The sequence below is a fragment of the Pseudomonas sp. B13(2017) genome, from assembly GCF_002113245.1.
Taxonomy (GTDB): Bacteria; Pseudomonadota; Gammaproteobacteria; order Pseudomonadales; family Pseudomonadaceae; genus Aquipseudomonas; species Aquipseudomonas putida_Z.
This window is the reverse complement of the sequence record NZ_NEJX01000013.1, coordinates 1-56213: the sequence shown is the minus strand read 5'-3', so window position 1 is coordinate 56213 and position 56213 is coordinate 1. Positions and strand designations below refer to the sequence as shown.

The following is a 56213-nucleotide window of genomic DNA, read 5'->3' as shown; positions in this document are numbered from 1 at the left end:
CTACGGCCTGTTCACCGGCGGGCTCGGCGCGCATTACGGTGCCGAGCGCCTGGGCTGCACGGTGATCCCCATGTCCGGTGGCCAGACCGAGAAGCAGGTGCAGCTGATTCGCGACTTCCAGCCCGACATCATCATGGTCACCCCCTCCTACATGCTCAACCTGGCCGACGAGATCGAGCGCCAGGGCATCGACCCTCAAGACCTCAAGCTGCGCCTGGGCATATTCGGCGCCGAGCCGTGGACCGACGAGCTGCGCCGCTCGATCGAGCAAAGGCTGGGCATCGATGCCCTCGACATTTATGGCCTGTCGGAAATCATGGGGCCTGGGGTGGCGATGGAGTGCCTCGAAACCAAGGATGGCCCGACCATCTGGGAGGACCATTTCTACCCCGAGATCATCGACCCGATCACCGGTGCGGTGCTACCGGACGGCCAACTGGGCGAACTGGTGTTCACCTCGCTGAGCAAGGAAGCGTTGCCCATGGTGCGCTACCGCACCCGCGACCTCACTCGCCTGCTGCCCGGTACCGCCAGGCCAATGCGGCGGATCGGCAAGATCACCGGCCGCAGCGATGACATGCTGATCATTCGCGGGGTCAACGTGTTCCCGACTCAGATCGAGGAGCAGGTACTAAAAATAAAACAGCTTTCTGAGCTTTATGAGATTCATCTGTATCGCAATGGCAACCTGGACAGTGTCGAGGTGCATGTGGAACTGCGTGGGGAGTGCCAGCACCTCGATGAAGGCCAGCGCAAACTGTTGACTGGGGAGCTGACCAAGCAGATCAAGACCTACATCGGCATCAGCACCCAGGTGCGCCTGCAGCCCTGCGGCACGCTCAAGCGTTCCGAGGGCAAGGCCTGCCACGTGTTCGACAAACGGTTGGCCAGCTGATTCATTCGGCTGCCTTTTCGGCCCCGGCATCGTCCGGGGCTTTTTTTTGCCTGGGAGATTGCTGGGGGCGCTTTGCGCCCCTTTCGCCGGCAAGCCAGCTCCCACAGGAGAGCGGTTGCCCTGGAGATGGACGCTGTCCCTGTGGGAGCTGGCTTGCCGGCGAAAGGGCTGCACAGCAGCCCCCTTGACCAGCAAAGCGATACACAAAACTTATTCGATACACATAAAACTGTTTGACGTTATGTTTTGTATCGCTTACAAATGACTCATGCCTTAGCAGGAGTCGGAACACATGTACGCACAGCTAGTGGAAACCGGAGTCAAGCGCGTCAAGTCGCTGGAAGAGATGTCGCCCGAGGAGCGCAACTTCCAGGAAAAGATCGACGCCGAAATCAAGATCGAAGCCAAGAACTGGATGCCCGAGGCCTATCGCCAGACCCTGATCCGGCAGATCTCCCAGCACGCCCACTCGGAAATCGTCGGCATGCTGCCCGAAGGCAACTGGGTCACCCGTGCCCCCAGCCTCAAGCGCAAGCTGCAGCTGATGGCCAAGATCCAGGACGAAGCCGGCCACGGCCTGTACCTGTACAGCGCCATGGAAACCCTGGGCGCCGACCGTGACGAAGAAATCGCCAAGCTGCACAGTGGCAAGGCCAAGTACTCGAGCATCTTCAACTACCCCACCCTCAGCTGGGCCGACATGGGCGCAGTGGGCTGGCTGGTGGATGGCGCGGCCATCGTCAACCAGGTGGTGCTGCAGCGCACCTCCTACGGCCCGTATTCGCGCGCGATGATCCGTATCTGCAAGGAAGAGAGCTTCCACCAGCGCCAGGGCTACGAAATCCTCCTGACCATGATGCGCCACGGCACCCAGGCCCAGCGCGACATGGTCCAGGACGCGATCGACCGCCTGTGGTGGCCAGCACTGATGATGTTCGGCCCCAGCGACGAGCACTCCCCCAACAGCGCCCAGTCCATGGCCTGGAAGATCAAGCGCCAGACCAACGATGAACTGCGCCAGCGCTTCATCGACCAGACCGTGCCGCAGCTCGAGCTGCTCGGCTGCACCGCCCCCGACCCGGAGCTGAAGTGGAACGCCGAGCGCGGCCACTACGACTTCGGCGAAATCCAGTGGGACGAGTTCTACGAAGTGATCAAGGGCAATGGCCCATGCAACCAGGAACGTGTCGCCACACGGCGCAAGGCCATCGAGGACGGCGCCTGGGTACGCGAGGCCGCCGTGGCCTACGCGCGCAAGCAACAGAACAAGAACGCCGCCTGAGCGGCGATTGATGCGGAGATCGAAAATGTCTGTCTGGACCCTCTACGAAGTGTTCGTGCGCAGCAAGCACGGCCTTAACCACAAGCATGTCGGCAGCGTGCACGCCGCCGATGCCGCCATGGCCATCGAAAACGCCCGCGAGCTGTACACCCGCCGCAGCGAAGGCGTGAGCCTGTGGGTGGTGCCCTCGGCACTGATCACCGCTTCTTCCCCGGACGAGAAAGACCCGCTGTTCGCCCCGGCGGACGACAAGGTCTACCGCCATGCCAGCTTCTACGAACTGCCCGACGAAGTCGGACACATGTGAGGTTGGCCATGCACAACGAAACCCTTGTCCCCTACCTGCTGCTGCTCGGCGACAGTGCCCTGGTGCAGGGCCAGCGCCTCTGCGAATGGTGTGGCCGCGCCCCGGCCATCGAAGAAGAACTGGCCCTGATGAACGTCGGCCTCGACCTGGTAGGCCAGGCGCGCAACTGGCTGGAGTACGCCGCCGAGCTGCTCGATGATGGCCGTGACGCCGACGCCCTGGCCTTCCGCCGTGACGAGCGCGCCTATCGCAACCTGTTGCTGGTCGAGCAGCCCAACGGCGATTTCGCCGTGACCATGACCAAACAGTTCTTCTATGACGCCTGGCATTTCGCCGTGCTTCAGGGCCTGGTCGGCTCGAACGACGAGCGTATCGCCGGTATCGCCGCCAAGGCCCTGAAGGAAGTCACCTACCACCTGCGCCGCTCCAGCGAGTGGGTGCAACGCCTGGGCGGTGGCACCGAAGAAAGCCGCCAACGCATGCTCGCGGCCATCCCGGCACTGTGGCGCTTCACCGTCGAACTGACTGCCGGTAGCGACAAAGAAGGGCACCTGGCGCAGGCGGGTATCGCCGCCGACCCCGCTGCCGTCGGCGCGGCCTGGCTCAAGCAGGTTGGCGAGACCTTCGCTTCGGTCGAGCTGCCACTGCCCAAGGCCGCCAGCCACTTTTACCTGGACGGTCGCAAAGGCCTGCACACCGAGCACCTCGGCCTGCTGCTGGCCGAGATGCAGTTCCTGCCAAGGGCGTACCCCGATGCAACCTGGTGAGCTGATTGCCGGCGACCGTGGCGCCCGCGCGCCACGCGGCGACGACCTGGCCCGGGCCTGGGCGGTACTGGCCCAGGTCATGGACCCGGAAGTGCCCGTGGTCAGCGTGGTCGACCTGGGCATCGTGCGCGACCTCGACTGGCGCGCCGGGCACCTGCACCTGGTCGTCACGCCGACCTATTCCGGCTGCCCGGCCACCGAGGTGATCGAAGGGGATATCCGCCAGGCGCTGGAACAGGCCGGTTTCCCCGCCCCGGCTCTGGAGCGCCGGCTGACCCCGGCCTGGAGCACCGACTGGATCAGCGAACTGGGCCGCGAGCGCCTGCGCGCCTACGGCATCGCCCCGCCACAGGGCAGCGCCAGCAAACGCAGCCTGCTCGGCGAAGCGCCGCAGGTGTGCTGCCCGCAGTGCGGCAGCGCCCATACCGAATTGCTCAGCCAGTTCGGTTCCACGGCTTGCAAGGCGCTTTACCGCTGCCGCGAGTGCCTGGAGCCGTTCGACTATTTCAAATGCATTTGAGCCGTGGAGAACGCCATGAGCCAGTTTCACAGCCTGACCATCAAGCAAGTGCGCAACGAGACCCGCGATGCGGTGTCGATTGCCTTCGACGTGCCCGAGCACCTGCAGGCGCAGTTCCGTTTCACCCAGGGCCAGTACCTGGTCATGCGTACCCAGCTGGACAACGAAGAAGTCCGCCGTTCCTACTCCATCTGCAGTGCCGTGCAGGACGGCGAACTGCGTGTGGCGGTAAAGCGCGTGCCTGGCGGGCGCTTCTCGGCATTTGCCAATGACGAGCTCAAGGCCGGCCAGCAACTGGAAGTGATGCCGCCGTCGGGCAGCTTCTTCGTGCCACTGGAGCCGGCCCGCCAGGGCAACTACCTGGGCGTGGCTGCCGGCAGCGGCATCACCCCGATCCTGTCGATCATCGCCACTACCCTGGCCAGCGAGCCACACAGCCGCTTCACCCTGCTGTACGGCAACCGCTCCAGCTCTGGCGCCCTGTTCCGCGACAAGCTGGAAGACCTGAAGAACCGTTACCTCGACCGCCTGAACCTGATTTTCGTGTTCAGCCGCGAGCAGCAGGATGTCGACCTGTACAACGGCCGCATCGATGCCGACAAGTGCGGCCAGCTGTTCTCGCGCTGGATGGACGTTGCCAACCTGGATGCCGCATTCATCTGCGGCCCGCAGGCGATGACCGAGACGGTGCGCGACAGCCTGCGGGCCAATGGCCTGGCCAAGGAACGCATCCATTTCGAGCTGTTCGCCGCAGCCGGCAGCGAAGCCCGTCGTGAAGCCCGCGAGGCGGCGCGCCAGGTGGACTCGGCGCTCAGCCACATCACCGTGATCAGCGACGGCCGCGCGCTTACCTTCGACCTGCCACGCAATACCCAGAACGTGCTGGACGCCGGCAACGCCATCGGCGCCGAGCTGCCGTACTCGTGCAAGGCCGGCGTGTGCTCGACCTGCAAGTGCCGGGTAATCGAGGGCGAAGTGGAGATGGACAGCAACCATGCCCTGGAGGACTACGAAGTGGCGGCCGGGTACGTGCTGTCATGCCAGACCTACCCGGTGAGCGACAAGGTAGTGCTCGATTTCGACCAGCTCTGAAACCGCGTCGCCTGCTTCGCGGGCGCGCCCGCTCCCACAGGGATAGCGCAAGTCTCAAGCACACCGCCGCACCTGTGGGAGCGGGCATGCCCGCGAAGAGGCCCTAAGCGACACCGCAACACCCGCGTGACCTCAACAAAACAATTACAACACCCAGAGATCGCAACCCATGACCCCCGAACGCATCGAAAGCATCGCCAACCACCCCGACTTCCAGCACCTGGTGCAGCGCAAACGCCGCCTCAACGGCAGCCTGACCCTGGCCATGCTGGTGATCTACTACGGCTTCGTCCTGCTGGTGGCGTTTTCCCCCAGCACCCTCGGCCAGTCCCTCAGTGGTGGCGTGACCACCGTCGGCATGCTGGTGGGCGTGCTGATGGTGCTGCTGTCCTTCGCCTTGACCGGCATCTACGTGCACCGCGCCAACAACGTGCTCGACCCGCTCAACGACAAGGTCAAGCAGGAGTGCGCACAATGAACTGGACCGCCATCTCGATGTTCATGGTGTTCGTCTGCTTCACCCTGCTGGTCACCCGCTGGGCTGCCATGCGCACCCGCTCGGCCAGCGACTTCTACACCGCCGGCGGGGGCCTGACCGGCATGCAGAACGGCCTGGCGATCGCCGGCGACATGATCAGCGCCGCGTCGTTCCTGGGCATTTCGGCAATGATGTTCATGAACGGCTACGACGGCCTGCTGTATGCCCTGGGCGTACTGGCCGGCTGGCCGATCATCCTGTTCCTGATCGCCGAACGCCTGCGCAACCTGGGCAAGTACACCTTCGCCGACGTGGTCAGCTACCGCCTGGCGCAAACCCCGGTGCGCCTGACCTCGGCCTTCGGCACCCTGGTGGTGGCGCTGATGTACCTGGTGGCGCAGATGGTCGGTGCCGGCAAGCTGATCGAACTGCTGTTCGGCATCAGCTACCTGTACGCGGTGATGCTGGTCGGCGTGCTGATGGTCGCCTACGTCACCTTCGGCGGCATGCTCGCCACCACCTGGGTGCAGATCATCAAGGCGGTGATGCTGCTGTCGGGCACCAGCTTCATGGCCTTCATGGTGCTCAAGCATTTCGGCTTCAGCACCGAGGCGATGTTTGCCAGCGCCGTGGCCGTGCATGCCAAGGGCCAGGCGATCATGGCCCCGGGCGGCTTGCTGTCCAACCCGGTGGACGCCATTTCCCTGGGCCTGGGCATGATGTTCGGTACCGCCGGCCTGCCGCATATCCTGATGCGCTTCTTCACCGTCAGCGATGCCAAGGAAGCGCGCAAGAGCGTGTTCTATGCCACCGGGTTCATCGGCTACTTCTACCTGCTGCTGATCGTCATCGGCTTTGGTGCCATCGTCATGGTCGGCACCGAGCCGTCCTACCGTGACGCCACCGGCGCGATCATCGGCGGCGGCAACATGGTCGCCGTGCACCTTGCCCAGGCCGTGGGTGGCAATCTGTTCCTCGGTTTCATCTCCGCCGTGGCCTTCGCCACCATCCTGGCGGTGGTCGCCGGCCTGGCGCTGTCCGGTGCATCGGCCGTTTCCCACGACCTGTATGCCTGCGTGGTGCGCCAGGGCAAGGCCAGCGAGCAGGAGGAAATGCGCGTGTCGCGTATCGCCACCCTGCTGATCGGCCTGCTGGCGGTCATCCTCGGCCTGATGTTCGAATCGCAGAACATCGCCTTCCTCTCCGGCCTGGTGCTGGCGGTGGCCGCCTCGGTCAACTTCCCGGTGCTGCTGCTTTCGATGTTCTGGAAAGGCCTGACCACCCGCGGCGCGGTGTGCGGCAGCATGGCCGGCCTGGTTTCGGCTGTGCTGCTGGTGGTGCTGGGCCCGGCGGTGTGGGTCAACGTGCTGCATCACGAAAAGGCGCTGTTCCCCTACAGCAACCCGGCGCTGTTCTCCATGAGCCTGGCCTTCCTCGGCGCCTGGGTGTTCTCGGTCACTGACAGTTCCGAACGCGCCAGCCAGGAACGTGGCCGCTACCTGGCCCAGTTCATCCGTTCCATGACCGGAATCGGCGCTGCCGGCGCCAGCAAGCACTGACTCTCAGGGAAGAACAACCATGTCGGGTAAAACAACAACAATGAACCGCACGCACTTCATTTCGGCCGCCTGGCTGGCGACCCTCGCCCTGCCGATGCCGGCGATGGCAGACTTCATCGGCGACAGCCACGCCCGGCTGGAGCTGCGCAACCACTACCTGAACCGCGACTTCCGCCAGAGCAACGCACCGCAGGCCAAGGCCGAGGAATGGGGCCAGGGCTTTACCGCCAAGCTGGAGTCGGGCTTCACCGAAGGCCCGGTCGGCTTTGGTGTCGACGCCATGGGCCAACTGGGCATCAAGCTCGACTCCAGCCGTGACCGCCGCAATACCGGCCTGCTGCCTTTCGGCCCGAACAGCCATGAACCGGTCGATGACTACAGCGAACTGGGCCTCACCGGCAAGGTGCGGGTGGCCAAGAGCACCCTGCGCCTGGGGACCTTGCAACCGATCCTGCCGGTAGTGGTGTACAACGACACTCGCCTGCTGGCTTCCACCTTCCAGGGCGGCCTGCTCACCAGCCAGGACCTGGCCGGCCTGACCTTCAACGCCGGCCGCCTGACCAAGGCCAACCTGCGTGATTCCTCGGGCCGCGACGACATCGGCTACGGCGCCGCCAGCAGCGACCACCTGGACTTCGGCGGCGGCAGCTACGCCATCACCCCGCAAACCAGCGTCAGCTACTACTACGCCAAGCTCGAGGACATCTACCGCCAGCAGTTCGTCGGCCTGATCGATACCCGCCCGCTGGGCGAAGGCCTGAGCCTGCGCACCGACCTGCGCTACTTCGACAGCCGCAACGACGGCGCCGAGCGTGCCGGCAACATCGACAACCGCAACTTCAACGCCATGTTCACCCTCGGCGTACGGGCCCACAAGTTCACCGCCGCCTGGCAGCAGATGTCCGGCGACAGTGCCTTCCCGTTCGTGAACGGCGGCGACCCGTTCACCGTCAACCTGGTCACCTACAACACCTTCACCCGCGCCGGGCTGGACTCGTGGCAGGTGCGCTACGACTACGACTTCGTCGCCATGGGTATCCCCGGCCTGAGCTTCATGACCCGCTACACCGATGGCCGCCACGCCGAAACCGCCACTGTCAGCAATGGCCGTGAGCGTGAGCGCGACACCGACATCACCTATGTCATCCAGAGCGGCCCGTTCAAGGACGTCAGCCTGCGCTGGCGCAACGTCACCTTCCGTTCCGGCAATGGCCTGACCAACGCCGTGGACGAAAACCGCCTGATCATCGGCTACACCGTGGCGCTGTGGTAACAGCGCCCCCCTCTACATTGGAGAACAGCATGTCTGCCGCCCCTACCTTGCAAAGCTTCATCGCCGGCCGCTGGCTTGGCCAGCACGGCGCCCAGGCCCTGCGTAGCGCCCTGGATGGCCACGTCTTGGCCTACAGCCACGAAGAACGCCCGGACTTCGCCGAAGCCGTGGACTTTGCCCGCGCCCGCGGCCTGGCCGCGCTGATGGCCATGGACTTCCAGCAACGCGCTGCCCGCCTTAAGGCATTGGCCCTGTACCTGGCCGAGCGCAAGGAGCAGCTCTATGCCCTGTCCCACCACAGCGGCGCCACCCGTGCCGACAGCTGGATCGACATCGAAGGCGGCAACGCCACGCTGTTCTCCTATGCGGGCATCGGCAGCCGTGAACTGCCGTCAGGCAACCTGGTGCACGAAGGCCCGGCCATCCCGCTGGGCAAGCAAGGCCATTTCGCCGGCAGCCACATCCTGGTGCCGCGCGCCGGCGTGGCAGTGCACATCAACGCCTTCAACTTCCCCATCTGGGGCATGCTGGAGAAGTTCGCCCCGACCTTCCTGGCCGGCATGCCGTGCATCGTCAAGCCGGCGACCTCGACCAGCTACCTGACCGAGGCCGTGGTGCGCCTGATGAATGCATCCGGGCTGTTGCCCGAAGGCAGCCTGCAACTGGTGATCGGCAGCACCGGCGACCTGCTCGACCGCCTGCAAGGCCAGGACGTGGTGACCTTCACAGGTTCCGCCGACACCGCCGCCAAATTGCGCGTCACGCCGAACCTGGTACGCAACTCGGTGCCGTTCACCGCCGAAGCCGATTCGCTGAACTGCGCCATCCTCGGCCCGGACGTGACCCCGGACAGCGAAGAGTTCGACCTGTACATCAAGGAGGTGGTCCGCGAAATGACCACCAAGGCCGGGCAGAAATGCACCGCCATCCGCCGCGCCATCGTACCGGCCAGGCACATCGACGCCGTTGCCACGCGCCTGCGCGAGCGGCTGGCCAAGGTGGTGGTCGGTGACCCGTCGCTGGAAGGCGTGCGCATGGGCGCCCTGGCCTCCCACGACCAGCAGCACGATGTGGCCGAGCGAGTGCGCAGCCTGCTGCAGAGCTGCGACCAGCTGTTCGGCGCCAGCGATGGCTTTGCACCGCGTGGCGAGGGTGTGGCCGAGGGCGCGTTCTTCGCCCCTACCTTGCTTCAGGCCCGTGACCCGCATGCCGAAGGCGGTGCCCACGATATCGAAGCGTTCGGCCCGGTCAGCACGCTGATGGCCTATGACGACCTCGATGAAGCCCTGGCGCTGGCCGCGCGGGGCAAAGGCAGCCTGGTGGCGACCCTGGTCACCGCCGACCGCAGCGTGGCAGCCAAGGCCATCCCGGTGGCCGCCGCCTGGCATGGCCGCCTGCTGGTACTCGACAGCGAGGCAGCCAAGGAATCCACAGGCCATGGCTCGCCATTGCCGCAGCTCAAGCATGGCGGCCCGGGCCGCGCTGGTGGTGGTGAAGAGCTGGGTGGCCTGCGTGCCGTCAAGCACTACCTGCAACGTGCCGCTGTACAGGGTTCGCCGAGCATGCTAACGGCGGTAACCGGCGAATACGTGCGCGGTGGCGAAGTGATCGAAACCGAAGTGCACCCGTTCCGCCGCTATTTCGAGCAGTTGCGCATCGGCGAGTCGCTGCTCACCCACCGGCGCACCGTGACCGAAGCCGACCTGGTCAACTTCGGCTGCCTGTCGGGTGACCATTTCTACATGCACTTCGACGAGATCGCCGCCAAGCAATCGCAGTTCGGCAAGCGCATCGCCCACGGCTATTTCGTGTTGTCGGCAGCGGCCGGGCTGTTCGTCTCCCCGGGTGCAGGCCCGGTACTTGCCAACTACGGCCTGGATACCCTGCGCTTCATCAACCCGGTGGGCATCGGCGACACCATCCAGGCGCGCCTGACCTGCAAGCGCAAGATCGACCAGGGCAAGACCAGCCCGCTGGGCCAGCCCCAGGGCGTGGTGGCGTGGGATGTGGAGGTGACCAACCAGCTGGGCGAGCTGGTCGCCAGCTACGACATTCTCACCCTGGTGCTGAAACAGCCCTGACAGTGCCGTTGGTCAGGGGCGGTGGAGATCCAACCGACCTCCCCTGGCTGTTGCCGCTCTCATTCAATGAGGGGTGGTCAATGGCTTCGCCTCTCACTCCTGTATTGGGCCCGCCTGATCGCGGGCCTTTTTTTCATCGAGAGCGAGGGTTGCGAGATGAAGGACATGCTTGGCATGGGTGGCGGCAGCGCACAGGATGACTGGCCAGAGCTCGAGCCGGACCGGCGCAATGACCGGGCAGATGACCCGGATGCCGACCCCAATGTGACAGATGACGAAGAAAACCGCCCGGGCGTACCGGCCAGCGACCCCGAGTCCGGTGCCTAGACGGCCTGCGCGTACCTAACGCTGTGCATGGCACCGGCTGTGCCGGTGTTCGCGGGCGCGCCCGCTCCCACAGGTATGGCGCACTCCTTGAGCTGGTGGTGTCCCTGTGGGAGCGGGCATGCCCGCGAAGCAGGCGACGCGGTGCTTTGAGCAAGACAGTTGTTCATACAAGGATTGCGCAAGGTCTTGCAATCGGGAATCACATTGTCGCCGCAGACTGGTTCGGCTTGCCGCCGGATACCCGCCAGCTCACCGCGGTAATGCCATAGCGCTCGGCCATCGGCCTGCTGACTTTCCTGATCTTCTCCCGGCCGAACTTGGGAATGATGCCGATGCCCGCATCGCAACTCGCCCAATGCCAGGCCTCGGCATTGTCCAGCGTCTCCAGACGAATGATGAAACTGCGCGGCTGGCCATGCAGTTGGTAATCGATGATGTACAGCTGTGGGCTAGGCATCGCAGGGGCCTCCTCTTCTCCATGGATGACACCCTGATTGATCGGGGCACGGCCAGAAGATTCAAAAAATTGTCGAACAACAGGTACCAGAGGCTATTGCAGCCTCGTTACGCAGGGTCTGGCCGGCACCCGGTACCTGCGGATACCGGGTGTCCAGCAACCCTTCAACTTACTGCTGGCGGCCCCCGCCGTGGCTGTTCTGGCCGCCCTTTCGACCGGCCTCCGATGCCCGTTGGCGGTCATTGGCGAAGTTGCCGCCAGAAGCCTGCCCGCCTTTGTGCCCCGCACGGGAGGCCCGTTCCCGGTCGTTGGCGAAATTGCCTGGGTTGGTTTCCTTGGTACCGCCGCGCTGGCTGGTGCGCTCTTGATCCTGCGCCATGTGGTTTCTCCTTGCGATGGATGGGTCGCATGGATGCTTGCCATGCCTTGGTTCCGAGCCGCCGATCACATAGTCTGCTCAATGGTTTTGCCGGCAACTGACCAGTGGCACCAAACATGGGTCGGCAAAAGGTTGGCGTGACGGAAGCAGGCGGGTCGCACTTTCCTGTGCCTGCGGAGGTCTCAACAACATGGCGACGGCCTATAATCCCGCCACACACACGCCCGATGATGCTGCTACGGGCGGAACGTTCCGGTCTGCACAAGGCTCCGTCCATGAAGTCGTCCCCCAAGCAACCTGCCTCGCCCCAGAACCCGGCGCTCAGCCCCAGCCACCTGGATTTCCCGGTGGTGGGCATCGGTGCATCGGCAGGCGGCCTGGAAGCGATCTGTACGCTGTTCCGGCAAATGCCCAGCGATTGCGGCATGGCCTTCGTCGTGGTCCTGCACCTGTCCCCCGACCACCAGAGCGTCGCCGACCGCATCATCCAGGAGACCACGCAAATGCCGGTGCGCCAGGTGACCGAGCCGGTGCCGATCGAGCGCAACCACATCTACGTGATTTCACCGGCCAATCGCCTGTCCACCAACGACGGCTACCTGCGCGTGACCCAGGCCAACCGGCGCCGTGGCGACCACGTGGCCATCGACCTGTTCTTCCGTGACCTGGCTGACGTGCACAAGGACCACGCCTTCTGCGTGGTGTTGTCCGGTACCGGTGCTGATGGCGCCGTGGGCCTTTCGCGGATCAAGGAGCAAGGCGGCGTGACCTTGGCGCAAAACCCGGACGACGCCCAGTACGACAGCATGCCCCGCGCCGCCATCGAGACCGGCATGGTCGACCTGGTGCTGCCGGCGGCAGAAATGCCGCAGAAGCTGCTGGAACTGTGGCGCAATGCCCGCCAGGTCCGGCTCCCGGAAATCGAGGACGACACCCTGCCACCGGCCTTGGGCACCCGTGTCGGCGATGCCCAGGCCAGCGAGCCGATGCTCGAGGAGATCCTGCTGCAATTGCGCAGCAATACCGGCCACGACTTCCAGCACTACAAGCGCGCCACGGTGCTGCGGCGCATCGAGCGCCGCCTGCATGTGACCGGCCAGGCAGACCTGGCGGCCTACCTGCATTACCTGGAACAGCACCCCGCGGAATCCCGGGCGTTGCTGGCCGACATGCTGATTGGCGTGACCAATTTCTTCCGCGACCGCGAAGCGTTCGAAGCACTGGAGCGCCATGTGTTGCCACAGCTGGTCTGCGAACGCGACCCGGCCGAGGGCGCCGACGAGATACGCGTGTGGTCGGCCGGCTGCTCCACCGGCGAAGAGGCGTACAGCCTGGCCATGCTGGTTTGCGAGCAGCTGGCACTGGAGCAGCGCTCGCACAAGGTACAGGTGTTCGCCACCGACCTGGACGAACGCGCCATCGGTATCGCCCGCAGTGGTTCCTACCCCGAAGCGATCGTCACCGACGTGCCGCCCAGCCGGCTGCGCCAGTTCTTCCTCAAGGAAGACCAGCATTACCGGGTGCGCAAAGAAGTTCGCGAGAAGGTGCTGTTCGCTCGGCATAACCTGCTGTCGGACCCACCGTTCTCGCAGATCGACCTGATTGTCTGCCGCAACCTGCTTATCTACCTGGACCGCGAAGTGCAGCGTGACATCCTGCAGATGTTCCACTTCGCCCTGCGCCCGGGTGGCTACCTGTTCCTCGGTTCGTCCGAGTCGGCCGACATGGCCAGTGAACTGTTCGCCCCGGTGGACAAGCGCAATCGCATTTTCCGCGCACTCGATGCCAGCAATACCGGCCGCCGTTCCGGCCGTCAGCTGGCCGGCACATCTGCCGCCAGCATGCCCCTGGAAACGCTGGCCAAGGCCAAGCCGGGGCGCAAGCCATCGTTCGCCGACCTGCACTACCGCGCCCTGGCGCGCCGCATGCCGCCCAGCCTGATCGTCGATATCGACGGCAATATCCTGCACATGAGTGAAGGCGTGGGGCGTTTCCTGCAAGTGGCCGGTGGCGAACCGAGCCGCAGCCTGCTCAACCTGGTGCTGCCGCCCCTGCGCCTGGCCCTGCGCAGCACCTTGTTCCAGGCGCGTCAGGGGACCGAGGCGGTGACTTCGCGCCCTGTCGACCTGGCGGAAACCATGGGCAAACTGCAGGTGGAGATCACCGTGCAGCCGTACAAGGACGACCTCAGCGCCAGCGATTGCCTGCTGGTGGTATTCGAGGAACGCGCGCCCGACCCGTCCCTGCCGTTGCCCGGCGTCATCCGCCAGACCGACAGCATGGTGCTGCAAAACCTCGAACGCGAACTGCAGCGCACTCGCCTGCAACTGCAGGAAACCATCGAGCAGTCAGAGGTCTCCAGCGAGGAGCTGACGGCTTCCAACGAAGAGATGCAGGCCATCAACGAGGAGTTGCGTTCGGCCAGCGAAGAACTGGAAACCAGCAAGGAAGAGCTGCAGTCGATCAACGAGGAACTGCTCACGGTCAACTACGAGCTGAAGAACAAAGTCGAGGAAACCGACAAGGTCAACGACTACCTCAGCAACCTGATCGCCTGCACCGAGATCGCCACGGTGTTCGTCGACCGCAACCTGCATATCCGCTGGTTCACCCCGCGCGCCACCGACCTGTTCAACATGCTGCCGGTCGATACCGGCCGTTCCCTTCTCGACATCACCCACCGCCTGGATTACCCCGCGCTGGCCGACGATGCCCGCGCCGTGGCCCAAGGCGAGGCCATCATCGAGCGTGAAATCGGCGGCCAGGGCGATCACTGGTACCTGGCGCGCCTGCTGCCCTACCGCTCCAGCGAGCAGAAAATCGACGGCACGGTGCTGACCTTCATCGACATCAGCAGCAGCCATGCCGCCGAAGAGCGCGTGCGCCTGGGCGAAGAGCGCCTGAGCAAGCAATTGGCCGAGTCGCAGAGCACCAGCCACATGAAGGACGAGTTCTTCGCCGTCATGTCCCATGAACTCAAGCACCCGCTCAACCTGATCCAGCTCAATGCCGAAATCCTTCGCCGCCTGCCGTCGCTACGGAACATAAGTGCAGCGAGCAAGGCCGTTGGTACCATTTGCGATGCGGTAACCAGCCAGGCGCGGATCATCGACGACCTGCTGGATGTGGCGCGCATTCGGACCGGCAAGCTTAAGCTCAAGACCGAACCTGTGGATCTGCTCGCCCTCCTGCAGGGCATCCACGATGTGGTGGTGAGCGAGCAACACCCCTGCCCGGTTCGCCTGGAGCTGCCCGCCGACACCCTGCCGGTGATGATCGAAGGTGACGTTACCCGCCTGGAGCAGATCATCTGGAACCTGCTCAACAACGCGCTGAAGTTCAGCCCGGCGGGCAATGAGATACGCCTGGTGCTGAGCCACGACGAGGACCATGCCCGCCTGCAGGTAATCGACCATGGCGTGGGCCTGAGCCACGACAGCCTCGAGCACATCTTCGACCTGTTCAGCCAGGCTACGTCGCAACAGGCCAGCCACAGCCGCGAAGGCCTGGGCATCGGCCTGTCGCTGGTAAGGCAACTGGTCGAGGCACATGGCGGTACCGTCCGCGCCACATCAGCGGGGCTTGGCCTGGGCTGCACCTTCACGGTCACCCTGCCCCTTTGCGAAACGCAGCCCCAGCAGCGTACGCAGGGCTCGGAGCCGCCGAGCGAGGGCCGTCTGAACGGAATTCGCGTATTGCTGGTGGATGACTCCGTAGAGGTGCTGGCGGTAATGCAGGAGCTGCTGGAAATGGAGAGCGCCACTGTCAATGCCTTCAGCAAGCCGCGTGAGGCCCTGGACGCCGCTGCGGGTGAGGAATACGACATCATCCTGTCCGATATCGGCATGCCGGTGATGGACGGCCATGCGTTGATCAAGGCCCTGCGTGGCTACGTGCACCTGCGCCATACCCCGGCCATCGCCCTGACCGGTTATGGCGCCAGCGCCGACCAGTACAAGTCGCGCCAGTCGGGCTTCGACCGGCACCTGAGCAAGCCGGTGGGCTATGACGAGCTGGTGGAGGCCATCGAGGCGCTGAGCGGCTCGGTGCCTTACTGACCGTTGGTCGCTTTAAACGCAACGTTCATTGCTGCCGGGGGCCGAATCTACATGGAATGAGGGATTCGCCCAGGAGCCTGAATGAAGCCAGTCAAGCATCGCGCCACCATCATCTGCCGGCATGGCAAACAAACCCATAAATGGTTGTGGGTGAGAAAGCCCAACGCCGCCTGGACCCTGCCCGGCGGCAAGATAGAGCCCGGCGAGACGCCGGTGCAGGCAGCGGAGCGTGAATTGCTTGAGGAAACCGGGTTGCAGGCAGAATCGCTGACCCTCTTGATGCGTCATGAAACGGCAGAGCGCATGCATTATGTGTTCGAGGCGGAGTTCGCCGACGCCCCGCATCCCAAGGCGCAGCATGAAATTGTCGATTGCCGGTTCGCTCACCCGGACCAGGTGCCCATGCTCAAGGACGAGATCAAGCTGCTGATCCGCTCTTTGCTGGCCTGTGACCGGGCTACGGCGGCGTCAGTGAGGTAGACCTTCTACACCTGTGCCGGCCCTTTCGCGGGCTTGCCCGCTCCCACAGGTTCGGTGGAATGCCTGTGGGAGCGGGCAAGCCCCCACAGGTGCTCCACCGTGTCTGAAGCATGTGCTGAACCTGTGGGAGCGGGTTCACCCGCGAAGAGGCCGGCACAGGAATCCGCTAGGCATGCACACTCCACTGACACGCCTCTGCCTCGATCGGCATTTCATCAATGGCATGGATCATCCCGTTCGCCAATGCCTCCCGGGGCCCGAGTATCCGCGGGTAGGCCATCAGATACCGCGGTACATCCAGCACCTCGTCCGCCCCTTCAGTCCGCTCGGCGACGATCTGTGCATACAGCCGCAGGTCATAGTCCAGGCTCATCGCATATTCGGCCATGCGGGAGTGGTCGACCGAGCCATGCAAGGTCCAGTGGAACGGATGGAACAGGAACTTGCTGTAACTGCATGCCGTGCGCCGATCCCCGGCCAGGAACAGGATGTTGCCCATGGATTCCACCGTGCCGAGGTTGTGGGTATGCACCTCGACCGGTAACGCCCGCAGAAAGTTGTACAAGGTAAACCCGTAGCTGCACTCGCCGCCCATGGTGGCGATGTTCAGTTGCAGGACTTCGGCCCCCTGCTGCAACGCCCGCGAACAGGTGTTGATCAGGTTGCCGCAGGTGGATGAATTGATAGGCCCGGTGAAGTGGACGATATGTCTGGCCATGCTTGCCTCCAGGGTTGGCAGGTCATTCCTTGGGTTTCTGCGCATCATCACCCTGCCCGGCCATCTGCCGGTACTGCTTGCGCAGGGCATGCAGCTCGGCCGGGTCCATGTCTTCAAGGTCCAGCAGCGCCTTGTGCGCCTGTTGGGTGGTGCGCAACAGCTCATCGATCTTGATGTGCAGTTCGTCGTTGTCGCGGTTCTGGGTGTTCTGGATCAGGAACACCATGAGGAAGGTGATGATGGTGGTCGAGGTGTTGATCACCAGTTGCCAGGTGTCGTTGAAGCCGAACAACGGCCCGGTCACTGCCCAGATCAGGATCAGCAGGCAGGCGATGCCAAAAGTCAGCGGGCGGCCGGCCCAATTGGCCAGCCATTGGGCGAAACGGTCGAATTTCATCCTGGCGCCCTTCCTCGTAGCAGGTATGCGGTGGAAACGTCGCGGGCCGCAAAGTTCCACGCGGCATCAGCCTTTTCCGTTGGTCAACCGTGCTGAACCCTGGCCGCTGTTGACCGGTCGCACTTTCAGAGTGACCGAACAAGGACCCGGCAATGAGGAAGGCAGCGTGAGCGATATCCGCATCGGCATCTCCGGCTGGCGCTACGGCCCGTGGCGCAAGGATTTCTACCCGAAGGGCCTGCCCCAGGACAACGAACTGGCGTTCGCTTCGCGAGCGGTCAACAGCATTGAAATCAACGGCTCGTTCTACAGCCTGCAAACACCCGAACGCTACCAGGGCTGGCATGACGAAACGCCGCCTGGGTTCGTGTTCGCGGTAAAAGCCCCGCGTTACATCACCCATGTACGGCGGCTCAAGCACATCGAAGAGGCCGTGGCCAATTTCTTCGCCTCCGGGCCGCTGCTGCTCGGCAAGAAGCTGGGCCCGTTCCTGTGGCAGTTTCCGCCGAACATGAAGTTCGACGAGGCCCGCTTCGCCCGTTTTCTCGAACTGCTGCCGCACAGCCGCAAGGATGCCCGCGAATGCGCACAGGGGTGTGCACCGCGCCTGAAGGACAACGGCAGCACCGATATCAAGGGCAACGCACGGCTGCGCCACGCGGTGGAAATCCGCAACGAAAGCTTTTTGTGCGAAGCCTTCATCAAGCTGCTGCGCAAGTACCGTGTTGCGCTGGTAGTGGCCGACAGTGCCGGAAAATGGCCCTATGTCGAGGACCTTACCGCCGACTTCGTGTACATGCGCCTGCATGGCGATGTCGAACTGTACAGCAGTGGTTACACCGCCCAGGCGCTGCGGCGCTGGAAGCAGCGCATCCAGCACTGGAGCCAGGGCCGCCAGGCCGACGATGCCCAGCTGGTGGTGCCAGGGCCGCCACCGCGGCGCGCCACCCGTGACGTCTACTGCTATTTCGACAACGACCAGAAAGTCCATGCGCCTTATGACGCCCGGCGCCTGTTGCAGAAGCTGTCGCTGGACCATGAGCTGATGACCGAGCCTGGCGTGGTGCCGGAGGTGACCCTGTGAACAGGACCCTGCCTGCCCCGCACTGCATCATCGACAAGATCACCGCCGTGCGTCGGCTGAATGTACTGACGTTGAACGTGCACAAGGGCTTCACCTTCTTCAACCGGCGCTTCATCCTGCCCGAGTTGCGCGAAGCCGTGCGCGCCACCGGCGCCGACCTGGTGTTCCTGCAGGAAGTGCACGGCAGCCACCAGCAGCATGCCCTGCGCCACCCGGCCTGGCCGGATACGCCACAGTACGAGTTCCTGGCCGACAGCATGTGGCCGCAGTTCGCCTACGGCCGCAATGCCGTATACCCCCATGGCGACCACGGCAACGCGCTGCTGTCGAAATTCCCCATCAGCCGCTTCGACAACCTGGACGTCTCGGTGCAGGGCAACGAGCAGCGCGGCCTGTTGCATTGCCAGCTGGAAGTGCCTGGCCATGACCAGGTGCATGCGGTGTGCGTGCACCTGGGCCTGCGCGAGGCCCACCGGCAACGCCAGGTGAAGCTGCTGCTGGACCTGCTAGGCAGCCTGCCGCCCAAGGCCCCGGTGATCGTTGCCGGCGATTTCAACGATTGGCGGCTGAAGGCCGATGCGGTGCTGTGCGAACACCTGGTGGAAGCGTTCGGCGAGCATTTCGGCACCCCGGCACGCAGTTTCCCGGCGCGCCTGCCGTTGTTGCGCCTGGACCGCATCTACCTGCGCAACGCCATGCCCGGCACGGCCCAGGTGCTGTCCAAGTACCCGTGGTCGCACCTTTCCGACCACGCCCCTCTGGCTTCGGAGATCAAACTGTGAACCGACCCTGGGTAGACGGCAACAGCGTGCAGTTGCTGATCAATGGCGAGCAATACTACCCCCGCGTGTTCGAGGCCATGAGCCAGGCACGGGAGGAAATCCTGCTGGAGACCTTCATCATCTTCGATGACAAGGTTGGCCAGCAATTGCAGCAGGTGCTGATCGATGCCGCCCGCCGCGGCGTGCGTGTCGAAGTGGCCGTGGATGGGTACGGCACGGCCGACCTGCCCGACTCTTTCATTGCGGCCATGACCGATGCCGGAGTCAGTTTCCACGCCTTCGACCCGCAGCCGCGGCTGGTGGGCATGCGCACCAACCTGTTCCGGCGCCTGCACCGCAAGATCGTGGTGGTCGATGGCGAGCGGGCCTTCATTGGTGGCATCAACTACAGCGCCGACCATTTGGGCGACTTTGGCCCCATGGCCAAGCAGGACTATGCCGTGGAGGTCGTCGGCCCGGTGGTGGCACAGGTTCATGCCGCCAGCAAGCGCCTGATGTCACCGGTGCTGCAGCCGCCCAGCGCGGTAAGGCCATTGACCGAGCCTGCCGGTACCTGCACCGCCGTGCTGGTCGAGCGCGACAACAAGGTGCGCAGCACCGATATCGAGGCCCACTACCTGCAGGCGTTTCGCAGTGCCCGGCGGCGCATCGTGGTGGCCAATGCGTATTTCTTCCCGGGCTACCGGCTGATGCGTGAATTGCGCAATGCGTCCCGGCGCGGCGTGGAGGTTCGGCTGATCCTGCAGGGCCAGCCAGACATGCGCTGGGTACGGGCGCTGTCGCGACTGCTGTACAACTACCTGCTGCGCGACGGCGTGGCCATTCACGAGTATTGCCAACGGCCGCTGCACGGCAAGGTGGCGCTGGTGGATGATGAGTGGGCCACGGTCGGCTCCAGCAACCTGGACCCGCTCAGCCTGTCGTTCAACCTTGAAGCCAACCTGTTCATCCGTGACCGCGCCTTCAACCAGCAGCTCAACCAGCACCTGCAGGCGCTGGCCCGCGAACAATGCAAGCCGGTCACCCTAGAACGCATGGTTCGCGGCTACTGGTGGCGGGCACCGCTGATTTTCGTGTGTTTCCACGTGATCCGCCATTTCCCGCGGATTGCCGGTTGGTTCCCGGCGCACCGTCAGCACCTGCGCTCGGTGCAGCCGGAGGCCGAGGCACAGGTTGACTATCACGAGGGCAAGACCTGATGGCGCGAAAACACTGGCAAATCTGGGGCAAGCGGCTGTTCACCCTGGCATTCCTGATCCTGATCCCTGCGCTGTTGTACCTGCTGGCGCGCAACCTGGACTGGAACGAAGTGCGCCAGTCGTTGCTGGCCTACAAGCCTGGCACCCTGGCCATCGGCCTGGTGCTGGCCGGGTGCAGCTACCTGACGTTCGCCAGCTACGACCTGCTGGCCCGGGCCTACACCGGCCACCACCTGCCGGCCCGCCAAGTGTTGCCGGTTGCCTTCGTGTGCTATGCCTTCAACCTCAATTTCACCACCTGGGTGGGTGGCGTTGCCTTGCGCTACCGGCTCTACAGCCGCCTGGGCCTGGACACGGCGACCATCACGCGCATCCTCACCCTGGGCCTGCTGACCAACTGGATGGGCTACATGCTGCTGGCTGGCACAGTGTTCGCCTTGCGCCTGGTCGAGCTGCCCGCCAACTGGGCGGTCGGCGCCAGCGGTCTGCAACTGATCGGCGTGGTATTGCTGGCGATTGCCGCAGGCTACCTGCTGGCCTGTGGTTTCGCCAAAAAGCGCACCTGGCGCTGGCGTGACCATGAGGTAACGCTGCCGTCGCTGCGCCTGGCGCTGTGCCAGGTGGTACTGGGTGCCAGCAACTGGGCGCTGATGGCACTGCTGATCTTCTGGTTGCTGCCTGGCGAAGCCTTCTACCCGTCGATACTAGGCATCCTGCTGATCAGTTGCGTGGCTGGTGTGGTCGCGCATATCCCGGCCGGGCTGGGTGTGCTGGAAACGGTGTTCCTGGCCCTGCTGCATGGGCAGCTTGCCCAAGGCACACTGGTGGCGGCCCTGCTGGGTTACCGCACGCTGTACTACCTGGTGCCGCTGTTGCTGGCGGTGCTGACCTACCTGATCCTGGAGAAACGCGCCAAGGCCATGCGCCGGCGCGACAAGCCTGCCTAGACCTATCGAGGGCCACTGGCCCGGGAGGTGGCAAATGCGTGGCGCTGTCTTGAAGCCGATGTTGATACTGATGGTGGCGAGCCTGGTCAGCGGCCAGGCCCTGGCCGAAGCCTGCAATGTGCTCACCCGCTCCTCCAGCGAGGCGGTAACGCCGGTGGAGCGGCACAGCTGCTACAGCTACAGCAACCTGCCCGCCGAAGCGATCAACTGGTCATGCAGCAACGAGAGCAAGGACATGCTCAACAGCGAAAAGCACAAGGTCGCGCGTTGTGCGGATGGCAGCGTCGGCAGTTGCATCGCGCCGTTGACCCAGGAGGCATTGGCCAACCCCAAGGCAGCTGGCGGTGACAAGCCGGCGTTGCCCAAGGATGCGCGGGTGATCACCTACTACTACGACACCCCCAGCCTGGGCCAGGCCCGCACCGATTGCGAGCGTAGCAACGGTATCTGGCAGACTCACTGAGCCAACTGTATTGCCTGCTCTGGCCCTATCGCCGGCAAGCCAGTTCTCATAGAACTGCACATAACTCATTGAATTAGCAGGGACCCTGTGGGAGCGGCTTTAGCCGCGAACACCGGCGCAGCCGGTGCCATGCACCGCGTTGGATTCTTCGCGGCTAAAGCCGCTCCCACAGGGTACGAGGATCGCTTGCGAATTCAGTTATCTGCGCGACAGCACAGCCCTTGAGGTCAATGCGGTCGATGTGGGAGCTGGCTTGCCGGCGATAGGGCCAGAACAGGCATCCACGACAGTTGCATCAAATAATGATGTCCTGGCCGCGGGGCCCCTCAGGCTTCAGGGCGAAATCGGGTCACTCGCCGGAAAAGTCTCGTCCAGCGCATTGTCCACCGCGCTTTCCCCAGTCTTTTCACCACAGTGGCAGTCCGGCATCCGGCACGGCTCGCCATTGCGATGCCCGCTGGCACAGGCCTCGCAGCAATACACCTTGCCTTCGAGCTGCAAGGCATTGGCATCCACGGTGCAGGAACAATGCGCACAGGCACAACGTACCTCGTTCATGGCTTGCTCTCCTCGTCATCGATCACATCATCGCTCCACGGTTCGCCATCAAGCGGCGCGGAGCGGGCCAGTTCGGCTTCGTCCAGGCCTATGCCGCCGCCAATCTCGTTGGCCTCTACCCGCCTCAGGGTCTTGTCTGCAGGGCCGCCGCTGCCACCGGGTTCGTGCGGGTCACGGGCGCCGGTTTCATCCAGCAAGGTGTCCGGGCTCAGGTCGTCGTAGGTGACGTTGTCCTCGTGCAGGCTGTCGCTCAACGCCTCGCCGCCGGTCATGCCGCTTTCGGCCACGCGCCGCGGCGGGAACTCGCGGGCCACGTCCGCGGCCGGTCGCTCGTCACCCACACGCCCCTCGCGTTCATCCAGGCGCTCGTCGAAGTCCAGTTCATGCACGCTGCCCATGCGGTCTTCGGTGTCGTCGATTTCAGTGGGGGTATACGGCTTCGGTTCATCTGCTCGGGCCATGTGCGTTCTCCGTCAGGTGGCTTCATTCGGTCGACTGCACGAGCTGCTGGAAGATTCAGAGTTTTTTTGAACTACCGCCCGGGCCGCTGCCTCCGAGATTAGAGACTGCGAACCGCCCGGAGCCCGCCATGGCCAAGCCCCTGCAGGAATATGCGCGCAAGCGCGACTTCAATGCCACGCCCGAGCCCAGCGGCAAGCGCAGCCGTGGCAAGCGGGCCCATGCGCTGCAGTTCTGCATCCAGAAGCACGATGCCAGCCACCTGCACTACGACTTCCGCCTGGAGCTCGATGGCACGCTGAAAAGTTGGGCCATCCCCAAAGGGCCGTCGCTGGACCCCAAGGTGCGGCGCCTGGCCGTGCACGTGGAGGACCACCCGCTGGACTACGCCGACTTCGAAGGCCATATCCCCGAAGGCCATTACGGCGCGGGCGACGTGATCGTGTGGGACCGGGGCATCTGGGAGCCCGAAGGCGATGCGCGTGAGGCCTATGCCAAGGGCAAGCTGCGTTTTCGCCTGCAAGGCGAAAAGCTCGGCGGTGTATGGAACCTGTTCCGCACCCACCTGGCCGGCAAGAAGGAGCAGTGGATGCTGGTCAAGTCGCACGACAGCCAGGCGCGCAGCGAAGCCGACTACAGCATCGTCGACGCCCAGCCCGACAGCGTGCTCAGCGACCGCACGCTGGTGCCGCGCAAGCCGGCAGCAAAAAAGGCCGCCGCGCCACGTCGCAAAAGCGCCAGCAAAGGCCGGAAGGTGCCGTTGCCGGCACAGCTGCAGCCACAACTGGCGACCTTGGTCGACTCCCCGCCCAGTGGCGACTGGCGCTACGAGGTCAAGTTCGACGGTTACCGCATCCTTGCCCGCATCGACGGTGATGACGTGCGCCTGTTCACCCGCAATGGCCATGACTGGAGCGGCAAGATGCCCAGGCAGGTTGCCGCCTTGCGTGCGCTGGGCCTCGATTCGGCCTGGCTCGATGGCGAGGTGGTGGTGGCCGGCGAATACGGCGCGGCGGACTTCCAGGCGCTGCAGAACGCTTTCGACACCGAGCATGACGAGCACATCACCTATTACCTGTTCGATTTGCCCTTCCTGGGCGGCCAGGACCTGCGTCAGTTACCGCTGCAGGACCGGCGCAACACTTTGCAGCAGTTGCTGGAACACAACGAATCGGACGTACTCAAGTACTCCGCCGACTTTGACCAGCCCGTCGAATCCCTGCTCGACAGCGCCTGCCGGCTGCAACTTGAAGGCCTGATAGGCAAGCGCGTCGACAGCCCCTACAGCGGCCGCCGCAGCCCCGACTGGATCAAGCTCAAGTGCAAGCTGCGCCAGGAGTTCGTGATCGTCGGCTACACCGACCCCAAAGGCAGCCGCAGCGGTTTCGGCGCCCTGCTGCTGGCCTTGCACGACAACGACTGCGGCGAGTTGCGCTATGCCGGCAAGGTCGGCACCGGCTTCAGTGCAACCACGCTGGCCAGCATTCATGCCCGGCTGAAACCGTTGGAAATCGCCAGGCCGGCCCTGCCCAACCCGCCCACCGGGGCCGAAGCCCGGGGCGTGCACTGGCTGAAACCGCAACTGCTGGCCGAAGTCGCCTACGCCCAGATGACCCGTGACGGCATCGTGCGCCACTCGGTGTTTCACGGCCTGCGCGATGACAAACCGGCTACCGCCATCGACCTGGAGCGCAGCATGCCCGCCAAGACCCTGCCCAAGCGCAAGCAGGGCAAGGCCCCCGAGGCCTTGGGCGAGCTGCGCCTGACCCACCCCGAGCGAGTGGTCGACGCCACCAGCGGCGTTACCAAGCGTGAGGTCGCCGAGTACTACGCCGCCGTCAGCCAGTGGATACTGCCCCAGCTCGAGCACCGCCCGGTGGCGCTGGTGCGCGCGCCGGACGGCCTGGCCGGGGAGCTGTTCTTCCAGAAGAACGCCGGCCAACTGCATCTGCCCAACGTGCTCAGCTACGACAAGGCCGAGGCCGGCCAGGCGGCAATGGTCGTCAACCGCGCCGACACCTTGCTGGGTGCCGTGCAGATGAACATGATCGAGCTGCACACCTGGAACGCCACCGACAAGGACTTCGACAAGCCCGACCGCTTCGTCCTCGACCTCGACCCGGACCCGGCGCTGCCGTGGAAGGCCATGCTCGAAGCCACTCAACTGGCCCTGACGCTGCTGGATGAACTGGGCTTGAAGGTGTTTCTAAAGACCAGTGGCGGCAAAGGCATGCACCTGGTCGTGCCCCTGACCCGGCGGGCCAACTGGGATGAAGTCAAGGCTTTCAGCCACGGCATCGTCGATTACCTGGCCAGGCTGTTCCCCGACAGGCTCAGCGCCGTGTCCGGGCCCAAGAATCGCATCGGGCGCATCTTCATCGACTACCTGCGCAACGGCAAGGGCGCGACCACCGCCTGCGCCTTTACCCTGCGCGCCCGCGAAGGCCTGCCGGTATCCGTGCCGATCTGGCGCGAGGAACTGCCGCAACTCAAGGGCGCCAACCAGTGGAACATCGGCAACGTGCTTGAACGCCTGGGCGAGGTGGACGACCCCTGGGCGGAGTATGGCAAGACAAGGCAATCGATCACCGTGGGCATGCGCAAGCAGCTGGGGCTGGCCTGATGACGGCTTGCCTGCAGCGCTACGCCCGCAGTGCCTCACCAAGGAGCCGAGCCCATGAGCATCGTCCAGGATTTTGACCTGACCAACCTCGATCGCCTGCTGCGAGCTTTCAGCGAGAGGCAGCAACCGCTCAACCTGGATACCCAGTTGCCGCAGCTGATCCAGGCACTGCAAGCCGACCACCTCGACCTGCTGCCCCTGCCCGGCCAGGGCAATACGCTACGGCGCTGGCAAACCCTGGCCCGGGTGGCAGGCTGTGACCTGGCCTTGGCCAAGCTGTACGAGGGCCACACCGACGCGTTGGCGATCCTTGCCGAATGCGCTGCGGCGCACCACGCTGCCGAGGGTATATGGGGCGTGTGGGCCGCCGAACCGCCAGGTGCCCGCGCCTGCATCGTCGCCCGTGATGGCGACCAGGTCCGCCTGGAGGGTCGCAAGGCCTGGTGTTCGGGCGCACTGCAGATCGACCGGGCGCTGGTCACGGCCTGGGACCAGCACGACCAGCCCCAGCTGGTGGCCATCGAACTGTCCCATCCCAGCCAGGGCCTTGCCATAGACCGTTGGCAGGCCATCGGCATGGCCACCACCGCCAGTGTCGAAGTCGAATTCAACCACACCCCTGGCATCGCCATCGGCCGCCCTGGGCAATACCTGTCACGCCCCGGGTTCTGGCACGGCGGCGCTGGCATTGCGGCCTGCTGGTACGGCGCCGCCGAAGCCCTGGCAGACTACCTGCGCGAACACTGCCGCAACCCCCGCCCCGACCCACATGCCGATGCTCACCTGGGCGCGGTCGATGCAGCCTTGTACGGCGCCAGGGCGGCACTGCGCGAATGCGCGGCGTGGATCGACCGCCAGCCAGGCGCGGACGCCAGCTTCGAAGTACGCCGCACCCGCGCCCAGGTGGAACAGGCCGTGGAGCAGGTGATCCACCACGTTGGCCGGGCGCTGGGCGCCACGCCTTTCTGCCGCGACAACCACTTTGCCCGGCTGAGCGCCGACTTGCCGGTGTTCCTGCGCCAGAGCCATGCCGAGCGCGACCTGGCGGCGCTCGGCGAGCAGTTGGCACAACGGCCGGCGGGAGTCTGGCAGCTATGAGGCAGAACCTGATCCAGGCGAACAGCGGTACGCCGTGGGCGGCCTGGCAGCAGGGCGCGCACCTGGCCAGGGCCACCTGGATCACCCCGCAGCAGCTGTGCCCGCCAGGCCGCCGCCTGGTACTGCTGGCTCCGCACCCCGATGATGAAATTCTCATGGCCGGCGGGCTGCTGGCGGGCTTTCATGGCCGGGAAGACGACCTTGTGCTGATCTCCGCCACCGATGGTGAAGCCAGCCACCCCGGCTCTACCCACTGGAGCGAACACCGCCTGCGCCGGCAAAGGCCGCTGGAAAGCCGCCATGCGCTGCAACAGCTTGACCTCGACCTCGGCCGCCTGGACTGGCGGCGGCTCCACCTCAAAGACGGCGCGTTGCCACGTGACGAGGCGTTTCTGCTCAACCACCTGAGCCAGTTGCTCAGGCCTGACGACCTGCTGATGGCCACCTGGAGCGGCGATGGCCACTGTGACCACGAGGCAGTGGGCCGGGCCGCGGCGCAGGCGGCCCGGATGCGCAAGGTGCAATGCCTGGAGGTACCCGTGTGGGCCTGGCACTGGGCGCAACCGGACGACCCGCGCCTGCCTTGGCCGCGGGCCCACCGCATTCAGCTGGACGAGGCCAGCCTGGCCCGCAAGCGCAAGGCCCTGGCCGCCCATGTCAGCCAGCTGGAGCCGGATGGCCAGCGCCCGCCCGTACTGCCGCCGAACTTGCTGGATTGTCTGCTGCAACCTTTCGAACTGGTGTTCCTGTAAATGGAGTTGTCATGAGCCTCGACCCACAGTATTTCGCCGACCTGTACGCCACCAGTGAAGACCCTTGGGCCTTTCGCACCCGCTGGTACGAAAAGCGCAAGCGCGAACTGGTCATGGCCAGCCTGCCGCGCCAGTGCTACCAGCGCGTGTTCGAGCCGGCTTGCGCCAATGGCGAGCTCAGCGCCTTGCTGGCCGAGCGTTGTGCCAACCTGTTGTGCCAGGACCTGGACCCTACTGCGGTAGCGCTGGCCGGTGAACGCTTGGCTGGACTGAGCAATGTCTCGGTGGAACTGGCGCGGCTGCCGTCGGACTGGCCGCATGGGCATTTCGACCTGATCGTGCTGAGCGAAGTGGGTTACTACCTCGACCCGACCGACTGGTTGCAGGTGATCGAACAGTCGGTGGCCAGCCTGACCTACGACGGTGGGCTGGTGGCCTGCCACTGGAAGCATCCCATCGCCGGTTGCCCGCAGGACGGGCGTGAAGTGCACCGCATGCTGGCCCGGCACCTTCCGCTGTATCTGCAGTTCCAGCATGACGAGGCGGACTTCGTGCTGGAGTACTGGGCCTCTCAGCCCAGCGTGGTCGACCTCGACGAGACCTGCCCATGATTGCCGTGGTGATCCCGGCCCACAACGAGGCCCGGCGCCTTGGGCGCTGCCTGCGGGCAGTACTGGCTGCCGCCCTGCAGGCGCAGCAGGCGGGGCACCAGGTGGAGGTGCTGGTGGTGCTGGACCGCTGCAGCGATGGCAGCGCTGCCGTGGCAAGGCGTTTCGGTGTACAGGTGCTGACGGTGGATGCCGGCAACGTCGGTATGGCCCGCCGGGTGGGCGCGGCATACATGGTCGAGCGCGGCGCGCAGTGGCTGGCCTGCACCGATGCCGACAGCCGGGTGCCAGCGCACTGGCTGCTGTCGCAACTGGCCTGCGGTGCCGAGGTGGTGTGCGGCACGGTGCATGTCGAGTACTGGCAACCCTGGCAGACAGCGGCCTTGCGCAAGCTGTACCACAGCCGTTACCAGGCACGTGAGGGGCATCGGCATGTGCATGGGGCCAATCTGGGTGTGTGTGCCGACGCCTATGATCGAGTGGGCGGCTTCCAGCCCCTGGCGGCACATGAGGATGTGCAACTGGTCAACGACCTGCAGGCCAGTGGTGCGCAGATCGTATGGACCGCCAGGCATAGCGTGGCCACCAGCAGCCGGCGCGACAGCCGGGCCCGCGAAGGGTTTGGCGATTATCTGGCAGGGTTGCAGACGCAGGTTTGAGGAGGCTTGTGTTCCCGGGCAAACCTGATGCCGGTCAGTACGCATTTTGGGGCCGCTTTGCGGCCCTTCGCGGGCTTGCCCGCTCCCACAGGAACCGCGCATTTTCTGAGCCTCGCACCAAACCTGTGGGAGCGGGCAAGCCCGCGAAGGGCTGCAAAGCAGCCCCAATCAAACTAGCAAATGCCAATGACCGGCTTTAGGGTAAACCCGCCCACCCGATACAGGCGCCATGGTTCACGACGCCTTGCGTGTCTTCTTCGCCGGCTTCTTGCCACCGAGGCTGCGCTTGAGCAGTTCGGTGAGGTCGAGGATGTCGGCGCTTTTCCCCGCTTCCGTCGCCTCGCCCTTCTCCACAGTCTCGATCTTGCCCTTGCTGGCCTTCTCTTCCACCAGGTCCATGATGGTCTGGCGGAATGCATCATGGTACTCCGCGGGCTTCCAGGGCCCGCTCATGTCTTCCACCAACCGCTTGGCCATGTCCAGTTCGCGCTTGTCCACCTTGGCCTCGGTGACGCTGCTGTCCAGTTCCAGCGTTTCCAGCCCGCGCACTTCTTCGGGCCAGCGCAGGGTGATCATCACCAGCGCATCATCCAGCGGGCGCAACAGCGCCAGGTGCTGTCGGGTGTGCAGCACCACCGTGGCCAGCGCCACCTTGCCGGTTTTTGCCAGGGTTTCGCGCAGCAAGGCGTACACCTTGCCGCCACGGCGGTCGGGGGTAAGGTAGTACGGCGTGTCGAAGTGCTGCAGCGGGATCTCGCCAGCCTCCACGAAGGAAAAGATATCGATCGTCTGGGTCGCCTCGGGCCGGGCCTTGCGGATTTCCTCCTCGCTGATCACCACGTAGCGGCCCTTCTCGAACTCGACGCCCTTGACGATGTTGTCCTTGTCGATTTCCTTGCCGGTGACCTTGTTCACCCGCTTGTAGCCGACCGGCTCCATGCTGCGCTTGTCGAGCCAGTCGAAATCGACCCGCTCGGTGCGCACCGCGGTATTCAAGGCCACGGGGATGTGCACGAGGCCGAAACTGATGGCGCCTTTCCAGATTGCCCTAGCCATGGAGGTGCTCCCAGGTTGCCTGCCATACCTGAATCGACTGCAACGGGCGGCGAAGGTTTAGCCGCCCCGCCCTACGGCAGCGGGTTGCCGCCGGTCACGCCGAACACCTCGCCGGTGATGTAGCTGGACTCCTGGCTGGCCAGCAACACATACACCGGCGCACATTCGGCGGGCTGCCCCGGTCGCTTCATCGGTGTATGCGCGCCGAAGTCGGGGATTTTCTCCGGTGGCTGGCCGCCGCTGGGCTGCAGCACGGTCCAGATGGGGCCAGGGGCAACGGCGTTGACCCGGATACCGCGCTCGATCACCTGCTTGGCCAAGGCCTTGGTGAAGGCAACGATCGCGGCCTTGGTGGTGGCATAGTCGAGCAAGGTGGCCGAAGGCTGGTAGGACTGGATCGAGGCGGTGTTGATGATGGTCGCCCCCGCCGGCATCAGCGGCACGGCCGCCTGGCACAGCCAGAACAGCGCGTAGACGTTGGTTTTCAGGGTGTGGTCGAACTGCTCGTGGCTGACCTGGCTGATGTCCTTGCGCGCCTCCTGCTTGCCGGCGACGTTGACCAGGATGTCCAGGCCGCCGAGCTGCTCGTGGGCCTGGTCGACCAGTTCCTTGCAGAACTGCTCGTCCTTCAGGTCACCGGCAAGGGCCACCACCTTGCGGCCTTCGGCTTCGATCAGCTTGATGACTTCGCGGGCATCGGGTTGTTCGATGGGCAGGTAATTGAGTGCAATGTCGGCACCTTCGCGGGCGAAGGCAATGGCCACTGCCCGGCCGATGCCCGAGTCTGCGCCGGTGATCAGCGCCTTGCGCCCCGCAAGGCGGCCAAAGCCCTTGTAGGTGGTTTCGCCGTGGTCTGGTTCGGGCTGCATGTTGGCGTCCAGCCCTGGTGCTGGCTGGCCTTGGGCCGGGAACGGAGGGTGCGGGTACTGGGTCAGCGGGTTCTGCATGCTGAACTGGTCGTGCGGTTTGCTGGGCATGGGGGCCACTCCTCTGGTGAAACCGGTGTTGGCCCATTCGCGGGCTTGCCCGCTCCCACAGGTATTGAAACTGGTGGTAGTCCTGTGGGAGCGGCAAGCCCGCGAAGGCCGTTCTACCGATTTCGAGGTAAACCGCCATCGATGGTTTTTTCCGACTGGCCCAAACACTGACCAGCGGTCGATACGTCACTCAAAGTGACTAGTTCCGTACCTCAGCTGCGTCGACATCCGGCGCATCCGGTGCATCTGGCGCGTCTGGAGCATCTGGCGCGTCGTCCACATCCGCCCTTGCAGCGTCTCTGGCTGCATTGGCAGCGACTTTGGCTTCGTCCCTGGCGGCATCTGCCGTAGCCCTGGCAGCATCTCTGGCGGCATCAGCTTCGTCTCTGGCTGCGTCCCGGGCAGCATCTGCCGCGGCCCTGGCAGCGTCTCTGGCTTCATCTGCGCCGGCTACGCCAGCAGCTTTTGCGGCGTCACGGGCTGCATCCGCCTCGGCTCTGGCAGCGTCTCTGGCGGCATCTGCAGTAGCTTTTGCCGCATCCCGGGCGGCATCTGCTTCAGCCCTTGCAGCGTCTCTGGCTGCATCAGCATCGTCTCGGGCTGCGTCCCTGGCGGCATCTGCCGCATCGTTGTCGTTGTCGTTGTCGTTGTCGTTGTCATGCGCATCGCCTGGGCCTCTGCCGGCCATGCCACCATGGTCACCATCGCCGGCCCCCGGGCCACCATGGCCGGCATGACCGCCACCGCCGTCACCGCCGTGACCACTGCCTCCGCCACCGCTGCCACCACCGTGACCGCCACCGCCTCCAGAGCCACCGCTGCCACCACCGTGACCACCGCCACCTCCAGAGCCACCGCCGCCACTACCGTGACCGCCGCCGCCTCCAGAACCACCGCTGCCACCACCGTGACCGCCGCCACCTCCAGAGCCACCGCCGCCACTACCGTGACCGCCGCCGCCTCCAGAACCACCGCCGCCGCTGCCACCGTCTTTGGCATACACGCTGGAGAAACTACCGATGTAATCGGGCACCAGCACGGTCGAGGCCGACAGGACGCCACCTATTGCCAATGCCAACAAACATTTCTTGAGCAACATGATGCACCTCCGCTTGGAGTTGCGTCGTCATCTCCGTATCGAACGCAATGACCAATGAGTTCGCAACCGCCCATGGAGCGGACAGCCAACCGGCGCGGCCATAGATCTGCAGTGTCAGCGAGCAGCTTCGGTTTCGCACGATCCTTCAGAGCCAGTCAGCATCTTTGCGTGGGAAATATTCCCACATATTAAGACTAGTCCGGTTTGCCTGAGTTCCAAACACCGAATATCAGGCCAAGGCACGTGTCGGCGCCTGCCAGCAGTCACGCCTGGCTGAACAGCACCTGCCTGAAAGCCTCAGCAGCCAGGTGAACCTGCACCGCCCAGTCCTGCGCCGCGTCACTGCCAGCATCATCGGAAATGTATTTCAGGCACACGAACGGGATGCCTTCGCCGCGTGCGATCAGCGCCAGCACGTAGGCTTCCATGTCGACCACGTCATAAGGTGCATCGCCATGGTTGATCTCGAAGCTGTCGCCGCTGCCGCAGGTTTCCAGGGCCAGGCCGGGGATTTGCGCCCCATGCTCCAGCACCACCGGGATGTCCGACAGAGGTGTCTGGTAGCGGGCGAAGCCCAGCGGGGTCACGTCCATGTCGCGCTGCACGAAGCGGGTGCAGCACACCACCTCGCCCTTGCCATGGCGCTGGCTGCCGGCCGAGCCGAGGTTGACGATCAGCCTGGGCCGGCGCGCGGCAATGGCCTTGGTCAGGGCGATGGCGGCATTGACCTTGCCGATGCCGGTGAACACGGTGTTGACGTCAGCGAATACATCGCCGGCCTCGGCTTCGAGGGCGAAGACAAACAACGTGTCGTCCAGGGAAATGTCGGGGAATTGCTTGATCAGCATCATGGCGCAGGTGGTTCCGAGTGGCTGCGAAAGGCGCGGCCATTTTCGGCAAACCCCGGCTAATTGCAAGCCCCGGCGGCCACCACGGCCCGTAACGCCTGCGCCCTGCCCAGGCCGGCAGCGCTGGCCTGAGCCAGACATTGCAGTTGCTGGTCGGCATGGGTGCCGTTGCGCAGCAGGCGTTGTGCATGGTGGCAGGCGCGCTCGGCGTCTGCGGTGTCGATCGGCAACTGCTCCTGCAATTGAGCCAACCAACCTTCGGCCGTGACCGGCTGTTGCTCATGCAGGCCAATGAACTCGCCCTGGCGCCCATGACGCATGGCGCGCCAGTAGTTTTCCTGGGTGATCCAGCGCTGTTCGCGGTTGCAGGCCGCCGGGTCATGCCGGTACACGATGCTGTGCTCCACCAGGTGACGAAACAGCGCAGCGATGCACAGCGCGTCCTCCAGCCGCGGGCAGCCATCGCAGATGCGCAGCTCGACCGTGGGGAAGCGCCGCGAAGGCCGGATCGCCCACCAGAAGTCGCCATCCGCGGCCAGCGACCCTGTGCGTTGCAGCAATGCACGGTAGCGCTCGTAGGCGGCCCAATCCGGCAAAGGCTCGGGCAAGCCCATGTGCGGCCACTCCCCGCAAATCACCCGCCGATAGCTCATGTAGCCGGTGCACTGGCCTGCCCACAGCGGGGATGACGCACTCAGCACCAGCAACAGGGGCAACCAGCCCAGTACGCGGTTGATCAATTGCATGCGGTCGCAACCTGGCGGTACGCCCACGTGTACATGCAGGCCGTTGAGCAGGCTGCGCCGCGCCACATGCCGGTAGTCAGCGAACAGTTGCTGGTAGTGCGCCGGGGTAGAAGGTTTCTGCCGCAGCCAGGCGGCATTGGGGTGGCTCGCCGCACCGTACAGGCCCATGCCCTCTTCGGCCAGCGCTGTATTCAGCCGCTGGCGGCTGTGCCGGAAGAACTCGCGTGCCTCGAACAGGTTGGCGAACACCGGCGAGGCCACCTCGATCTGGCTGCGGAACATTTCCTGGGCAAAATGCTGGCCCAAGGTCTCCTTGCACCGCTCCAGCACGGCCGGCGAAGGTGTAGCTGGCACCTGCCCTGTGTCCAGGTTCACCAGCAGGTATTCTTCCTCGATACCGAACGTGCAGGGTCGGGCCATGCTACCTCAGCTGTTGCGGGTAACTGTGAGCACCACCGCGGCGATGCGCTCGACCTGCTCGTAACCGGGTTCGTTCAGTTGCTCGCCGAACACATCCGGGTCGATTTCCCGATACACCCAGGACCATGCCGGGCCCGCCAGGCGCAGGCGAATGGCTTCGAGCAAGGCGTCCCGGCCCTCGACGATCGCCACGCCGGTATACAACAGTAGCGAGCCCCCCGAGCCGAGCCGCTCGCAGGCTTGTTCGACGATCCGCAGCGAAAGCTGCGCGCCGAGCGAACCACCGCCATGCCGATAGGTACGTTCGCTGGCATCGAGCATGTACGGCGGGTTGGCAACGATAAGGTCGAACAGCCCGGTAATGCCGCCGAGCAGGTCACTTGGCTCCACGGACACATTGCTCAGGCCCGCCAATGCCGCGTTGATCGCCGTGTAACGCAACGCGAGCGGGTTGATATCCACGGCGCTGACCTGGGCATGGGGAGCCGCCCGGGCAATCAGCAAGGCGCCGACACCCGTGCCGCAACCGATATCCACGGCATGCTCGACACGCTTCGGCGTGCGTTGCAGGTGATCATGAATGACCTGGGCGAAACGGTAACTGTCGGGGCCGAAAAACACCGCGTCGGATTGTTGGGTGGGGTACGCAGAGTGCACCAGCAACAGGTCGTCGAGCGTGGACCAGCGCACGCGGCTGATCAGCAAATCACCGTGCTCCTCGAGTACCTGGGCCTGCCGCATCTGCTCCAGCTCATCGGCAGAAACCAGTGACGATCGGAACGGACGGTTCCAGCCGAACACATCGCGCACGGTCCTGGCCTGCCCGGCTTCCGGGCGCGCATTCACGCGAGCATGGGTTGCCGGGGTGACGCAAGTGAAGCGGTAGCCGTCGGCGCGCAGGCGCCTGCCTAGTTGCAGCATTGCCTGGTCAGCCTGGATCTGTTGCGGATCGAGCAGCATCAGCGGGTCATCTCCTGAACAAGGCCGGTAGCACGCATATAGCGCCGAGTGGCCAGCAAGCCTTCCGGTGTTGCATGGCGGTTACCGGACATCGTGTCGATCAACGTCTCGATATCGGCGTCCGCGGCAGGAGTCGAAAGCGCATCATCCGATTGCACTTGCACCTCCCAGCTGCCAGGCAGCACGCGGCGCCCCCGGGCTTGCCAACCTGCCGCGATCCAGTCGTGCCATAGTTGTTTTTCATACGCTGTGAACACGCCATACATCGGTGCCGAGGGGCCGTCGATGAGCCCCCACCAGCGGCTGTTGGCGGGTGCTTCACCACGGCGGATCCAGCCCTGCGCCTGCAGGGCCTGCAGAAACGCGGGCATGGCGCCGGGTTCGGCCAGCCATTGGTTGACGGTACGCTTTTGCAGGCGGCAATGGTCGGAATGCATGAACTGGCCAAAATTGCGCTTGTACTCCAGTGCCGACAGCAATTCGGATTCAAGATCGAAGCTGCTGATCAGGCTGGGTGTATCAAGCCCCAGGTCGTTCAAGCGGTACCCACTGCGCACCCGCTGGTAGAACTGGCCAGCTTCGTCGGCCGGGCAGAGTTGGCGTAGCGCCTGGATGGACAGATGCGCATGCCCGCTGGCCGCGTTGTCGATGGTCACGTGAAGCTGGAAATAATGGCCATCGATGCCCAATTCCGCCAGTTCGTAGGTGGTGATCAGCAGATGCAACGGTGGTTGTTCATAGCCCAGGTTGTAGCCGATCAGCTCGGGAAGAAAATCATCGCCGTGGCGCCCCAATGCCAACTGCAAGGCGCCCTGCAGGTAACGCTGGTCGTCCAGTTCTGGCATACCCAGGCAACCCAGCCGGCTCAACAGCCGTTGGTAGATCAGCACATGGTTGCAGCGCGGATCACCGCCGCCCAGTTCTTCCAGGTAGGTGCGAATCAGGCCGTGATAGCGCGGATCGCCCCACTGTCGCAAGGTACTGTGCAGCCATGCCCCGTCCACTGCCTTGGTGGGCGCCACTTGTTGCAGGAACCACAACGCCTGGGCGCGGTTGGCAAAATAGCGCCGCGGCGCGCCTTGGCGGCGTTGCTCGAGGTAACTGGCATAGGCCTCGGCCACCTGGCTTGCATGGCTAGCGCTCCAGGCTTCCAGCTGAGCAGGATCGGCAGGCAGGTCATCCGGCAAACGCTGCGCGCGTGCCAATTGTTCGCTCAGCCACGCCGCGCTCGTGGTGTCGTGGGCCACGAGCAACTTGTGGTAACGCTCCTTCAGGCTTGGCCCATTTGCCGAAGCCGGTATCACCGCGCCGGTCTTGCGGGTCATTACCGTCATGCCGTAGTCCTTGTCCGCGTTTTATTGGCTGGGTTTCTGGCCAGGCATCGGCTCGGGGTCCGGCGCAGGTTGGGGAGCAGGTTTGTCGTCGGGTTGCTGCATCTGCAGCGAAGGTTTGCTTTGGTCGGCATCCTTTGCCGGGTGGTCGTTGTCCCGGTCGAAACAGCCACCCAGCAAGCCAAGCGTGCCCACCAGCGCTATGAGAGGGATCAATCGCATGGGGTTCTCCTCATGTGCAGAATCGCAGTGCCCGATCACCCGGGCACTGCGTAGCCTCACTTACGAACGGCCGCCCTTGCGGCCCGATTCGCTGGTACGGCCACCACCGGATTGCTGGCCGCCCTTGCGCCCAGCTTCGGAGGCTTTTTCGCGGTCATTGGCAAAGTTGCCCGGGTTCTTGTTGCCACCCTGGCTGCCTTGCTGGTTGCCGGTGCGGCTGTTCTCTTTGTTGGCCATGGTCTTAAACCTCGTATGACTTCGGAATGCACGGCATTACCTGCCGTACACCAGTTGGGAGTTCGGTCATTTCGGCGGATTCGGTTTAATGCGAAGCGTTCGGACCAACGGCATTAAATAAGCGGCATCAGCATATTTGGCGCGCCTGTCAGTCGCGCGATGTGGTTTCCAGGCGTGCCTGTCGCCTTCCCAGCAAACCTCCGGTCATCGCCCAGCCCAAGGCAATCAGCGTACCGATCAACATCGCCAGTTGCGGGTATTCGCCCATCACATCCAGCCCCCGCTTGACCCAGCCGCTGAGCGCGTCGCCGCCGCGGTAGACCACGGTGTCGATGAAGTTCTTGGCCTTGTACTTGTCCTCGGCGGGCAGCACGGTGAACAGCATCTCCCGCCCCGGCCGCACCAGCGCGTACTCACCGGCCCGGCGCACCACCATCACCACCACGAACACGGCGAACACCGGGGCCAGTGCCAGCCACAGGAAGCCCGCAGCCATCACCAGCGGCACCGCCACCAGCAGCACGCCCACCCCCAGGCGGCGGGCCAGGCGACCGGTAAGGAACACCTGGGTGAGGATGGCCAAGGCCTGTACCACGGTGTCGATCAGGCCGAACACTTGGGTTTGCCGGGTACGGTCGGTGAAGGTTTCACTGACGATGCGTGCCTGTTCGAAATACAGGAAGGTGCTGACACTGGCGAGCAACACCACGAACAGGGCAATGCCCAGCAGGTAGGGCGAGCGCAGTACGGCAGTGGCACCGGCAAACGGGTTGCCGCCCAGTGGCCGGGAACCTGCCCGCTCGGCTTGCGCCGGCAGTGGATGCCGCGATCGCCAGCGTTGCAGATACAACGTGGCGCCGATGCTGCCCAGCAGCAACGCCGCGGCCAGCACCAGCAACCCGGCATGGCCCAGCGGCGCCACCAGCAGCGTGCCCAGGATGGGGCCACTGAGCCCACCCAGGCTGGCCCCGGCCGCCAGCAGGCCGAACAGGCGCTTGCCTTGCGCGGTGGAAAACAGGTCGGCGAGCACGCTCCAGGCCAGCGAGATGCTCAGCAGGTTGAACACCGACAACCAGATGTAGAAGGCCCGTGCCGTCCACGAAGCTTCCGGGTTGCGGGCAAACAGCACGGCGAACAGCAGCAGGTTGCTGGCGAAGAAGCCGTAGGTCCAGGGCAGGATGTACCTGCGCTGCACCTTGGAGGCCAGCCAGCCAAACAACGGCAGGCACGCCAGGGTGGCGATGAAGGTGCCGGTGAACAGCCATTGCAGGTTGTCCACGCCACCGGCAACGCCCATGGTTTCGCGCACCGGGCGCAGCATGAAATAGCCAGTGAACAACAGGTAGAACAGCAGCAGACCGGCGATCACCGCCGGCCCTTCGCCGGGCTGGATGTTCAGCCCCTGGTCCAGGCGCCGCCGCCAGGCTGCCATGGTGTCAGGCAAACTGCTTGATCAGCGCCTGTTGCTGCGCCTGGGTCAGCAACGGCCCGTGCCCGGCCTTGAGCTGGTCTAGTTGGCGCTCGGGGCGGCTGGTCGCGGGGATGACCGTGGTCACCGCCGGGTGACTGATGGCGAACTTGAGAAAGAGCTGCGCCCAGCTGCCGATACCTGCCTCTGCGGCCCAGCCGGGCAAGGCCTGGTCCTTCACCCGGGCGAACAGGCGGCCATCGTCGAATGCCCGGTTGATCAGCACGGCGACGCCCTTGTCCTGGCACAGCGGCAGCAGTTCGCGGGCGGCGTCGGGGGCATTGACCGAGTAGTTGATCTGGATGAAGTCCAGCGGTTCGCTGCGCACGATGCGGGCGACCTCGTCCTGGCCACTGTTCAGGTAATGGGTGATGCCGACATAGCGGGTCTTGCCCTGCTGCTTCAATTCGCGGGCATAGGGCAGCTGGGTCTGCCAGTCGCGCAGGTTGTGGATCTGCAGCAAGTCGACCTTGTCGGTGCGCAGGCTCTCGAGGCTGCCGGCCCATTGCGCTTCGGCGTCTGCCCGGCTGTCGGCGGCGATCTTGGTGGCGATGAAGCACTGCCGGTGCCAGCCGCCCTCTTCCAGCAGCTGGCCGAGAATGCTGTCGGCGCCGCCGTAGTTGGGCGAGGTGTCGATGACCCGGCCACCGCCTTCGAAGAACGCCTTCAGTACAACTTTCAGCTGCTGGTACTGGGCCGAACCGGCTTGCACTTCGAAACTGCCGGAGGTACCGGCACCGATCACCGGCAGCGCTTCACCGGTGCTCGGCACGTTGCGGGTCAGCAAGCCCGCCGGGGCAGCGGCGTGCAACCAGGGGCTGGCGGCCAGCAAGCCCAAGGTAGCACCCGCACGTAGGACATCACGACGTGCGTACATGGAAAAGCTCCCGTCACGAAGCGGAAACTTTCAAGGCTAGCCGCTGTACCCCGCTGCGTCCGGTGTTTCTGTATCTGGATGTTTAGCGATCAGGCTTGCAGCAGCAGGCTCAGGTCGACACCCGTCTCGCTCATGGGCGGGCACCAGTAGTAACCACCGGTCAGTGGCCGGCTGAAGCGGTACAGGCCGTCGATGATGCCGTCCTCCAGGCCGCTCATGCGCCGCAGCTGCACCTCGAACGCATCGAAGCTGTGGCCCAGGGCCACGAAGGCCAGGCCAGCGCCACGTTGGTCTGCCCAGGCCACCGAACGACGGACGATGAACGCTTCTGGTTCGAAGCTTTCCTGGGCCGTGCGCTTGACGTGGGCGGACTCGGGGGCGTCGTCGAGCTCTTCGTTGTCGCTGAGGCGGCGGCCGATGATGTTGTCCTGGTCGGCCTGGGGCAGCGACTTGAAGTACTCCAGGTCGTGCTTCCACAACTGGAACGCGGCAAAGCTGGAGCCATCGGCGCCAATGGCCGCTTGCACGGCCTCTTCGTCCACCGGGTTTTCGGTGCCGTCCTCATAGCCGGTCAGGTCATGGCCGCCACGGTGCAGGAAGCCGTCGACGCTGTCGGCCAGGCGCAGGGCCGGTGCCAATGCCAGCTCCAGGGCCTGGGCCCGCAGCAGCAAGTCGCCGCGCTCGTTGCCGCGCAGCCACAGCCACAGGGCGTGTTGGGTGCTGGGGTTCTCCACTGCAGCATCCAGCTGCGGGAAGGCGCGCAAGCCAGGTACTTCACGGCCCAGGGCCTTGGCCAGCGGGGCGCCGACACCCAGGATCAGCTGTTCGCCATCGACCTGCGGCAGCAAGGCATCCAGGGCAGCAGGCAGGGCCTCGGGCGACTGCAGGGTGAAGAACAGGTGACGGGCGTGGGCCGGCACCGGGGTGGCAAGCAGACCTTGCTGGAACGGCATGACAGGCTAATCCTCGGTAAAAACCGGAATGCTACTGCGCCTGCAGGCCTACTGCAACGCGGCATACAGCCTCGCTGGCCGCTGCGCTTGGTAACAAACGGTTACCAAGGGCTGGCGCTTTGCAATTAGCTATCAATCAGTGCCGACCTACACTGCTCGGGATCCTTCGCCCGAGAGACCGCCCATGACAGCCTCACCTTTGCTCACCGCCTTTCTGCCGCTGGCCCTGGGCATCATCATGCTCGGCCTCGGGTTATCGCTGACCCTGGCCGACTTCGCCCGCGTGGTGAAATACCCCAAGCCGGTGGTGGTAGGCCTGGTTTGCCAGATCCTGCTGCTGCCGCTGGTGTGCTTCCTGATTGCCAACGGCTTTGGCCTGGAGTCGGCCCTGGCGGTGGGGTTGATGCTGCTGGCCGCCTCGCCTGGAGGCACCACGGCGAACCTTTTCAGCCACCTGGCCCATGGCGATGTGGCGTTGAATATCACCCTGACGGCGGTCAACTCGCTGATCGCGATCCTGACCATGCCACTGCTGGTGAACCTGTCGCTGAGCTGGTTCATGGCATCGGACCAGGCCATACCGCTGCAATTTGCCAAGGTGATGCAGGTGTTCGCCATCGTCCTGCTACCGGTGGCGCTGGGCATGCTGGTTCGCCGCTTCGCACCCGCTTTTGCCGCGCGCATGGAGAAGCCGATGAAGCTGGTGGCCGCGTTGTTCCTGGCGTTCACCATCGTCCTGGCGCTGGCCAAGGACTGGCAGACCGTGGTTGCGTACGCGCCGGTGGTGGGCCTGGCCGCGCTGCTGTTCAACCTGCTGAGCCTGAGCGTGGGCTACTGGGTGCCGCGCCTGTTGAACATTCCCAAGCGCCAGGCGATTGCCATCGGCATGGAGATCGGCATCCACAATGGCACCTTGGCGATTGCCCTGGCATTGAGCCCTTCGCTGCTGAACAACGCCACCATGGCGGTGCCGGCGGCGCTGTACAGCCTGATCATGTTCTTCACCGCGGCGGCGTTTGGCTGGTGGGTGAGCCGCGGGCATGTGGCGGCGCAGCCCAAGGGTGAAACCGTCAATTGAAGGTGCCGCCTGTGGCCCTATCGCCGGCAAGCCAGCTCCCACAGGTACGGTGCAGGGCTGAAGGCTGGCGCTGTCCTTGTGGGAGCCGGCTTGCCGGCGATAGGGCCGGTACAGGTTTTTACAACTGGCTGCGCTTACGCCGCAACTGCTGTTTCAGCACCTTCAACGGCGGTGCATAGAAAAACCCGAACGACACACTCCCCGTGCGCCCCTTCACCGCGTGATGCAACCGGTGCGCGCGATGCAAACGCTTGAGGTAGCGGTTGACCGGCCGTGGCTTGCGTGGCCAGTGCCGATGAAAGAACCCGTCGTGAGCCACGACATACAGCACGCCATACCCCGCCACCCCGCCGCCCACCCACTGCAAGGGCGCATAACCACCCTTGCCCAGAGCCACCAGCAGCGTGGCAATCAGCCCCAGGGCCACCAGGTACAGGTCATTGGTTTCGAGCATGCCCAGTTGCGGCTCATGGTGCGAGCGGTGCAGCCACCAGCCCCAGCCATGCATGATGTACTTGTGAGCCAGCGTGCCAACGCCCTCCATGGCCACCAGGGTGCCGAACAGCACGGCGAGATTGAACAGCATGGAACGGTCCGGGGGATGGCGAGGGAAGGCGCAAGGGTACCGATTGCCGGCGTTTTTTTCCATGCAGGCGTGACCGGTTGACGAAAGGTGTAAGCTCGGTGCGCTGCAATTGCAGCCGCAGGTGCTGGCGGCAGACCAGGACGTACAAAACTTGAAAAGGACAGATTGATGCGCATCCGCCCTACCCTTGAGCGCGATATTCAATGGCTCCCGGACGTCGAGCGCTCGGCGGCCCAGGCCTTTGCCGCCCGGCCGGCGCTGGCATGGCTGGCGCAAGGAGATGTGATGGACTGCGGCACCCATCAGGCATTTGTCGAAGCTGGCGGTAGCTGGGTGGCCGAGGGGGCGGATGGGCGCATTCTGGGGTTTGCCTGTGTCCGGTTCGAGGATCAGGCGCTGCATCTTCATGAAATTTCGGTGCGCCGGGAGGCTCAGGGGCAAGGTGTCGGGCGCAAGCTGCTGCAGCAGGTGGCCGATGCGGCGCGCCAGGCGGGGGTGAGGGAGTTGACCTTGACCACCTTTGCCGATGTGCCGTGGAATGCGCCGTTCTATGCGCGGTTTGGGTTTGAGGTGATTGATGAGGGGCTGCTGGATGCACGCTTGCAGCAGATTCTGGCCGACGAGCGTGCCCATGGGCTTGCGGGCCGTTGTGCGATGCGCCTTGGCGTAGATAATTAGACCCCGGGGCTGCTTTGCAGCCCATCGCCGGCAAGCCAGCTCCCACAGGGACCGCGCCGTGCCAAAGAGATGCACATTACCCGTGGGAGCTGGCTTGCCGGCGATGGGGCCGGTACAGGCAACCCGGGGCCTTCATTCTTCTACACCCGCCACCGAACTTTCTGCCACACGATACCCATCCCGCCCCTGGCGCTTGGCCTGGTACAGCGCCGCATCCGCTGCCGCCATCAGGCGCTCGGCCGTCACTCCCTCCCGCGCCAGGTCACCCACGGCAATCCCCGCACTGAACGACACCCGCCCCAGTGGGCTGCCCGCATGCTCCAGCGGCTGCCGACGCAACAGCTGTTGCACTTCCTGCATCAGCAGTTCCGCCCCGCGAACATCGGTATCAGGCAGCAGCAATGTGAACTCCTCGCCGCCATAGCGTACAGCCAGGTCGGCCGGCCGCTTCAGTGCCTGCTGCAGCACCTCGGCAAAGCGCCGCAGACACTGGTCGCCCGCGGGGTGCCCGTATCGGTCGTTGTAGGCCTTGAAGTAATCCAGGTCGAGCATCACCAGCGCCAGCGGATAGCCCTGGCGTCGCGCCCGGCGCAGCTCCGGCTCGAACACTGCATCCAGCCGCCGGCGGTTACCCAGGCCGGTCAGGCTGTCGGTCAGTGCCAGGGCCTTCAGGGTCTGGTGTGCCTGGTGCAGCGCCCGTTCGATGACGATACGCTCGCGCAACTGGCGCAACACCACGCCACCAAAGGCCGCCAGCCCCACCAGCAACAGCAGCAAGACCGCCACCGACTTGATCGCATCGTGTCGCCAGGGCGCAACGATCGACTCCCGCGACAAGCCCGCCTCCACTACCAACGGGTAGCTGCCCAGTGCGCGAAAGCCATACAGCCGTGGCGTGCCGTCCACCACGGCGACCGCCTCGGCCACCCCTTCGCTTGCATACGGCAGGTGCTTGCGGAAGATCTCGCTGCTGCTCAGGCTGCGGCCCACCACCTGCTCGACGAACGGCCGCCGTACCAGGATGGTGCCGTCGCGCTTGGCCAGCACCAGCGCGCCACGTTCATCGATCTTGAAGTCGCCGTAGTAGCGCACGAACCACTCCACCTTGATGGTTCCCAGCAACACCCCGGCGAAGCTGCCATCGGCATATTGCAGGCGCCGTGAAATGGGGATGATCAGGTCGCCAGTGGAACGGCTGCGCACCACCGAACCGATGTGTACCCCACGGTCGGTATGGTCGCGGTGGTAGATGAAGTAGTCGCGGTCGGCATTGTTGGCATTGGGCGGGACTACCGCCTGGTCGGTCACGATCCAGCTGCCATCCGGGCCATACACGAACAACCCGTGCAACTGCGGCATGATGCTTTTCTGCTGCACCAGCAAGGTATGCAGACGCGGCCGGTCGATGTGCTCGAAGCCGTCGCCTTCCAGGCGCTCGGCCAGCGCCGCGGTAATTGCGTCGACCTGGCGGATGGCGTCTTCGGCATGCTGCGCCGTGGCCCGGGCCAGGTTGGTGACCATGTTTTCGGCGTTGGTGAAGGCGTGCCGGTAGTCGCGCCAGATACGCCAGCCTTCCACCACGACGAAGGCCAGCATCACCACCAGCATGAACGCCAGTACCAGGCGGAACAGCGCCACGGCGCGGCCCTCGCCTGTTATCGCGAAGAACCCGTCTTCATCCTGTTTCCTGGCTGCACACATTGAAATCCCTAGCCATACCGCGTTCGCCGCCTTTCACTATAGTTCAGCACCACCTGGGCGCAGCCGGCCAGGAAAAAGATTAAACCTTTGCCGCCCATTCACCCTCAACCGTACGCGACACTGAGGTCGCGCCACGGTTTAAGGAGTGAAGCATGAGCAGTCTCTTCATCAAGCGCGTCGGTTTTTCGATGGTGTTGGGCCTGGCATCGGTACACGCGATGGCGGCGAGTTCCGATGACTTCGTCGAAGCGGCCACCGAGGCCGGTATTGCCGAAGTGGTCACTGGCAAGCTGGCTCTGGAAAAAACTCAGAATGCCGAAATCAAGACCTTCGCCCAGCAGATGGTCACCGACCACACCCAGGCCAATCAGAAACTCGGCGACATCGCTCGCAAGCTCGATATATCCGTACCTGATGAGGCGGCAATAACCGACAAGGTCAAGAAAATGATCCTGGAATGGCGGGAGGAGTCGTTCGACAAGTCTTACGTCAACAACCAGGTCGACGCTCACGAAAAGGCGGTGGAGTTGTTCAAGAAGGAAGCGGCATCGTCCGACAAGGCTGAATTGAAGGCCTTTGCCAGCGAAACCCTGCCCAAACTCGAACAGCATCTGGAGCATGCCAAGGCGCTTCAGGCCAAACACGGCAAGTGAGGCCCGCCATGAGTAACGATGCATTGAAAGCCGAAGTGCTGACTCGCCTGCTGCACGCTCACCCCCAGGGGCTGGGCAAGGAAGTGCTGGACAACTACCGGGGCGAGAAAGCCGTGGCCGGCATGCTCAAGACGCTGCAGGAGGCCGGCTTGATCCAGGATGGCAGCGTGGCGGTGAGCAGCGACCATCAGATCAGCGTGAACTACCCCATCAAGCTCTCGGCTGCGGGCGTGGAGGCAGCCAGGCAGGCAGAGCCCTGAGTCAAGCGAGCGTAGCTTTCCTGGCCAAGGGCTCAAGACAGCCCGCCCTAAGCAGTACCGTGTTGATCGCGGGGGCCGCTGAGCGGCCCCTTTGCGACAAATGCCACCTTCACGGGGATTTTTCGACGTCCCGCGGTGGCTTGGCGGGCCCTTGAGGGTCGACTTGCGGATCCTCCACATCTGGCGAATCGGGGTCGAAACCCAAATCCTGGCGTTTGTTCGCCTGCTCGGACGAATGGGGCCCTTGGGGATGTTTTTCTGGCTGTTGTGGTTCAGGCATGAGGCTATCTCCGGTGAGTGTCTAGGGAAGAAATCACCGGTCAGGAAAAGTTTGATTAATCTGTATCCACCGCTAGCTGGGCACGGCATTGAACCAACGCTGCATCACGTTGCTTCAGTTGCTCCTCGAGTTGCTGCAGTTGGCGAGCCTGTTCCGTGCACAAGTCGCGCCTGGCCTCCAGGCTCTGTGCCTGTACATCCAGCTGCCGACGCATTTCCTCGCTGGCACCCTGCGCCTGGGCCAGGATCGTGCGCAAGCCCTGGATCTGTGCATCACGCTGTTCCAGCAATTCATCCTGCGCCCTGCAGGCGCTGGCAGCCTGGCGATGCTCACCCAGCAAACGCTCGTTGTCGCGGTGCAGGCGGGTCAGCTCGTCCTGCTTGACGATCATGCCCTGCTGCAACTGGCGCACTTCCACCTGCAACTGTTGCAGCTGCGCCTCGTGGCGGCGCTGTTCCTGTTCACGCTGTTCGCGGCTGGCGTTGCGGTAATGCTCCAGCGCGTCGCGGGCATGACGGTGCTTGTCTTCCAGTGACTTGACCTGCTCGTCCTTGTCGGCCAGGCGCACCTGCAGCTCGCCCAGCGACTGGTTGAGGCTGGCACTGCGCAGCTGTTCGGCTTGAAGGGTGCTTTGGGTGGAGAGCAATTTCTCCGATTCGGCCGCCAGCGCGGCCACGTCGATCTGATGCTGCTGATGCGCCGCAGCCAGTGCCTGCTGGGCAATCGCCAGTTGCGCCTCCAGTTGTTCGCGCTGTCGAGTGAAGGTGCTTTCGGCCTGCTCGATCTTCAGGTCGGCTTCGTCCTGCAACTGGGTAGCCAACTGCCCGACCATTCGGCTCAGCACGTCGCTCAGCGCAATGCCGCCCTCAGCGGCCACAGGCTGCTGACCGTTCAACTCTTTCAGGTAGCGGTGAATCGTGGTCTTGGAGCCGGTGTTGCCCAGTTCGATACGTATGGCATCGATGCTGGGGTTCTCGCCACGGGCAATCAGCGCCTGACGCGCCTGCTGCACTACAACCTTGTTGATACCGCCCCGGGCCATGCTTGCTCCTACGATTTTGTAACGTGTTATGTACCATGTAATTACGTACCAATTATGGAGAAAGGTCATTGCCCATGCAAACATTTCCTATGGTGGAATAATCACGGCTTATCGCATGTAAGTGGTTCATGAACGCCGCGCAAGGGAATAAAACAGTACGCCAGACAGCAAAACGCCCCGCTCGGCTTCAAGCCGGCGGGGCGCTGCAAAAGCTGACGCAGGGAGCGTCAGGTGTAGTGTTCGACCCTGGCAGGCGTTCTACGCATCAGCACCTTGCCGTTGCGTACCGACACCAGCGCATGCCCCTGGCTGCGCACCATTTCGTAATCGTCCGGCGCCGACAGCAGCAACAGGTTGGCCGGCCGCCCCACTTCGATACCGTAGCGCTCGCCCAGGTTCAGGGTGCGGGCGCTGTTGTCGGTGATCAGGTCCAGGCAGCGCTGCAGGTCTTCGTAGCCAAGCATGTGGCAGATGTGCAGGCCGGCCTCGAGAATACGCAGGATGTTGCCATTACCCAGCGGGTACCAAGGGTCGACGATGGAATCCTGGCCAAAGCACACGTTCATCCCGGTCCGGTCAAGCTCGGCCACGCGGGTGACGCCGCGGCGTTTCGGGTAGTTGTCGAAACGCCCTTGCAGGTGAATGCTCTCGGTCGGGCAGGACACGAAATTGATACCCGACTGCTTGAGCAGGCGGAACAGCTTGTAGCAGTAGGCATTGTCGTACGAGCCCATGGCCACGGTATGGCTGGCTGTCACCCGGGCCCCCATGCCGCGCACCCGCGCCTCTTCGGCCAGCACTTCAAGGAAGCGCGACTGCGGGTCGTCGGTCTCGTCGCAATGCACGTCCACCAGGCAGCCGGCACGCTCGGCCAGGTCCATCAGGAACTTGACCGACGATACGCCCTGGTCGCGGGTGTTCTCGAAATGCGGGATGCCGCCAACCACATCGGCACCGATGGCAACCGCTTCGGCCATCAGCGCCCGGCCATTGGCATAAGACTCGATACCCTCCTGGGGGAAGGCGACGATCTGCAGGTCGAGCAGGTGGCGCACTTCGTCACGCACTTCGACCATGGCCTTGAGCGCAGTCAAGGTGGGGTCGGTGACATCGACATGGGTACGCACATGCTGGATGCCATGCTCCACCAGCATGCCGATGGTCTTTTTCGCGCGGTTCTTGATGTCGTCGTGGGTGGTGATCGCCTTGCGCTCGGCCCAGCACTCGATGCCTTCGAACAGGGTGCCGCTCATGTTCCAGCGCGGCTCGCCGGCGGTCAGCGTGGCGTCCAGGTGGATGTGCGGTTCGATGAAGGGCGCTACCACCAGGTTTTGCACGGCATCCAGGTCATCGGCAGCGCGCGTCGCCACCCCTTCGGCCTGGGGCACGATGGCGGCGATGCGTTCGCCGCTGAGCTCGATGCGGAACAGGCCGGGCTTGCCGCGCAGGCGTGCGTTGATGATGTTCATGATGCTTCTCCCTGGGCTTTGCGGGTGGCCCTACCAGCATAGTGGCCCAAGCGTTGTGGTATTTGCTACTGGCCCTATCGCCGGCAAGCCAGCTCCCACAGGTAAACCACAGCCCTGAAGTCTGCGCAGTACCTGTGGGAGCTGGCTTGCCGGCGATAGGGCCGGCGCAGGCAGCAAATCAGGCTCCGTCCAACCCCATCTGCCAGAAGTCCGCCTCCAGGCTGGACGCCTGGCCGAAAATCCCCACCAGTTCAGCAAACCGTTGCTCGGTCATGCTCCGCGCTGCCAGCTCGTCCAGATGCTTGCGCGCCGCGGTGGCGACACCCTGGTAGCCTTCACCGGCATACTCGGCGATCCACTCGCGGTACGGGTGATTGCTCAGATCGCCAATGCGCTCGGACAACGCCCGGCCAATCTCGGCGTAGCCGATCACGCAAGGCGCCAAGGCCACATGCAACTCCAGCAGGTCACCCGCGGCACCGCAGTCCAGCACATAGCGGGTATAGGCAACCGTGGCCTGGTGTTCTGGCGCGGCCTCGATATCAGCCTGGGTCAGGCCCCAGCGTGCGCACAGGCGCAAGTGCAGCTCGGTTTCATCCAGAATCGCCGCCAACCCGGCCTGCGCGGCGCGGATGTCGGCCGGGCGTCGGCTCTTGTAGGCGGCCAGCGCCCAGGCGCGGGCGAACTGGATAAGGAACAGGTAATCCTGTACCAGATAGGTGCGGAAGGCGGCTTCGCTCAGCGTACCCTCGCCCATCTGGCGCACGAATTCGTGGTCGACATAGCTGTTCCACTGCGGCGTGGCGGCAGCCTTGAGGCGGTCGAAGATATCCATGCTCATTTGTCCTCCGGGTAGACGGCATCGAAGAAGGCCAGCTCCAGCGCCACGGTGCGCTGGTAGAAGTCAGCCGCCAGCGCGGCTTCCTGCGGGCCGACGCGGTCGAGTTCGGCTTGCAGGAAGGCAACGAAGTCCTGGAATGCCGGGTTGTCGTGCAGGGTGATCCATTCGGCGTGGACGAAGTTGTCCGGCATCGGCTTTGGCGCCTTCAGCGCCCAGTCCAGGTACAGGCCTTCGGCGACGTTGAGCACCGCCAGCGCGGCCGCATAGGACCGGGTGGCCGCCGCTTCGCGCATGATCGCCTTGAAGCCTGCGGTTGGCACAGTGTCGGCCGGTTCGCTGCGTTGCGCGGGGCTTACCCCCAGGGCCTCGAAGGCGCGCAGGAAGTAGGTGTTCTCGTCACTGGAGATCATCCCGGCAAAGCGCCCGAAGCGCAGGCGCGCCTCGAAGGTGTCGGCGGTGGCGATGGCCGCGCCCAGCAGGGTCAGGAAGCTGTCGAGGAAGCGGTGGTCCTGCACCAGGTAGTCGACCATGATCGGGTCCGGCAGGCTGCCGTCGCACAATTGGGTGACGAAGCGGTGGCCAACGGCCGCCGACCAGGTCGGCTCGCTGCGGCGGCGCAGGGACTGGCTGAAGCGTTCGGTCATGTTGCTGTCCTTGATGGGGGTGACAGCGAGACCGCGATGGTTGGCATGGACGGGCCTCGCAGTGAGGCCGGCAAAAAGGCAGGTTTCAAGTCCCATCCCTTCGCCGGCATGATCCGGATCAGGTTCGAAGGGTCACCGCGCTGCAGCATCCAGCGGTTTCTCAGCCCGATGCCGGGCTCCCCTTGGTGGCGCTCAGGTATACCCCAGGGCGCCGCTGCTGTCACCACCCAATCTGTGGGCAATGGGTGACCCACTAGTGGGGCCCCTCACCCATTTTTGACGCAATGGCATTTAGCGCACATCAGGCGCCACAAGGATTTGTTTAGAAACACATTCCTCGCATTTGGGTTGGCACAGCCGTTGCTCCAGCCCCAGAAACGGGCAAAACGCCACTGATGGCTGAAAGCCATAAGGCCGCGAGCGAGGCATAAGGCAATGAAAACACCTGCCGTGATCCACCCTGCCAGGCATGCATTCCAGCTGTCCACCCTCACCACGCTGATGCTCGGCCTCGGGCTGGTCACGGCTACCGCCGCTCCCCTCGACGACAACAGCATGCCACCGCCGACCGACCCGTCGGCCTACACCGACCAGCCAGCCGACCCGACCCAGGCCTTGCTGGACCTGTTCAACATGCCGCCGGCCAACCAAGGTTCGCTGGAGCTGACCAATGGCGTGTATGGCGACCGCGACACGGTACGCGCCAACAACGTGTTGCCACCGGCCCTGCAAACCGACAACAAATACCCCACCAATGGCAAGCCCAGCCCGCTGTTCGGGGCATTGCCGTTTACCCAGCAGCTACTGCTGTTCGAGGAGTTCGGCACGGAGAAACTCGACCCCACGTTGCCGCAGCCGCCCCTGACCTTCCCGGTGCCCACCCTGGGCGCAGCACCGGCGCAGGACCCCAACGTGGTGGCGCGCAGCGGCCCTAGCGGCACGGCCCTGGAAGCCTTCCTCAAACAGCCGGGCCTGTACCCCTTCCCGACCCAGTATTCCAACGTGCTCGACCGCAACCCGTGGAAGGCGCAGATCGAGATGTTCCTCAACCGCCAGCCGGTCGGCTCCCCGGCGGAAGGCCGGCCACCAGGAAAAGGCTGGTCGCACCAGCGCTGGAACGAGTTCTACCCGCAGGCGGGCTTCAAGACCGCCCAGGCCGGCGCGCGCATCAACCTCGGCCTGCGTGACCGCAAGCAACTGCACAACTATGCAGTTGGCGAGTTCGCCCCGGGCGGCCTGTACTACCAGACCTCTGACATCCCGAACACGCTGGGCACCACCAAGGGCATCGACACCCGCTTCCATCCGAAGATGCCCCTGCAAAACCACAAATCGGTATGGACCTTCGACGGCACCTTCCCACCCAAGTTGCTGATGGTGCGCTATGGCCAGCCGATCCTGATGCGCCATTACAACGCCCTGCCGATCGACCCTGCGGCCAACAACGGCTTTGGCCTGCACACCCTTTCCACTCACGAGCACAACGGCCACTCACCAGCCGAGAGCGACGGCTTCGCCAACGCCTACTTCTTCCCTGGGCAGTACTACGATTACCGCTGGCCGTTGCAACTGGCTGGTTACGACACTATCAACACCCGCGCCCAGGACCCGCGCGCGGCGTTCCCCTGCTCGCCGGGTGAAACCCTGTTCGTCAATGACGCCTCGCCAGGCCTGAAAACCTGCCAGAACGGCAGCATCAAGATCCGTGGTGACTGGCGCGAAACCATGAGCACCCACTGGTTCCACGACCACATGCTGGATTTCACGGCGCAGAACGTCTACAAAGGCAACGCCGTGATGATGAACTACTACAGTGCCCTGGACCGCGGCAACGAGGCCCTGCAGGATGGCGTCAACCTGCGTTTCCCCAGCGGTTCGGGCATGCCGTGGGGCAACCGCGACTACGACGTCAACCTGGTGATCGCCGACAAGGCCTGGGATGCCAACGGCCAGCTGTGGTTCAACCCGTTCAACACCGACGGCTTCCTCGGCGACCAGATACTGGTCAACTGGCAGTACCGGCCCACGCTCAAGGTACGCGCGCGCAGCTACCGCTTCCGTATCCTCAATGGCTCGGTGTCGCGCTACTTCAAGTTCGCCGTGGTGCGTGAAATTGCCGGTACCAGTGGCGAGTTCAAAGGCCCGACCGGCTCCAACCTGTCGTATGCGCGGGTGCCGTTCCACATGATCGCCAACGACGGCAACATCATGGAACACACCGTGCCGTTCGACGGGACGATGGACCTCAACGGTGACGGCAACCTGCAGGACAACAACGGTATCCTGCCGCTGCAAGGCATCGCCGAGCGCTACGACATCATCATCAACTTCGCCAAGAACGGCATCAAGGTCGGCGACAAGCTGTACTTCGTCAACCTTGAGGAACACCAGAGCGGCAAGGGCCCGGAAGGCGCCATCTCGCTGGCCGACGTGCTGTCGGAAAAGTACAAGCCAGTGATCAAGCAGACCAGCAAAGGCCCACGCTGGGAAAACGGCGACCCGGGGATCGGCAAGTTCCTGCAGCTTGTGGTACAGCCCTACAGCGGCCAGGACCTGAGCATGAACCCGGCAGCCTATGAACCGGCCAAACCGGGCAAGGCCGCAGGCATGAAGATGCTGCCGCTGCCGATCGACCGCAACTCTGCCACCGACCAGGCCAAACTCAAGGCTGCCCGCCACCGCGAGTTCATCTTCGGTCGCTCCGACGGCACCGACACCCAGCCCTGGACCATCAAGACCGATGGCGGCTTTGGCTACAGCATGGACCCACGGCGCATCAGCGCGGCGCCACAGCTGGCCCAGCAGTCCACCGATGCCGGCTTCAGCGGCGACGGTACCCTGGAAGTGTGGAAGATCATCAACGGCGGCAATGGCTGGAGCCACCCGGTGCATGTGCACTTCGAGGAAGGTGTGGTGCTCAGCCGCGACGGCAAGGCACCGCCAGAATGGGAAAAATGGGCGCGCAAGGACGTGTATCGCATCGGGCCGGACATCGATTCTTCGGAAGAAGTGGAAGTGGCGATCCGCTTCCGCGAGTTTGCCGGTACCTACATGGAACACTGCCACAACACCCAGCATGAAGACTCGTCGATGCTGCTGCGCTGGGACCTGGAGCACCCAGGCCAGTTCCAGGTGATGCCGACCCCGCTGCCAGGCTGGGATGGCGTGGAGTACGTCGCTTCGGTTGGCCTGCCGACCTTCCGCACCAAAGACCATGACGACGACGACGCGGCCAACAAACCGCCAGTCGCGGCCAACGACAGCGCGGCTACCACGGCCGGCAAGCCGATCACCCTGAACGTGCTGGCCAACGATACCGACCCGGAAGGCAACCTGCCGCTGACCGTCGTCGGCCTCAGCCAGCCGGACTCCGGCCAAGGCAATACCAGCACCGATGGCACCAAGGTGACCTACACCCCGCCGGCCACTGTCACCACGCCGTTCACCGCCAGCTTCAACTACTCGGCGCGTGACGCCAAGGGCGCCGAATCGGTAGCACCGGCCACGGTCAGCATCGCGGTAGGCTCGGCAGCGGTGGTCGACCAGATCCAGGTCACCAGTGCCACGGTACAGGTGCTCAGCAGCAACCGTTTCACCTGGGAAATTGCTGGCACTACCTCGGTGGCCACAGGCAACAGCATCACTGTGGCCGCGGCCACTACCGGCGGCCCGGTGAACCTGGGCACCGCCACGATGACCGCCACGGGCAGCGGTGCCAGCTGGCGGTTGGTGGCAACCACGTCCGGCTACGGCCCGGCCACGCCGGCGACGGTGACCGTGAAGTCGGCGCTGGGGCAGAGCGTGACCGCGCCAGTCAGATACAAGTGAGGGTAAAGCGGGGGCCGCCATGCGGCCCATCGCAGGCAAGCCATGTGCAGTCCCTGTGGGAGCTGGCTAGCCGGCGATGGGCTGCATGGCAGCCCCGATCCCGTTATCGACGAGGACCGCATCATGTCCGGCTCATGGCGTTTCCTGCTAGTGCTCTCGCTGTTCGCCGCCAGCATCCCGTTCTGGCCGCTGCAACCGCAGCAACCCGTGGCCGAGGAAGCTGCAACGCCCTGGGGTGCCGACTACTTCCCCAACATCCCGCTGCTCACCCAGGACGGTGAAAAGGTGCATTTCTTCGACGACCTGATCAAGGACAAGGTCGTCGCCATCAACTTCATCTTCACCGGCTGTTCCGATTCCTGCCCGGTGGAAACCGCCCGCCTGCGCCAGGTGCAGAAAATCCTCGGTGACCGGGTCGGCAAGGACATCTTCCTCTACTCCATCAGCATCGACCCCTACAACGACACCCCCGCCACCCTCAAGCGCTACGCCGAAAAGTTCGGTATCGGCCCCGGCTGGACGCTGCTCACCGGCGAGCCAGCCGATATCGAACAATTGCGCCGCAGCCTGGGCCTGTACATCGATGGCCTGGAAAACGGCCGCTCAAAAGACCACAACCTCAGCCTGATCATCGGCAACCAGGCCACCGGCCGCTGGATGAAAGCCTCGCCCTTCGAAAGCCCGTACATCCTCGCCGACCGCCTGGGCAACAGCCTGCACAACTGGAAACAGGCCAGCGCCATGGCCAACGACTACGCGCAGGCTCCCGAGGTGCGCGCCCCCAGCAGTGGCGAGCAGCTGTTCCGTACCCGTTGCTCGTCCTGCCACACCCTGGGCAACGCCGAACCAGGGCAGCCCGGCATCGGCCCCGACCTGCTGGGCGTGACCCGCCAGCGTGATGCCAGCTGGCTGACCCGCTGGCTGAAGGAGCCCGACCTGATGCTGGCCCAGAAAGACCCCTTGGCCATGCTGCTGTACGAACAATACAACCGCGTGGCCATGCCCAACATGCGCCTGGGCGATACCGAAGTCAGCGCGCTGATGAGCTACATGGAGGAAGAAACCGCGCGCCTGCAGACGCCGCTGGCCGATAAGGGAAATCCTTAGAGGCAATTAGCCATTAGTCATTAGGCTGTCATCTTACTGTCGTATTTTTCGACCATCACCCAGGGTCGGGAACTATCAGCAGTGATTCGCCGTTCGCTTTCATCCGCCAGCCTTCTGCGGCTGCTGATCCTGATGCTCTGTGCAGCCACCCTGGCCTTTCTCTGGGGGCTGCACGTTTCGCAGAAGGCCGCCGCCCGCCAGGACGCGCTGTCGGCCAAGGCCGCCGAGCACCTGAACCTGGCCAGTATCGTCGGCGAAAGCCTGCGCCAGCTGGTGGATCGTGCCCAGGCCGTGGGCCGGGTCACCCAGGACGACATGAAGGTGCTGCGCCAGGGCAGCGCAAGCCTGGCGCGGATGCTTGCCGAAGACCCGGTCTTCAAGCGCATGAGCCTGTACGACCGGCAAGGCCGGCTGTTGTCGGCCAGCCATGCCGACGAAGCCGCCGAGCTGCCCGAAGACTGGTTGCGCCAGCTGCAGCGGCACGTTGCCCGCTACGGTTTCAAACCGTTCCTGCCCAGCGTGCAGCCCGCCGGCCAACCGGCCACCCTGCCCAACTGGCACCTGCCCTTCCTGCTGCCGCTGACCAACCTGCCCGGCCGCGAAATCGACAATATCCTGGTGGTGCAGCTGGATATCGGCTACCTGGCGGTGCTGCTACAGCACATCGACCTGGGCAGCAGCGGGCTGGTGCGCCTGCTGCAGGATGACGGCCTGGAGCGGTTGCGCATCGATAGCAGCGGCGTGGTGGTGGCCGGCGACGCCCTGCTGCCCGGGCTGCCGGACAGCGGCAGTGAAGCAGGCATGCTGACCCAGTACGCAGCCGGCGACCCGTACCAGAGCCTGTACCGGCGCCTGCCCGAGCGGGGTTTCAGCGTGGTGGTCAGCCAGCGCCAGGACGAAATCCTCGCGCCTTCGACGCTGGCCTATTCCCGGCAGTTCTGGCTGAACCTGAGCATGACCCTGATGATCCTCGCCAGCCTGCTGTGGACCTTGCGCCTGTTGCGCAAGCGCCAGGAGGCCTTCAACGCGCTGGAACAGGCGCAGCAGGTCAACCAGCAGTTGATCGGCCGCCTCGAGGACGAACACCGGCGCAGCAGCCATGCCGCGGCCACCGACCACCTCAGCGGCCTGCACAACCGGCGCCAGTTCGTCGAGGTGGCCAGCCAGGCGCTGACCCGGCAACGCGGCAAGCGCCGGCTGATGGCGATCCTGTTCATCGATATGGACCGTTTCAAGTCGATCAACGACTCGCTCGGGCACAAGATCGGCGACCTGCTGCTGCAGGCCGTGGCCGGGCGTATCCAGCGTCTGCTGGAGCCAGGCGACGAGGCTTCGCGCTTTGGTGGCGACGAGTTCGTGGTGCTGCTGGCCGGCGAGCGCAGCGAGGAACAGATCAATGCCTGGGTCCGTGTACTGGTGCAGAAGCTGTCGGCCACCTACGCGCTGGACGGCCAGGAGGTCAACACCAGCCCCAGCGTGGGCGTGAGCATCTGCCCGCGCGATGGCCAGGACATCGACAGCCTGATCCGCAGTGCCGATGCCGCGATGTACTCGGCCAAGCAGGCCGGGCGCGCCCAGTACCGTTTCTTCGACCCGTCGCTGAACCTGGCCGACATCCACGCCTTCACCCTCGAACAGGCCTTCGGCAGCGCCCTGGCCGAGCGCCAGTTCGTGCTGCACTACCAGCCACAGATCCGCCTCGACACCCAGCAGGTGCTGGGCTACGAAGCGCTGGTGCGCTGGGACCACCCCGAGTTCGGCCTGCTGTACCCGGACCGGTTCATTGACCTTGCCGAGCGCAGCGGTTTCATTGTCGAACTGGGCTGGGAGGTGCTGCGCCTAGCCTGCGAGGCCTTGTCGGGTTGGCACGCCCAGGGCCGGGAGACTCGGCTGGCGGTCAATGTATCCGCCCTGCAGCTACGCCAGGCGGACTTCGCTGCACGGCTATTGAGCAAACTGCAGCAGTACGCCATCGCCCCGCAGCAGCTGGAGCTGGAAATCACCGAAACCACCATCCTCGACCCCGAAGGCACGGCGGTGGCGCACCTGCACACCCTGCGCGACGCTGGCCTGGGCATCAGCCTGGACGACTTCGGCCGCGGCTATGCCGGCTTCGCCCACCTGCACTCGCTGCCGCTGAGCAAACTGAAGATCGACCGCTCGCTGATTGCGCCGCTGTCCAACAGCCACGACGACAGCCCGATCGTGTCGTCCACTATCATCCTTGCCAAACGCCTGGGCCTGGAAGTGGTGGCCGAAGGCGTGGAAACCCGCGAACAAGTGGTGTGCCTGAAGCTTGCCGGCTGCGATATCGCCCAGGGCTACCACTTCAGCCGGCCGCTGTCGCCGGCGCAGTTGCGTGACTACCCGCTCTTCAACGGTGTCGAGGACAAGGCCTGCGTGTAACGCAAGCCAGATTGGGGCTGCTTCGCAGCCCATCGCGACACAAGGCCGCTCCCACATCTATGGTCCTCCCAGTTTCTGCAATACTGAATCTGGATGCGTAGTTGGCTTGCCGCAATCTATTCGGCGTCGAAGGGTTAAGGTTCG

The 56213-nt window shown here is 64.4% G+C and carries 53 protein-coding genes, 2 pseudogenes and 1 riboswitch (1 of these 56 running past the window's edge); of the genes and pseudogenes, 30 read left to right on the top strand and 25 right to left on the bottom strand.

Translation table 11 applies throughout. From position 1 onward, the window contains the following. The 11 genes and pseudogenes from paaK to CAG44_RS28835 all read left to right on the top strand — a co-directional run. Window positions 1-895, top strand: the 3' portion of a protein-coding gene (gene paaK, locus CAG44_RS17350) for a phenylacetate--CoA ligase PaaK (RefSeq protein WP_085692596.1). The gene continues 425 nt to the left of window position 1, outside the view; only the last 895 of its 1320 coding nucleotides appear in the window; the start codon falls outside the window, past its left edge; its stop codon occupies window positions 893-895. 292 nt (window positions 896-1187) lie between these two features. Continuing rightward, window positions 1188-2177 (top strand): 1,2-phenylacetyl-CoA epoxidase subunit PaaA, encoded by a 990-nt coding sequence (paaA, locus tag CAG44_RS17345; protein WP_025339109.1) that lies wholly within the window; start codon window positions 1188-1190, stop codon window positions 2175-2177. A 25-nt stretch (window positions 2178-2202) separates the two neighbouring features. Continuing rightward, window positions 2203-2484, top strand: a complete 282-nt coding sequence (gene paaB, locus CAG44_RS17340; protein WP_013972614.1) for a 1,2-phenylacetyl-CoA epoxidase subunit PaaB — start codon at window positions 2203-2205, stop codon at window positions 2482-2484. An 8-nt stretch (window positions 2485-2492) separates the two neighbouring features. Further along, window positions 2493-3251 carry a 1,2-phenylacetyl-CoA epoxidase subunit PaaC gene (gene paaC / locus CAG44_RS17335; protein WP_085692595.1) on the top strand — a complete coding sequence of 253 codons (759 nt, stop codon included), beginning with the start codon at window positions 2493-2495 and terminating at the stop codon, window positions 3249-3251. Then, entirely contained in the window at window positions 3238-3771 is a 534-nt protein-coding gene (paaD, locus tag CAG44_RS17330; RefSeq protein WP_025339107.1) for a 1,2-phenylacetyl-CoA epoxidase subunit PaaD, read from the top strand. Before paaC ends, paaD begins: the two co-directional genes overlap by 14 nt. Before the next feature lie 15 nt (window positions 3772-3786). Beyond that, window positions 3787-4863 carry a 1,2-phenylacetyl-CoA epoxidase subunit PaaE gene (gene paaE / locus CAG44_RS17325; RefSeq protein WP_085692594.1) on the top strand — a complete coding sequence of 359 codons (1077 nt, stop codon included), beginning with the start codon at window positions 3787-3789 and terminating at the stop codon, window positions 4861-4863. A gap of 169 nt (window positions 4864-5032) precedes the next feature. Beyond that, a complete protein-coding gene (locus CAG44_RS17320) occupies window positions 5033-5341 on the top strand; it encodes a DUF485 domain-containing protein (RefSeq protein WP_004376242.1) in 309 nt (102 codons plus the stop codon). Then, window positions 5332-6900, top strand: a pseudogene (locus tag CAG44_RS17315) (cation acetate symporter); the annotation flags it as partial. The gene CAG44_RS17320 and the pseudogene CAG44_RS17315, both read left to right, overlap by 10 nt. A gap of 40 nt (window positions 6901-6940) precedes the next feature. Continuing rightward, on the top strand, window positions 6941-8173 hold the full coding sequence (locus tag CAG44_RS17310; protein ID WP_031324467.1) for an OprD family porin: 1233 nt from the start codon (window positions 6941-6943) through the stop codon (window positions 8171-8173). Window positions 8174-8202: 29 nt separating this feature from the next. Further along, window positions 8203-10254, top strand: coding sequence for a phenylacetic acid degradation bifunctional protein PaaZ (gene paaZ, locus CAG44_RS17305; RefSeq protein ID WP_025339102.1), 2052 nt, complete (start codon window positions 8203-8205; stop codon window positions 10252-10254). A gap of 156 nt (window positions 10255-10410) precedes the next feature. Continuing rightward, window positions 10411-10581 (top strand): hypothetical protein, encoded by a 171-nt coding sequence (locus CAG44_RS28835; protein WP_155951620.1) that lies wholly within the window; start codon window positions 10411-10413, stop codon window positions 10579-10581. Between the two features lie 199 nt (window positions 10582-10780). On the opposite strand, the gene CAG44_RS17300 is transcribed toward CAG44_RS28835, so the two are convergent. Beyond that, window positions 10781-11038, bottom strand: coding sequence for a DUF6555 family protein (locus CAG44_RS17300; protein WP_025339101.1), 258 nt, complete (start codon window positions 11036-11038; stop codon window positions 10781-10783). 169 nt (window positions 11039-11207) lie between these two features. After that, window positions 11208-11417, bottom strand: coding sequence for a general stress protein (locus CAG44_RS17295; protein WP_003259459.1), 210 nt, complete (start codon window positions 11415-11417; stop codon window positions 11208-11210). Between the two features lie 275 nt (window positions 11418-11692). On the opposite strand from CAG44_RS17295, the gene CAG44_RS17290 reads away from it, so the two are divergent. After that, window positions 11693-15475: a CheR family methyltransferase gene (locus CAG44_RS17290; protein ID WP_085692593.1), complete on the top strand. Its 3783-nt coding sequence runs from the start codon at window positions 11693-11695 to the stop codon at window positions 15473-15475. An 81-nt stretch (window positions 15476-15556) separates the two neighbouring features. After that, window positions 15557-15955, top strand: a complete 399-nt coding sequence (locus CAG44_RS17285; protein WP_025339099.1) for an NUDIX hydrolase — start codon at window positions 15557-15559, stop codon at window positions 15953-15955. Window positions 15956-16121: 166 nt separating this feature from the next. Here the strand turns inward: CAG44_RS17285 and CAG44_RS17280 are convergent, their stop codons facing one another. Further along, on the bottom strand, window positions 16122-16673 hold the full coding sequence (locus CAG44_RS17280; protein ID WP_025339098.1) for an ATP-dependent Clp protease proteolytic subunit: 552 nt from the start codon (window positions 16671-16673) through the stop codon (window positions 16122-16124). Between the two features lie 22 nt (window positions 16674-16695). Further along, window positions 16696-17070, bottom strand: coding sequence for a low affinity iron permease family protein (locus CAG44_RS17275; RefSeq protein ID WP_025339097.1), 375 nt, complete (start codon window positions 17068-17070; stop codon window positions 16696-16698). A gap of 166 nt (window positions 17071-17236) precedes the next feature. Between CAG44_RS17275 and CAG44_RS17270 the strand changes: the two genes are divergently transcribed. The 5 genes from CAG44_RS17270 to CAG44_RS17250 are packed head-to-tail and all read left to right on the top strand — an operon-like array spanning window position 17237 to window position 21545. Further along, entirely contained in the window at window positions 17237-18154 is a 918-nt protein-coding gene (locus CAG44_RS17270) for a DUF72 domain-containing protein (RefSeq protein WP_085692592.1), read from the top strand. Continuing rightward, complete coding sequence (locus CAG44_RS17265) at window positions 18151-18936, top strand: endonuclease/exonuclease/phosphatase family protein (protein ID WP_085692591.1); 786 nt, start codon at window positions 18151-18153, stop codon at window positions 18934-18936. The genes CAG44_RS17270 and CAG44_RS17265 overlap by 4 nt, the downstream gene beginning before the upstream one ends. Continuing rightward, window positions 18933-20135: a cardiolipin synthase ClsB gene (gene clsB / locus CAG44_RS17260; RefSeq protein ID WP_085589671.1), complete on the top strand. Its 1203-nt coding sequence runs from the start codon at window positions 18933-18935 to the stop codon at window positions 20133-20135. Before CAG44_RS17265 ends, clsB begins: the two co-directional genes overlap by 4 nt. Then, the gene (locus CAG44_RS17255) at window positions 20135-21082 is read left to right on the top strand and encodes a lysylphosphatidylglycerol synthase domain-containing protein (protein WP_025339093.1); all 948 of its coding nucleotides are present in this window, start codon (window positions 20135-20137) and stop codon (window positions 21080-21082) included. The genes clsB and CAG44_RS17255 overlap by 1 nt, the downstream gene beginning before the upstream one ends. A gap of 34 nt (window positions 21083-21116) precedes the next feature. Continuing rightward, window positions 21117-21545, top strand: a complete 429-nt coding sequence (locus CAG44_RS17250; protein ID WP_025339092.1) for a hypothetical protein — start codon at window positions 21117-21119, stop codon at window positions 21543-21545. 333 nt (window positions 21546-21878) lie between these two features. Here the strand turns inward: CAG44_RS17250 and CAG44_RS17245 are convergent, their stop codons facing one another. Continuing rightward, window positions 21879-22103 (bottom strand): metallothionein, encoded by a 225-nt coding sequence (locus CAG44_RS17245; protein ID WP_025339091.1) that lies wholly within the window; start codon window positions 22101-22103, stop codon window positions 21879-21881. Further along, window positions 22100-22564: a phosphotransferase system, HPr-related protein gene (locus tag CAG44_RS17240; protein WP_084785182.1), complete on the bottom strand. Its 465-nt coding sequence runs from the start codon at window positions 22562-22564 to the stop codon at window positions 22100-22102. The genes CAG44_RS17245 and CAG44_RS17240 overlap by 4 nt, the downstream gene beginning before the upstream one ends. A 128-nt stretch (window positions 22565-22692) precedes the next feature. Here CAG44_RS17240 and ligD point away from each other — a divergent pair, with 128 nt between their 5' ends. From ligD to CAG44_RS17215, 5 genes are read left to right on the top strand one after another with little or no spacing between them, the layout of a single operon-like run. Then, complete coding sequence (gene ligD / locus CAG44_RS17235) at window positions 22693-25185, top strand: DNA ligase D (protein WP_085692590.1); 2493 nt, start codon at window positions 22693-22695, stop codon at window positions 25183-25185. A gap of 54 nt (window positions 25186-25239) precedes the next feature. Further along, complete coding sequence (locus CAG44_RS17230) at window positions 25240-26283, top strand: acyl-CoA dehydrogenase family protein (protein ID WP_085692589.1); 1044 nt, start codon at window positions 25240-25242, stop codon at window positions 26281-26283. Beyond that, complete coding sequence (locus CAG44_RS17225) at window positions 26280-27035, top strand: PIG-L deacetylase family protein (RefSeq protein WP_085589663.1); 756 nt, start codon at window positions 26280-26282, stop codon at window positions 27033-27035. The genes CAG44_RS17230 and CAG44_RS17225 overlap by 4 nt, the downstream gene beginning before the upstream one ends. Window positions 27036-27046: 11 nt before the next feature. Then, window positions 27047-27646, top strand: coding sequence for a bifunctional 2-polyprenyl-6-hydroxyphenol methylase/3-demethylubiquinol 3-O-methyltransferase UbiG (locus tag CAG44_RS17220; protein WP_085589661.1), 600 nt, complete (start codon window positions 27047-27049; stop codon window positions 27644-27646). Next, on the top strand, window positions 27643-28302 hold the full coding sequence (locus CAG44_RS17215) for a glycosyltransferase family 2 protein (protein WP_085692588.1): 660 nt from the start codon (window positions 27643-27645) through the stop codon (window positions 28300-28302). The genes CAG44_RS17220 and CAG44_RS17215 overlap by 4 nt, the downstream gene beginning before the upstream one ends. A 234-nt stretch (window positions 28303-28536) precedes the next feature. Here CAG44_RS17215 and CAG44_RS17210 read toward each other — a convergent pair whose 3' ends face one another. From CAG44_RS17210 to CAG44_RS17155, 12 genes and pseudogenes are all read right to left on the bottom strand, one after another. Continuing rightward, window positions 28537-29358: a Ku protein gene (locus CAG44_RS17210; RefSeq protein ID WP_075045214.1), complete on the bottom strand. Its 822-nt coding sequence runs from the start codon at window positions 29356-29358 to the stop codon at window positions 28537-28539. 71 nt (window positions 29359-29429) lie between these two features. Beyond that, window positions 29430-30335 (bottom strand): SDR family oxidoreductase, encoded by a 906-nt coding sequence (locus CAG44_RS17205; RefSeq protein WP_075045213.1) that lies wholly within the window; start codon window positions 30333-30335, stop codon window positions 29430-29432. A gap of 450 nt (window positions 30336-30785) precedes the next feature. Continuing rightward, window positions 30786-31334, bottom strand: a complete 549-nt coding sequence (locus tag CAG44_RS28830; RefSeq protein ID WP_158091151.1) for a hypothetical protein — start codon at window positions 31332-31334, stop codon at window positions 30786-30788. A 363-nt stretch (window positions 31335-31697) separates the two neighbouring features. Beyond that, entirely contained in the window at window positions 31698-32285 is a 588-nt protein-coding gene (locus CAG44_RS17195; protein ID WP_085615705.1) for a nucleosidase, read from the bottom strand. Window positions 32286-32341: 56 nt separating this feature from the next. Next, window positions 32342-33448, bottom strand: a complete 1107-nt coding sequence (locus CAG44_RS17190) for a carboxylate-amine ligase (protein WP_085692586.1) — start codon at window positions 33446-33448, stop codon at window positions 32342-32344. A gap of 6 nt (window positions 33449-33454) precedes the next feature. Continuing rightward, a complete protein-coding gene (locus CAG44_RS17185) occupies window positions 33455-34408 on the bottom strand; it encodes a class I SAM-dependent methyltransferase (RefSeq protein ID WP_085692585.1) in 954 nt (317 codons plus the stop codon). Next, complete coding sequence (locus tag CAG44_RS17180; RefSeq protein ID WP_085692584.1) at window positions 34408-35742, bottom strand: iron-containing redox enzyme family protein; 1335 nt, start codon at window positions 35740-35742, stop codon at window positions 34408-34410. The genes CAG44_RS17185 and CAG44_RS17180 overlap by 1 nt, the downstream gene beginning before the upstream one ends. Window positions 35743-35763: 21 nt before the next feature. Continuing rightward, complete coding sequence (locus CAG44_RS17175; RefSeq protein ID WP_085589645.1) at window positions 35764-35961, bottom strand: hypothetical protein; 198 nt, start codon at window positions 35959-35961, stop codon at window positions 35764-35766. Between the two features lie 60 nt (window positions 35962-36021). Further along, window positions 36022-36141, bottom strand: a pseudogene (locus CAG44_RS17170) (general stress protein); the annotation flags it as partial. A gap of 205 nt (window positions 36142-36346) precedes the next feature. After that, window positions 36347-37630 carry an NTP/NDP exchange transporter gene (locus tag CAG44_RS17165; protein ID WP_085692583.1) on the bottom strand — a complete coding sequence of 428 codons (1284 nt, stop codon included), beginning with the start codon at window positions 37628-37630 and terminating at the stop codon, window positions 36347-36349. Between the two features lie 4 nt (window positions 37631-37634). After that, window positions 37635-38543 (bottom strand): aldo/keto reductase, encoded by a 909-nt coding sequence (locus tag CAG44_RS17160; protein WP_085692582.1) that lies wholly within the window; start codon window positions 38541-38543, stop codon window positions 37635-37637. Between the two features lie 89 nt (window positions 38544-38632). Further along, window positions 38633-39496, bottom strand: a complete 864-nt coding sequence (locus CAG44_RS17155; RefSeq protein ID WP_085615693.1) for a Dyp-type peroxidase — start codon at window positions 39494-39496, stop codon at window positions 38633-38635. A gap of 184 nt (window positions 39497-39680) precedes the next feature. On the opposite strand from CAG44_RS17155, the gene CAG44_RS17150 reads away from it, so the two are divergent. Then, window positions 39681-40574, top strand: a complete 894-nt coding sequence (locus CAG44_RS17150; protein ID WP_025339072.1) for a bile acid:sodium symporter family protein — start codon at window positions 39681-39683, stop codon at window positions 40572-40574. A gap of 118 nt (window positions 40575-40692) precedes the next feature. Here CAG44_RS17150 and CAG44_RS17145 read toward each other — a convergent pair whose 3' ends face one another. Beyond that, window positions 40693-41160 carry a sterol desaturase family protein gene (locus tag CAG44_RS17145; protein WP_085589635.1) on the bottom strand — a complete coding sequence of 156 codons (468 nt, stop codon included), beginning with the start codon at window positions 41158-41160 and terminating at the stop codon, window positions 40693-40695. Between the two features lie 168 nt (window positions 41161-41328). Here CAG44_RS17145 and CAG44_RS17140 point away from each other — a divergent pair, with 168 nt between their 5' ends. Continuing rightward, window positions 41329-41838: a GNAT family N-acetyltransferase gene (locus CAG44_RS17140; RefSeq protein ID WP_085692581.1), complete on the top strand. Its 510-nt coding sequence runs from the start codon at window positions 41329-41331 to the stop codon at window positions 41836-41838. A 132-nt stretch (window positions 41839-41970) separates the two neighbouring features. On the opposite strand, the gene CAG44_RS17135 is transcribed toward CAG44_RS17140, so the two are convergent. Then, the gene (locus CAG44_RS17135) at window positions 41971-43539 is read right to left on the bottom strand and encodes a sensor domain-containing diguanylate cyclase (RefSeq protein WP_085692580.1); all 1569 of its coding nucleotides are present in this window, start codon (window positions 43537-43539) and stop codon (window positions 41971-41973) included. 152 nt (window positions 43540-43691) lie between these two features. Between CAG44_RS17135 and CAG44_RS17130 the strand changes: the two genes are divergently transcribed. Both CAG44_RS17130 and CAG44_RS17125 read left to right on the top strand, forming a co-directional pair. Further along, window positions 43692-44192 (top strand): DUF4142 domain-containing protein, encoded by a 501-nt coding sequence (locus tag CAG44_RS17130; RefSeq protein ID WP_085692579.1) that lies wholly within the window; start codon window positions 43692-43694, stop codon window positions 44190-44192. Window positions 44193-44200: 8 nt separating this feature from the next. Continuing rightward, on the top strand, window positions 44201-44452 hold the full coding sequence (locus CAG44_RS17125) for a hypothetical protein (RefSeq protein ID WP_085692578.1): 252 nt from the start codon (window positions 44201-44203) through the stop codon (window positions 44450-44452). Between the two features lie 109 nt (window positions 44453-44561). Here CAG44_RS17125 and CAG44_RS29165 read toward each other — a convergent pair whose 3' ends face one another. The 5 genes from CAG44_RS29165 to CAG44_RS17105 form a co-directional block, all read right to left on the bottom strand. Beyond that, window positions 44562-44732 carry a DUF6021 family protein gene (locus tag CAG44_RS29165; RefSeq protein WP_238066344.1) on the bottom strand — a complete coding sequence of 57 codons (171 nt, stop codon included), beginning with the start codon at window positions 44730-44732 and terminating at the stop codon, window positions 44562-44564. A gap of 55 nt (window positions 44733-44787) precedes the next feature. After that, on the bottom strand, window positions 44788-45774 hold the full coding sequence (locus CAG44_RS17120; RefSeq protein WP_085692577.1) for a DNA-binding protein: 987 nt from the start codon (window positions 45772-45774) through the stop codon (window positions 44788-44790). Window positions 45775-46001: 227 nt separating this feature from the next. Further along, complete coding sequence (gene codA, locus CAG44_RS17115) at window positions 46002-47243, bottom strand: cytosine deaminase (protein ID WP_085589625.1); 1242 nt, start codon at window positions 47241-47243, stop codon at window positions 46002-46004. Between the two features lie 178 nt (window positions 47244-47421). Then, window positions 47422-48084: a thiaminase II gene (gene tenA, locus CAG44_RS17110; protein WP_084785179.1), complete on the bottom strand. Its 663-nt coding sequence runs from the start codon at window positions 48082-48084 to the stop codon at window positions 47422-47424. Continuing rightward, window positions 48081-48728: a TenA family protein gene (locus CAG44_RS17105; RefSeq protein WP_085589623.1), complete on the bottom strand. Its 648-nt coding sequence runs from the start codon at window positions 48726-48728 to the stop codon at window positions 48081-48083. Before CAG44_RS17105 ends, tenA begins: the two co-directional genes overlap by 4 nt. A 78-nt stretch (window positions 48729-48806) precedes the next feature. Then, window positions 48807-48921: riboswitch (TPP riboswitch) on the bottom strand. A 242-nt stretch (window positions 48922-49163) separates the two neighbouring features. On the opposite strand from CAG44_RS17105, the gene CAG44_RS17100 reads away from it, so the two are divergent. The 3 genes from CAG44_RS17100 to CAG44_RS17090 all read left to right on the top strand — a co-directional run bounded on the left by CAG44_RS17100 (window position 49164) and on the right by CAG44_RS17090 (window position 56069). Beyond that, the gene (locus CAG44_RS17100; protein ID WP_085692576.1) at window positions 49164-52556 is read left to right on the top strand and encodes an Ig-like domain-containing protein; all 3393 of its coding nucleotides are present in this window, start codon (window positions 49164-49166) and stop codon (window positions 52554-52556) included. A gap of 123 nt (window positions 52557-52679) precedes the next feature. Further along, complete coding sequence (locus CAG44_RS17095; RefSeq protein WP_085615673.1) at window positions 52680-53663, top strand: SCO family protein; 984 nt, start codon at window positions 52680-52682, stop codon at window positions 53661-53663. An 81-nt stretch (window positions 53664-53744) separates the two neighbouring features. Beyond that, window positions 53745-56069: a bifunctional diguanylate cyclase/phosphodiesterase gene (locus CAG44_RS17090; protein ID WP_085692575.1), complete on the top strand. Its 2325-nt coding sequence runs from the start codon at window positions 53745-53747 to the stop codon at window positions 56067-56069. The last annotated feature ends 144 nt before the right edge of the window (window positions 56070-56213 follow it).

Coding starts and splice junctions, on each gene's coding strand:
- paaA (WP_025339109.1), top strand. CDS start 1,188: ATGTACGCACAGCTAGTGGAAACCGGAGTCAAGCGCGTCAAGTCGCTG.
- paaB (WP_013972614.1), top strand. CDS start 2,203: ATGTCTGTCTGGACCCTCTACGAAGTGTTCGTGCGCAGCAAGCACGGC.
- paaC (WP_085692595.1), top strand. CDS start 2,493: ATGCACAACGAAACCCTTGTCCCCTACCTGCTGCTGCTCGGCGACAGT.
- paaD (WP_025339107.1), top strand. CDS start 3,238: ATGCAACCTGGTGAGCTGATTGCCGGCGACCGTGGCGCCCGCGCGCCA.
- paaE (WP_085692594.1), top strand. CDS start 3,787: ATGAGCCAGTTTCACAGCCTGACCATCAAGCAAGTGCGCAACGAGACC.
- CAG44_RS17320 (WP_004376242.1), top strand. CDS start 5,033: ATGACCCCCGAACGCATCGAAAGCATCGCCAACCACCCCGACTTCCAG.
- CAG44_RS17310 (WP_031324467.1), top strand. CDS start 6,941: ATGAACCGCACGCACTTCATTTCGGCCGCCTGGCTGGCGACCCTCGCC.
- paaZ (WP_025339102.1), top strand. CDS start 8,203: ATGTCTGCCGCCCCTACCTTGCAAAGCTTCATCGCCGGCCGCTGGCTT.
- CAG44_RS28835 (WP_155951620.1), top strand. CDS start 10,411: ATGAAGGACATGCTTGGCATGGGTGGCGGCAGCGCACAGGATGACTGG.
- CAG44_RS17300 (WP_025339101.1), bottom strand. CDS start 11,038: ATGCCTAGCCCACAGCTGTACATCATCGATTACCAACTGCATGGCCAG.
- CAG44_RS17295 (WP_003259459.1), bottom strand. CDS start 11,417: ATGGCGCAGGATCAAGAGCGCACCAGCCAGCGCGGCGGTACCAAGGAA.
- CAG44_RS17290 (WP_085692593.1), top strand. CDS start 11,693: ATGAAGTCGTCCCCCAAGCAACCTGCCTCGCCCCAGAACCCGGCGCTC.
- CAG44_RS17285 (WP_025339099.1), top strand. CDS start 15,557: ATGAAGCCAGTCAAGCATCGCGCCACCATCATCTGCCGGCATGGCAAA.
- CAG44_RS17280 (WP_025339098.1), bottom strand. CDS start 16,673: ATGGCCAGACATATCGTCCACTTCACCGGGCCTATCAATTCATCCACC.
- CAG44_RS17275 (WP_025339097.1), bottom strand. CDS start 17,070: ATGAAATTCGACCGTTTCGCCCAATGGCTGGCCAATTGGGCCGGCCGC.
- CAG44_RS17255 (WP_025339093.1), top strand. CDS start 20,135: ATGGCGCGAAAACACTGGCAAATCTGGGGCAAGCGGCTGTTCACCCTG.
- CAG44_RS17250 (WP_025339092.1), top strand. CDS start 21,117: ATGCGTGGCGCTGTCTTGAAGCCGATGTTGATACTGATGGTGGCGAGC.
- CAG44_RS17245 (WP_025339091.1), bottom strand. CDS start 22,103: ATGAACGAGGTACGTTGTGCCTGTGCGCATTGTTCCTGCACCGTGGAT.
- CAG44_RS17240 (WP_084785182.1), bottom strand. CDS start 22,564: ATGGCCCGAGCAGATGAACCGAAGCCGTATACCCCCACTGAAATCGAC.
- ligD (WP_085692590.1), top strand. CDS start 22,693: ATGGCCAAGCCCCTGCAGGAATATGCGCGCAAGCGCGACTTCAATGCC.
- CAG44_RS17230 (WP_085692589.1), top strand. CDS start 25,240: ATGAGCATCGTCCAGGATTTTGACCTGACCAACCTCGATCGCCTGCTG.
- CAG44_RS17225 (WP_085589663.1), top strand. CDS start 26,280: ATGAGGCAGAACCTGATCCAGGCGAACAGCGGTACGCCGTGGGCGGCC.
- CAG44_RS17220 (WP_085589661.1), top strand. CDS start 27,047: ATGAGCCTCGACCCACAGTATTTCGCCGACCTGTACGCCACCAGTGAA.
- CAG44_RS17215 (WP_085692588.1), top strand. CDS start 27,643: ATGATTGCCGTGGTGATCCCGGCCCACAACGAGGCCCGGCGCCTTGGG.
- CAG44_RS17210 (WP_075045214.1), bottom strand. CDS start 29,358: ATGGCTAGGGCAATCTGGAAAGGCGCCATCAGTTTCGGCCTCGTGCAC.
- CAG44_RS17205 (WP_075045213.1), bottom strand. CDS start 30,335: ATGCCCAGCAAACCGCACGACCAGTTCAGCATGCAGAACCCGCTGACC.
- CAG44_RS28830 (WP_158091151.1), bottom strand. CDS start 31,334: ATGCCAAAGACGGTGGCAGCGGCGGCGGTGGTTCTGGAGGCGGCGGCG.
- CAG44_RS17195 (WP_085615705.1), bottom strand. CDS start 32,285: ATGATGCTGATCAAGCAATTCCCCGACATTTCCCTGGACGACACGTTG.
- CAG44_RS17190 (WP_085692586.1), bottom strand. CDS start 33,448: ATGGCCCGACCCTGCACGTTCGGTATCGAGGAAGAATACCTGCTGGTG.
- CAG44_RS17185 (WP_085692585.1), bottom strand. CDS start 34,408: ATGCTGCTCGATCCGCAACAGATCCAGGCTGACCAGGCAATGCTGCAA.
- CAG44_RS17180 (WP_085692584.1), bottom strand. CDS start 35,742: ATGACGGTAATGACCCGCAAGACCGGCGCGGTGATACCGGCTTCGGCA.
- CAG44_RS17175 (WP_085589645.1), bottom strand. CDS start 35,961: ATGCGATTGATCCCTCTCATAGCGCTGGTGGGCACGCTTGGCTTGCTG.
- CAG44_RS17165 (WP_085692583.1), bottom strand. CDS start 37,630: ATGGCAGCCTGGCGGCGGCGCCTGGACCAGGGGCTGAACATCCAGCCC.
- CAG44_RS17160 (WP_085692582.1), bottom strand. CDS start 38,543: ATGTACGCACGTCGTGATGTCCTACGTGCGGGTGCTACCTTGGGCTTG.
- CAG44_RS17155 (WP_085615693.1), bottom strand. CDS start 39,496: ATGCCGTTCCAGCAAGGTCTGCTTGCCACCCCGGTGCCGGCCCACGCC.
- CAG44_RS17150 (WP_025339072.1), top strand. CDS start 39,681: ATGACAGCCTCACCTTTGCTCACCGCCTTTCTGCCGCTGGCCCTGGGC.
- CAG44_RS17145 (WP_085589635.1), bottom strand. CDS start 41,160: ATGCTGTTCAATCTCGCCGTGCTGTTCGGCACCCTGGTGGCCATGGAG.
- CAG44_RS17140 (WP_085692581.1), top strand. CDS start 41,329: ATGCGCATCCGCCCTACCCTTGAGCGCGATATTCAATGGCTCCCGGAC.
- CAG44_RS17135 (WP_085692580.1), bottom strand. CDS start 43,539: ATGTGTGCAGCCAGGAAACAGGATGAAGACGGGTTCTTCGCGATAACA.
- CAG44_RS17130 (WP_085692579.1), top strand. CDS start 43,692: ATGAGCAGTCTCTTCATCAAGCGCGTCGGTTTTTCGATGGTGTTGGGC.
- CAG44_RS17125 (WP_085692578.1), top strand. CDS start 44,201: ATGAGTAACGATGCATTGAAAGCCGAAGTGCTGACTCGCCTGCTGCAC.
- CAG44_RS29165 (WP_238066344.1), bottom strand. CDS start 44,732: ATGCCTGAACCACAACAGCCAGAAAAACATCCCCAAGGGCCCCATTCG.
- CAG44_RS17120 (WP_085692577.1), bottom strand. CDS start 45,774: ATGGCCCGGGGCGGTATCAACAAGGTTGTAGTGCAGCAGGCGCGTCAG.
- codA (WP_085589625.1), bottom strand. CDS start 47,243: ATGAACATCATCAACGCACGCCTGCGCGGCAAGCCCGGCCTGTTCCGC.
- tenA (WP_084785179.1), bottom strand. CDS start 48,084: ATGAGCATGGATATCTTCGACCGCCTCAAGGCTGCCGCCACGCCGCAG.
- CAG44_RS17105 (WP_085589623.1), bottom strand. CDS start 48,728: ATGACCGAACGCTTCAGCCAGTCCCTGCGCCGCCGCAGCGAGCCGACC.
- CAG44_RS17100 (WP_085692576.1), top strand. CDS start 49,164: ATGAAAACACCTGCCGTGATCCACCCTGCCAGGCATGCATTCCAGCTG.
- CAG44_RS17095 (WP_085615673.1), top strand. CDS start 52,680: ATGTCCGGCTCATGGCGTTTCCTGCTAGTGCTCTCGCTGTTCGCCGCC.